We start from the raw sequence: 57,671 nt of genomic DNA, 5'->3' as shown, positions 1-57,671 counted from the left end.
CCACCATAAAATCGTCGTGAGGCACGCTCACGTTCTGTTTCGGTAGGCGGAACTGGCTCTGAAAAGATTCTAAAGGTTCGGTTGTCAATCACACCATCAACCCCTTCAATATTTCCGATCATATCGTTGTTCAAAACCCCGATGATGTCCCAATTATTTGCTTTCGCATATTCTGCAAGGCCTTTACCACCAAACAAACCTTGCTCTTCACCCGACAATCCCACATAAATGATACTACTTTCAAAAGAATATTTTGACAAAACCCGTGCGGCTTCAATAGCACCAGCCATTCCACTTGCATTATCGTTGGCACCAGGAGAGTCAGAGGAGAAGTTGTTAGGGTCAGACACACGTGAGTCGATATCACCGCTCATAATGATATATCGATTTGGGTATTTGCTCCCACGCTGCACGGCTACCACATTCGTCACCCAAACATCCTTGGTAATTCTGTTGTTCTCGCCTTTCTTTACTAAATTCTTCTGAAAAAAAACCTCCAGACAGCCGTTACAATCTTTGGAAATTGTTTCAAATTCTGATTTGATCCAACGCCGTGCGGCACCAATGCCACGTGTATTTGAAACCGTATCGCTCAAAGTATGGCGTGTTCCAAAATCAGCCAAGGTCTTCACATCTTTTTTGATGCGCTCTGCAGATATATTCTGTATGATGTCATAAATTTTTGAATCTGTTTGGGCAAATGCGTCGAGGCTCACAAATAGGAGCAGACAAACAATGTATTTCATAGCTTATTTTGATATAAACATTTTTAATAATTCGCGCACTTTTTCGGAGTCTTTGATATAATAATTGGCGTGGGTTTTCTTATAGCCAACTTTAACGGTATAAGCGTCTTCAGGCATTTCGTCAAACATAAATTCGTCGGTCCAATCATCGCCTATGGTAAATACAAAGTCATAATTCTTTTTAGCCAACCATCTCGCGGCTGCCCGACCTTTGTTGACATTACTGCTTTTGATTTCAATGACTTTATTACCTCGCAAAACAGACAAATCATTATTGGAAATCAAACTGGTCAAAACGGTATTTAATTCTACGGTTCGTATTTGTGCCAATTCAGGATCGGCTTTGCGATAATGCCACGCCAAGGAATAGTTTTTCTTTTCGATGAATGTTCCTGGAGTGCGGTCGACAAAGGTTTCCAAGATAGGTGAGATGTGCTCCATCCAATCAGTCTTTAATCGCTCAATCATATCCCAATCATCATCTTTTGTCTTTAACCAAACACCGTGATCGGTAATCAAGTTATAGGATTCGTTGCCAAACCAATCTTCAAAAGTAGGTCGATCACGACCGCTAATGATGACAATATCTGTATTCTCAAGGTTATTTAGTGCATCTAAAATAGTGATGAGCTCTTCATCTGGCACTGCATCTTCAGGATTGTCCACAAAACCTGTCAAAGTACCGTCATAATCAAGAAAGAGCAAACGTTTATTGGCTTTGTTGAAGTCGATCATCATTTCTTTCTGAACTTGATGTGTGAGTTTTTTAGCTTCAATAGTGCCGTTGTTTTGCTTCGTTGCATTCAAGGTTTTCATAAACTCAAGAGCCCATTTTTCAACCGTGTAGCGTTGCAAACGTTTTTGAAGAATTCCCATTCGTTTTTGCTGCTCTTCGAGTGACATTTCCAAGGCATACTTCAATGCTTTTGCGATACCATAAAAATTATTCGGATTGATGAGCAAAGCTTCATTCATCTCCTTGGAAGCGCCTGCCATTTCACTCAAAATCAAAACACCGTCTTTATTGGTGCGTGTGGCAACATATTCTTTGGCAACCAAATTCATACCATCGCGAATAGGTGTAATAAGCGCCACATCTGATGAGGTATATAAATCAATTAAATTTTCAAAGGGCATGGAACGGTAGAAATACCAAATGGGTGTCCAACTCACAGTGGCAAATTGCCCATTTATACGTCCTACCAACTCATCCGTTTCGCGTTTAAGGCGTTGGTATTGTGGCACGTCTGAACGTGACGGAACCGCCAACATAATCAAACGGACCTTCTCCTTAAATTCAGGATACGTATTCAAGAAATATTCAAATGCACGAATACGATTAGGAATTCCTTTTGTGTAATCCATTCGATCGATTGATAATATCAATTTGGTTGAATCATCAGCTTGTAGATGGTCATCCAATCGTTTTTGCAATTCCGAACGTTCAGATGCTTCCTGATTGGTATGCTTTTCCGCAGCCTCGTGAAACTTCTTGTAATCAATTCCCATAGGGAAGGAGTCCACCTTTACAATACGGTCTTCATAACTGATCTCGTTGAACTTGACTTCCAATCGTAAGATTCGTTTCACCGAACTGAAGAAGTGACGCTCATAATCATAGGTGTGGAACCCTATCAAATCTGAACCGAGCATTCCGTGAAGCAGTTCTTCACGCCAAGGAAAGGTTCTAAATATCTCATAGGATGGATATGGAATATGCAGGAAGAAACCGATGGTGGTATTCGGTCGTTTATCTTTTATCATTTTGGGCACCAAGAGCAATTGATAGTCGTGTACCCAAATGGTATCACCATTATCAGTATGTTCCAATACCACATCAGCAAACTTTTGATTGACTTTTTTATAAGATTCCCATTGCTCATTTTCAAACTCGGTGTATTCCATAAAATAATGAAACAATGGCCAAAGCGTCTTATTGCTAAATCCTAAATAATAATTGTCGATGTCATATTGCGAAAGTGGGACAGTAGCGCACTTTTCTTTGGTCACAGCTTTTTTTACCTTTTCGGCAAGCTCATCGTTCAACTCTTCGTCAGTAACACCAGACCAGCCAATCCAGAGCCCATTACCTTCAGAATGAACAGATTTCAAGCCTGTTGCCAATCCGCCAACACTTGGCGTTACATTCAGTTGGTTTTCTTCGATTTTTACTTGGAGTGGAAGTCTGTTTGAAACAATTATTGTTTTATTCATAGAGTGTCTGTTGGTCACTTTTTATTTTTTTTTTTAATTTAATGAAAAATTAAGTTTTCACCATATAAAAGAAGAGATTTGACAAATAATTTAGATTATGGAATAGTTGGTAATTGCCGAAGTGCAGCATTAATTTCCAAAACAGGTTCCATTGACTGGTGCTGTTTACCAGAATATGATTCACCATCTGTTTTTGCGAAACTATTGGATGATGACATAGGAGGTAAGTTTGCCTTCGTAGTAGATGATGCCTATAAAATTTCTCAACAATACATTCACGATACCTGTATTCTCGTGACCACATTTTCTGAAGGAGGCAATGTGTTTGAAGTGCACGATTTTATGCCGAGATATAAGAAGAATTCAGGTCGTTACCATAATCCGCCAGAAATCATACGTTTTATAAAGCATATTTCAGGGAAGCCAACTTTTAAGGTAGATTACGAACCTAAATTGGAATATGCCCTTGGCGAAACCAATACTTATGTGAAGGATGACTTCATCGTGAGTTTAACCGACAAAGAAAAGTTTGATACGCTCTTTCTTTACAGCGATTTTGATAAAGAAGCAATAGCAAATGCTGATACCATTGAGTTGACTTCTGATGGTTATTTTTGGATAGGTTATAACGAAAAAATAGTTCTGCCATCCCTTAAAAGTGCAAAGCTGGAATTGGAACGAACCAAGGTCTATTGGCTCAATTGGATGGAATTGACATCCTCTTACAAAAAATATAACAAAGAAATAGGTCGAAGTGCAATGACCTTAAAGCTTTTGAGTTACCAAAAGACTGGAGCTGTACTTGCAGCAGCTACCACTTCACTGCCTGAAACTCTGGGAGAAGTGCGTAATTGGGATTATCGCTTTTGCTGGATTCGAGATGCCTCTATGGTCATCAAAGTAGTATCAGAATTAGGTCATAAATTAATGGCAAAACGGTTTTTACAGTTTATTGTGGATTTGATTCCTGATAAGGAAGAAAAATTGCAAATAATGTACGGTATCAATAAAGAAAAGAATTTGGTGGAGATGAAGCTAGACCATTTGAGTGGTTATGGTAATTCAAAGCCTGTTCGTATAGGGAACGCAGCCTATCAACAGAGACAAAATGATATCTACGGAATTTTGATGGATGTGATTCATCAGCAGTTGGTAAATTTTAATAATGATTTGGAAAACGCCGAAGAACTCTGGACCATCACCAAAGGAATCGTTTGGGTGGTTGACAGACATTGGAAAGAGGCAGACAAGGGCATTTGGGAATTTAGAACAGAAGAACGTCATTTCACTTTTTCAAAAGTACTCTGTTGGGTTGCAGTTGATAAAGCCATCAAGGTGGCGAAGATTTTTGGTAAAGACCGGAAAATCCAGCGTTGGATGACCTTGGAACAAGAAATCAAAAATGACATTATGGATAATGCCTGGAATGAAAAAGTACAGGCGTTTACTCAATCTTATGGTTCTGATGACTTGGATGCAGCTGTGCTTTTGATGGAAAATTATGGCTTTATCGAGGCAAAAAATCCTAAATATATGAATACTGTGAAAGCGATTGAAAGAGAGTTGAGCAATGATGGCCTCTTGTATCGCTATAAGAACAAAGATGATTTTGGCTTGCCTTCTTCGTCATTCACTATTTGTACATTCTGGTTTATCAACAGTCTTTACAAGATTGGTGAACGAAAGAAAGCCGTGCAACAGTTTGAAAAATTATTGTCTTACAGTAATCATCTGGGATTGTTCAGTGAAGATATCGATTTTAAAACCAAACGCTTGCTTGGAAACTTTCCGCAGGCCTATTCACATTTGGCATTAATAGAAACCGCTATCAACCTTTCAAATGTTACCGATGAAGAACGAATGATGGAGACGATTTCCAATTAATCTTTTAGAAGCAAAGTTCCAAAAATGTTGGCGTCAATCCAGCCGCGATTTTTGTCTTCGCCTTCCACTGGAATGGAGCCAATAAAGTTTTCACGTTCTGGACTGCCATCATTATCACAATAGGCAATGGCGAAACCAATCTTTTTACCTGATGACAACTTCACAGGATCATTCGATTTGGTTTCATCAAATGTTTCAGCATTATAGAGATTGAATTTTAATTCCCAAAGCATCACATTTCCTGCTGTAGTGTGTTTGGACTCTACGTGCTCATTAAACAATATGCCTTCTTCCTTTGTGGACATATCAGCAGCGTTGCCATCTAAAGCTACGTGATACGCAAAAGCATTATGATTATATTGATGCTCGCCACCACTGTTATCTTCATCAATAAAAACTTCCACACAGTCATCATCCCACCAAAATTTGAGAGGATCTGCTCTCTGGTCAAAAATAGAATCGTCTATTATTTCAGCCAAAACATAAAGGGATTTGTCCGTCCAGGTTAACTTGTATCGCCCTTGAAAATCTGTGGAATCATAAGCTTGTCCTACCCATAATTGATCGATGGGATACCATTTTGTTTCCTTCCAAATGGGTTCATCGGAAATACCATCAATGACGATAGGTTCTATAGATTTTTTGACTTCAATGAGTTGTGTTTCTTTTTTTTGACTTGGAGTCTCTTTAGGTTCAGATTGATTTTTTTTGCAGCTGAAGAAACAAGCTAAAACGATGATAATTGCAATGTTAGTTTTCATTTTTATTTTTTGTAATTGAATTCGACAGTTCTCACCGAACCATTGTCTTGATGAATATCCACATAGACATTCATTTCGTTGTCACTTACTTTTTCAAAAGACATTCCCTCAAAAACGACTCTTGTGGCTGTAATTTCCTTTAGAGGAAAATCGACTGTTTCATCTTTGCTTTCCCAACCTTTCAAATCATTGTCAAAATGTTTCAATTGTAAAATCAGAGTATTTTCAACTTCCCGAATGATTTCAATTTCATAGAAAGAGACTTTTCCGTCATTAATCAATTTGAATGTTGCCATCATAGAGCCACCTGAAGGTTCACTCCAATTTTCTTCGGTTTGTCCACCGAAAGCTTCACCCTTCCAATTGCCAGCAATCCATTTGATGTTTTCTAATTTTGGTTCCAATGGTTGGTTCATCAATTCGGCAACGACCGCAAGTTTTGTTCCATCAGGACTTATGGCCAAGCGAGTGATGTTTGTTAGGTTATAGTCTAAAAGGGATACAGCCAACGTCCAACTTTCATCACTTTTCGGGTTGAATTTATAAAGCGTTCCGCCTTTTGCCATCAGGATGGTTTGGTCACTTAACCAACACATATCTTCTGAAAGAGGCAACGTTTCAATTATCAGTTTGGTTGTGCCTGATATAGGATCGATGGATTTAATTTCCCAAATACTATCCTTTTCTTTTGAAATGTAACTGACCAATTTCGAACCTGGCATATTATGAATGGAACGACCAATGTTTTGCTGTAATTTATGGTTTTCTTTTTTGGAAGTATCTGTTTTATAAAGCGATAAATAATCTGTCTCTAAAACTGCTGACATCACTGTAGTTGGAGCATACCAATTATGATATCCCACTACTAGATTCTCTATCAAAGTCGAATTCTTATTGTTTTTTAAATCATAATGATACAATAATTGCTTGCCATCAGGATCCAAACGAATGGCCGAAACAGCCGACTGATCAGGAATTTTCAACGGCGAATATTCACCACCTTCAGTAGAAGAAATCCAAGTTTTAGTGCCTAAAGTGATGTCGTACATTACGATGTCCGTTTGTCCGTTGCGCGTACCAGCATACAGAATGGTTTTATTGTTCATAAACGAAGGTTGATTGTCATAGCCTTCATTGTTTGATATGTTTTTCATATTTGAAAGCTCGAAAACATCATTATCAGTTTTCAAATCGAATAGAAAAACTTCTGTGTTGGATTGCGAGAATGCCAATGTAGAAAGACAAAGAAGCAACAGAAATAACGGTTTTGTCATCAGTTTTAAGATTGAATTCTTAAAGATAAAGAAAATAAAAAAAGCCAATCCAAACTAAAGGATTGACTTTTTCAACAAACAACTAAAATTAATTTGAATTAGTCTATTTTAGAAGCAGTATTTATTTTCGGTTTTTACTTTTTCGGCAATGGCCTTGCGTAAATCCACGATATCTGGATAGTTTGTATATTTCACAAAACGCTTCAAGCCCATCAACAACATACGTTGCTCATCGCCTTCAGCAAATGAAATGATACTTTCTTTTCCGTTTTTCTCTACAATAGAAACGGCATTGTATAAGTACAGTTTCGCCATTGCTATTTGAACTTCTTGCGCTTTTTCTCCAAAACGTTTAGCGTTTTTCTCTGTTCTCAAAATAGTTGATTCCGCCATATAGATTTCAATCAAAATATCTGAAGCTGCAATCAACAATTGTTGGTGTGCATCTAAATCTGGACCGAATTTTTGAACAGCAGCACCAGCCACCATCAAGAAAACTTTTTTCAATTTTGCAATCATCTCTTTTTCTTCTGAAAACAATTCAGAGTAATCAGGCGTTTCAAACGAAGGAATCCCCATCAATTCATTTTGCACAGCAGTTGCAGGTCCTAACAAATCAACGTGTCCTTTCATTGCTTTTTTGACCAACATCCCAACTGAAAGCATTCTGTTGATTTCATTAGTGCCTTCGTAAATTCTTGCAATACGAGCATCTCTCCACGCAGCTTCCATAGGTGTTTCTTCAGAGAATCCCATTCCGCCAAAAATCTGAATGCCTTCATCAGCACAGTTCTGAACGTCTTCAGAAACAGCCACTTTCAAGATGGAACACTCAATTGCGTATTCTTCAACACCTTTGAGCTCTGCTTCCTGATGACTGTTACCAGCAGCTTCTCTTAAAGCAATTCGGTCTTCAATATTTTTTGCAGCTCTGTAACACGCAGATTCACCAGCATAAGCGCTTGTTGCCATTTCAGCCAACTTGTATTTGATGGCACCAAAATCAGCAATTGGAGTTTTAAATTGTTTGCGCTCATTGGCATATTGAACAGCCGTCGTTGTGATTCTTCTTTGTGAATCGAGGCAGGCGGCAGCTAATTTAATACGACCAACGTTCAATGCATTCATCGCAATTTTAAATCCGTTACCTCTTTCAGATAGCATATTTTCAACAGGAACGACTGTATCATTGAAAAACACTTGGCGAGTGGAAGAAGCTCTAATCCCAAGTTTGTGTTCCTCTTCACCTAAAGTGATACCGTTTGAAGGATCATTTTCAACAATAAAACCAGTGATGTTTTTATCATTTTCAATTCGAGCGAATACAATGAACAATTTGCAGAAACCAGCATTGGAAATCCACATTTTTTGTCCATTGATTTTATAAGACTTTCCATCAGACGTCAATTCAGCTGTTGTTTTACCAGAGTTTGCATCACTACCTGCACCAGGCTCGGTCAAACAATAGGCACCAAACCATTCACCTGAAGCCAATTTTGGTACGTATTTTTGCTTTTGTTCTTCTGTTCCATAAAGTGTGATTGGCATCGTCCCAATACCTGTATGGGCTCCAAATGCCGTACTGAATGATCCAGTTCCACTGGAAATATATTCGCATACAATCATTGTGGAAACAAAACCCATTCCCAATCCACCATAAGCTTCTGGTACGGCGACTCCCAGGAAGCCCATATCACCCGCTTTTCTCATTACCTCCTCGGTTAGCGCATAATCTTTGGCTTCAAAACGAGGTTTATGAGGAATAATCTCACGGTCATTAAATTCGATGACAGAGTCGCGCATCATTTTTTGCTCCTCATTAAAATCTTCTGGAGTAAAAACGTCTTCGCATTTTGTTTCCTTTACCAAAAACTGACCTCCACGTAAGATGTCTTTTTCAACTGTTTCCATTTTATTGTTGTATTAAGTTGTTTAGTTTAAAAATTCAAAAATTCCACAAGCCCCTTGACCGGTACCAACACACATTGTCACAGCGCCATACTTACCTTTCATATTTCGTTGACGCATTTCATCAAATAGCTGAACGGACAATTTCGCTCCTGTGCAGCCCAAAGGATGGCCTAGAGCAATGGCACCACCATTGACATTGATGATATCCGGATTAAGGCCTAGTTCTCTGATGACAGCCAATGATTGTGAAGCAAAGGCTTCATTCAATTCAATCAATTCTAAATCTGATTGTTGTAAGTTAGCTTGTTTTAATGCCTTCGGAATGGCTTTCACTGGGCCAATTCCCATAATTCGTGGCTCTACACCAGCTGCCGCATAACTCACCAGTCGAGCGATAGGCTCTAGATTTAATTCTTTTACCAAATCTTCGCTCATCAACATTACAAATGCTGCACCATCACTCATTTGCGATGAGTTACCCGCTGTGACGCTACCATTAGCGGCAAACACTGGACGTAGCTTCGCCAGAGCTTCAAGATTAGTACCTGCTCTTGGACCTTCGTCTTTTGTAACAGTATATTTTTTAGTTGCTTTTTTCCCGTTATCATCGAGATAGGTTTGTTCTACTTCAATGGGAACAATTTGATGTTGAAAACGATTTTCGGCTTGCGCTTTCAAAGCTTTCATATGAGAATTATAGGCAAACTCATCTTGATCTTCACGAGATACTTTGAATTGCTTTGCAACAGCTTCTGCTGTATTTCCCATTCCCCAATAATAATCTTCGTGTCCTGCCTTTACGGTATCATAATTCAATTCTGGCTTAAAACCTGTCATTGGCACGCTGCTCATACTTTCGGAACCACCAGCAATGATACAATCTGCCATTCCTGCTTGAATTTTTGCAGTGGCGATACCAATGGTTTCGATTCCAGATGAACAGAAACGGTTGACAGTCACTCCTGGAACATCGACGCTATTTAATCCGATTAAGGAAATAAATCGAGCCATATTCAAACCTTGAGAGCCTTCTGGCATCGCATTTCCAACAATAACGTCGTCAATACGTTTGACATCCAATTGAGGTAATTCCTTCATCATATATTGAATGGTTTCAGCACCCAATTCATCTGCTCTTTTAAAACGGAACACGCCTTTTGGTGCTTTGCCAACAGCTGTTCTGTATGCTTTTACGATATATGCTTGTTTCATTTTATTTTATAGTATTGAGTATTGAGATTTTAGTATTGAGTTTTTACAGTTTTTGCTGAAATGAATAATTCATTTTTTGTATTTCAATACAAGATTCAATAACTGGTTGTACTTTCTCTTTGTTTATAAGGTTTAATTCTACTAATAATATCAATTGAGTTTGAAGTTCATAATTTGAACCATTAGCAATACTTAAGAAATGCTTAAACTCTTTTTGTGAATTTCTCCCTGCTCCTTCAGCTATATTTGAAGGAATTGAGACGGCACTTCTTTTAATTTGAGATGTTAGACCAAATTTTTCGTCAGAAGGTAATTGTGCAACTAGTAGATAAATAGTTTTAGCCAAATCAATTGACTTCTTCCATATTTTTAAATCTTCTACTTTATGCATTTTAAATTCTCATTACTCAATACTAAAATCTCAATGCTTATCGCAATTAGTTGCGAAGCGGTTTTCCTGTTTTCAACATATGTTGAATACGTTCTAGGGTTTTTCTTTCGGTACAAAGTGATAAAAACGCTTCACGTTCCAAATCCAACAAATACTGCTCGGTGACAAGTGTCGGTTCTGATAAGTCACCTCCTGCCATCACATAAGCCAATTTGTTTGCGATTTTTTGATCGTGTTCACTGATGTAGTTGCTATCTTCCATAGAATCAGTTCCTACCAAGAACATACCGAGTGCTTGCTTACCAAGAACTTTGATGTCGCTTCGTTTCACAGGTTGTGTGTACCCAGCATCGGCCATCAATTTGGCGTGCGCTTTTGCAGTAGCAATTTGTCTGTCTTTATTGACAACAACAATATCTTTTCCTTTTTGAAGAACTCCTAAATCGAATGCTTCATAAGCCGATGTGGAGACCTTCGCCATTCCGATTGTAAGGAAATATTCTTGCAAGATGTTTAATTCCACGTCTCCTTTTCTGAATAGATCTTGAGCTCTCAAAGCCATTTCTTTGGAACCACCACCACCAGGAATCACACCAACACCAAACTCAACAAGTCCCATATAAGTTTCCGCAGCAGCAACTACTTTGTCAGCGTGCAGCGACAACTCGCAACCACCTCCCAAAGTCATTCCGTGAGGCGCTGACACAGTAGGAATTGATGAATAGCGCATACGCATCATCGTGTCTTGGAAATATTTGATAGCCATATTAAGCTCGTCATATTCTTGCTCTGCAGCCATCATAAATATCATTCCGATGTTTGCACCGACCGAAAAATTTGCAGCTTGATTTCCAACCACCAATCCAGCAAAATCTTTTTCAGCAAAATCGATGGCTTTATTGAGTCCAGCAAGTACATCGCCACCAATGGTGTTCATTTTTGTTTGAAATTCGACATTCAAAATTCCATCACCTAAATCTTCAACAACGACTCCGGAATTTTTCCAAACTTCATTCGACTTTCTAATGTTATCTAATATGATGAATGAATCTTGTCCCGGAATTTTTTCTTGAGATTTTGAAGGAATGTTGTAGCTATAGCTTGCACCATCTTTAACCGTATAAAACGATTTGCTTCCAGATGCCAACATCTCATTCACCCAATCAGATGGCTCCAAACCTTCCGCTTTCATCATCTCGATGCCTTTTTCTACACCGATGGCATCCCAAATTTGGAAAGGACCGTGTTCCCATCCAAAACCAGCTTTCATAGCATCATCAATCTTATATAATTGGTCAGTGATTTCGGGAATACGATTTGAAACATAAGCGAACAATGCTGCAAAACTCTTTCGGTAAAATTCACCGGCCTTATCTTTTCCAGAAACCAAAACTTTGAAGCGGTCAACCACTTTATCAATGGTTTTGGTAAGTTCCAACGTAGCAAAATTGGCTTTTTTATTGGCTCTGTATTCTAATGTATTGAGGTCTAATGATAAAATATCTTTTGAACCATCTGATTTTCTTTCGAGTTTATAAAAACCTTGACCTGTTTTGCTTCCATACCATTTCTTTTCCATCATTGTATCTATGAAATCTGGAAGTTTGAAAAGCTCTAGGCGTTCATCTTTAGGGCAATTCTCTCTAATGCCATTGGCTACGTGAACCAATGTATCTAAACCAACAACGTCCACTGTACGGAATGTGGCTGATTTGGGTCTGCCGATTACTGGGCCAGTCAATTTATCGACTTCTTCAACTGTCAAATCCATTTCTTTAACAGTATGGAACAAACTCATAATGCTGAAAATGCCGATTCTGTTACCAATGAATGCTGGTGTATCTTTGGCAACGACAGACGTTTTTCCTAGAAACTGTTCTCCATAACCGTTTAAGAATTCCAACACCGAAGCATCCGTTTTTGGTCCAGGAATCACTTCAAATAGTTTTAAATAACGTGCTGGATTGAAAAAGTGTGTCCCGCAGAAATGCTTTTGAAAATCCTCACTGCGACCTTCACTCATAAAGTGAATAGGGATACCAGATGTGTTTGATGTGATTAAAGTACCTGGAGTTCGATATTTTTCCAACTTTTCAAATACTTGCTTCTTGATGTCAAGACGCTCCACAACAACTTCCATAATCCAATCCACATCTTTCACCTTGGCGATGTCATCTTCAAGATTACCAGTTTTAATGCGACTTGCAAAATCTTGATGATAAATAGGAGAGGGTTTCGATTTTAATGAGGCCGTCAAAGAGTCGTTAACGATTCTATTTCTGACAACTTTGTCTTCGAGTGTCAGACCTTTTGCTTTTTCGGCATCGGTTAACTCCCTTGGCACAATGTCTAGAAGCAATACTTCAACTCCAATATTTGCGAAGTGACAGGCAATGCCACTTCCCATAATTCCAGAGCCAATGATGGCAGTTTTTTTGATTCTACGTTTACTCATATTATTTTAAACTATGTTCTTTTTGGTTGTAAATGTTTTTATTGGAAATCATATTGTTGATGACTTCAGCCACTTCGTAAAAGTTGGCAAGTTGTTCAGGTGTGACACTATTTTTGATAGTTTCGTTGAAGGTCAAAACCTTTTCTCTTGAATAAGCACGTTTTTCTTTACCGAAGTCCGTCAGAAAAATTAAAACACCACGTCCATCATCTGGGTTTGGTCTACGTTCGATAAGACCACGCTCTTCCATAGATTTTAATGTTCTTGAAAGGCTGGTTGCTTCCATTCCCATTTTGGGTCCAAGAGACGTTGAAGGTGTTCCTTTTTCAGGGTCAATACTCAAAAGCGCAAAACCCGTAGCCATAGTACTCTCAAATTTGGCAGCTTCTTCATTGTACATTTTTGTAACTGCTAACCAAGTGGTTCTCAATACATAGTCAATGGTTTTATCCTTCATAAGATGATTTTAGGAAATCCAAATATACAAAAATTTATTATGCACGCATAATAAATTAATATTAAATTTTAATTATCCAATTTAATCTGGAAGGCAGAGGTTTTAAGAATAAATCTTGTCGTATAGGTCTTTGTAAATACGTTTGATGACGTCGCGCTTCATCTTCATTGTAGGTGTGAGTTGACCTCCATCAATACCCCAAATATCTGGTGTGAGCTCAAACTTTTTGATTTGCTCCCAATGTCCAAATTTTTTGTTGCAGGCATCAATTTCTTTTTGAATTCTATCCTTAACATCTTTGGAAGATGCTATTTCGGCATTAGAAGTGCCAATATTTTTCTTTTTTCTTTCGATCCAATCTTTGATGAATTCAAAATTTGGTTGTATCAAGGCGGCTGGCATTTTTTCGCCTTCACCAACAACCATTACTTGCTCAATAAAACGCGATTGTTTCAATTCATTTTCGAGAAGTGTAGGAATGATGTATTTTCCACCAGACGTCTTGAACATTTCTTTTTTGCGACCAGTGATTTTCAAAAATCCATCTGAATCAATTTCACCCTTGTCACCAGTATGAAAATAATCGCCAGTCATCACCTCTGATGTTTTTTGAGGGTCTTTGTAATAGCCAAGCATCACGTTTGGTCCTTTAATTAAGATCTCACCATCTTCCGCAATTTTAACTTCAACATTGTCAATGGGTTTACCTACTGTTCCTACTTTAAAATTATGATCTTCATACATTCCAACGGAAACTACGGGTGAAGTTTCAGTCAGTCCATAACCTTCCATCACTTGCATTTTTGCGGCACAAAATATTCTGGTCAATCTTGGCTGTAAAGGCGCACTTCCAGAAACCATCGTAGTCAAATTTCCACCTAGAGCTTCTCGCCATTTGCTAAATATCAGTTTATTGGCGATACTCAATTGAAACTCATACCACCAACCATTTTTTCCGTAAGGTTCCCATTTTTCACCAAGGCCAACGGCCCAGAAGAATAAACTTTTTTTGATTCCTGAAAGTTCTTCGGCTTTAGCATTGATTTTATCATAAACTTTTTCGAGCAGACGAGGCACCACACTCATCAAATTTGGTTTTACTTCTTTGGCATTATCTGCTATTTTATCAATTCCTTCGGCAAAATATATGCTCAATCCAGCATACTGATAGATATAGATAAGAACACGTTCGAAAATATGACATACAGGAAGAAAGCTTAAAATACGAGTTTCCCCGACAATTAAAGGTAACCTTGGAATACTATCTAGAGAGTTACTTGTAATATTCCAATGTGATAGCATAACGCCTTTTGGTTTTCCTGTTGTACCTGAAGTATAGATAATCGTAGCCAAGTCATCAGGTTTTACATCATCTTTTCTTGCTTCTACTTCGGCTTGATTGTTACTGTCTTCACCTAGTTTGAAAAGTTCAGAATAATGTTTACATCCTTTAATTTCATCAAAAGAATACACATCTTTCACTTTCGTATTCCCCATTACCTTTTTTACTTTTTCCAGAATTTCTTCGTCAGAAACAAAGCAATAAATTGATTCGCTATGATTTAAAACGTACTCATAGTCTTCGGAAGAAATAGTGGGATAAATTGGGATGTTTTGAGCTCCAACTTGAAGAATTCCAATATCCATAATGTTCCATTCTGTTCTGTTGGCAGTGGAAATGACGGCAATCTTATCATTTTTTTTGATTCCCATTCTCAACAACGCTCGGCTGATGGCGTTAGCTTTATCAATATATTCTTGAGTGGAGGTTTTAACCCATTTACCATTATATTTTGTAACCAATGCAGAATCATTGGGTTTGTTTTGAAGTTGGTAGTATGGGAAATCAAATAATCTTGTAACGTCTGTCATTGAAATTCAGTAAGGGTGTTAGTGCAAATTAGCGAAATAATAACGATTTTCAAATATGCCAATAAAAAAGATGCATATTTTGAAATATCTTAAAAAAAGCAAATCTTATTGCTATTTTTGCAATTTGGATGTCATTCGGGATGTAGCGCAGCCTGGTAGCGTACTAGCATGGGGTGCTAGGGGTCGCTGGTTCAAATCCAGTCATCCCGACAAAAAAAGGAGCTTAATTAGGCTCCTTTTTGATTATTTATTTTCAATCCATTTTCTGGCATTTACGAAGGCTTCCAACCACGGAGATGCTTCATCTTTTCTGCCTTTAGGGTAATTTGCCCAATTCCATTGGAAAGTAGAACGCTCAATATGAGGCATGGTTACCAAATGACGCCCTGTTTCGTCACACATCATAGCCGTGTTAAAATCAGATCCATTAGGATTGTGCGGATACCCCTCATAACCGTATTTTGCAACAATATGATACTTGTCTTCTAAATAAGGTAAGCTGAATTTTCCTTCGCCATGTGAAATCCAAACGCCTAAAGTTGTTCCAGCCAAAGTAGAAAGCATTACCGAGTTATTCTCTTGAATTTTTACAGAAGTAAAAGCACTTTCGTGTTTGTGAGAATCGTTATAGGTCATTTTTCCGTGTTTCTCGTGCTCGGGGTTGATAAGTTCTAGTTCCATCCATAATTGACAACCGTTACAAATACCTACAGACAGCGTGTCTTCTCTCGCAAAGAAGTTTTTAATGACTTCGTTGGCCTTTTCGTTGTATTTAATTGCACCTGCCCAACCTTTTGCAGAACCCAACACGTCAGAGTTTGAGAAACCGCCAACAGCACCTAAAAACCGGATGTCTTCAAGCGTTTCACGACCAGAAATCAAATCGGTCATATGAACGTCTTTTACATCAAAACCAGCTAAATACATAGCATTTGCCATTTCGCGTTCCGAATTACTCCCTTTTTCACGAAGGATGGCGGCTTTTGGCCTTGGTTTGCTATTGTCTACTTTTGGAAGTTTGCCTGTAAAGTGACTTGGGAATGTATAGTTTAAAGGTTGATTTTTATAATTGTCAAAACGATTTTGAGCTAAACCATTGGCCGTTTGTTTTTGGTCGAGTAGAAAAGAGGTTTTGTACCACATATCACGCAAGCGAGACACAGTCATTGTGAACACATCCGTTCCATTGATGATGCTCAACACATCACTTTCAGTGACTTTACCTATGTTGAAAAACTCAATATCAGCATTCCTTAAAACGGTTTCAATTGAAGCATCTTTTGCTTGAATCACAATTCCAGCATTTTCCGCGAATAGTACCTTAAACGAGTCTTTTTCGTTTATTGCAGTAATATCCAATTCAGCACCCAAATTGTTGTCGGCAAAACAAAGCTCTAACAAGGTGGTGATTAAACCACCAGAAGCTACGTCGTGACCCGCAACAATTTTTTCATCCAAAATCAATTTCTGAATGGTGTTGAACACTGTTTTTACATAGTCGGCACTCTTTACCGTTGGCGCTTGGTTTCCAATTTTATTAACTACTTGCGCAAACGAACTTCCACCTAATTTATAGGTGTCTTGAGAAAGATTTATATAGTAGATATCGCCACCATTTTTTTGTAAAACAGGCTCGATTACCTTGGTAATGTCTGTACAATTCGCTCCCGCAGAAATGATGACGGTTCCGGGTGCAATCACTTCCTCATTGGGATATTTTTGCTTCATCGAAAGAGAATCTTTACCTGTAGGAACATTGATTCCTAAATCGATAGCAAACTCTGAAACCGCCTGAACAGCTTCGTACAAACGCGCATCTTCGCCTTCGTTTTTACAAGGCCACATCCAGTTGGCAGATAAAGACACATTTTTTAAACCGTCTTTCAAAGGTGCCCAAATAATGTTGGTCAACGCTTCAGTAATGGAATTTCTGCTTCCCGCAATAGGATCTATTAATGCTGAAACTGGCGAATGCCCAATAGAGGTGGCAACGCCTTCTTTTCCTTTATAATCTAATGCGATAACACCTACATTGTTCAAAGGAATCTGTAACGGCCCAACGCACTGTTGTTTGGCTACTTTACCGCCTACACAACGGTCTACTTTATTGGTGAGCCAGTCTTTACAAGCGACGGCTTCCAATTGTAATAGTTGATCTAAATAGTCGAAAAATTTATCCTTGTTGTAAACAATATCAGAGTAATTTCTTTTGATAGTTGTATCTGTCATTATGGTTTTTGGCGAGCTACCAAACATATCTTCCATAGCCAAATCCATAGGTTTGGTGTCTTTGGTATTAGACTCGAATGTAAACCTATGGTTACCTGTAACATCTCCAACGGTGTACATCGGCGAACGTTCTCGGTCGGCAATTTTTTGGAGGATTTCAATATGTTTTTCACCAATAACAAGCCCCATGCGTTCTTGCGATTCATTACCGATAATCTCTTTTGCAGAAAGCGTTGGGTCGCCAACAGGTAGTTTATCTAAATCTATATGACCACCAGTTTCTTCAACCAATTCACTCAAGCAGTTTAAGTGGCCACCAGCACCGTGGTCGTGAATGGAGACAATGAAATTTTCATCGCTTTCTACCATACCACGAATGGCATTGGCTGCACGTTTTTGCATTTCTGGATTGGAACGTTGCACCGCATTTAATGTTATTCCTGATGAAAATTCTCCTGTATCAGCACTAGAAACAGCTGCGCCTCCCATTCCAATGCGGTAATTTTCACCACCAAGAATTACAACTTTATCACCTGTCTTTGGGGTATCTTTTAAGGCTTGGTTAGCTTTACCGTAACCAATACCACCAGCAAGCATAATCACTTTATCAAAACCAAGTTTTCTAGCATCTTCTTCGTGTTCAAAAGTCAAGACGGAGCCAGCAATTAAGGGCTGTCCGAACTTGTTACCAAAATCGGATGCACCATTAGATGCTTTAATCAAGATATCCATTGGAGTTTGATATAGCCAATCACGTTCGTTCATACCTTTTTCCCAAGGACGATTTTCTTCCAATCTAGAATAAGAAGTCATATAAACCGCAGTTCCAGCTAGAGGTAGTGCACCTTTACCGCCAGCTAAACGGTCACGAATTTCACCACCAGAACCCGTGGCAGCACCATTAAAAGGCTCCACCGTAGTAGGGAAATTGTGCGTTTCGGCTTTAATCGAAATAACAGATTCAAAATTTTTGGTTTGATAATAATCAGGTAAATCTGCACGTATCGGTGCAAATTGTTCTATTATCGGACCTTTGATAAAAGCAACATTATCTTTATAAGCAGAAACAATATCATTCGGATTCTTATTGGATGTTTCTCTAATCATTTTGAAGAGCGACATTGGTTTTTCTTCGCCATCAATAACAAAAGTTCCATTAAAAATTTTGTGGCGACAATGCTCCGAATTGATTTGCGCAAAACCATACACTTCAGAATCTGTCAAAGGTCTTCCCAGTTTTTGAGAAAGATTATTTAAATATTCAACTTCTTCATCATTTAAGGCCAATCCTTCTTGAGCATTATAGGTGGCAATGTCTTCAATATTCCTGATGGATTCAGGTGCAATATTAACTGTAAAGCTCTCTTGATTCAGACCTTTATATTTTTGGGAAATCATAGGGTCGTAATCCTTGAAATCTTCAGCTACGGCTGTAAATTCTTCAATACGAATAATACCGTCAATGCCCATATTTTGTGTGATTTCCACTGCATTAGTGCTCCACGGCGTAATCATAGCAGCGCGAGGGCCAACAAAAAAAGCATCCAAAGATGCTTGTTCTATTTTGGGCTGGTTGGCAAAAACCCACACTAATTTAGAAAGGGAGTCAGTTGATAATTCTTTTGTTGCTTGAACAGCAAAGATCTTGCTGTTTTGGTTTCCAAAGAAGTGAATCATTATGTTGTATTTGTGTTGTTTTAAGAAAGTGCAAATTTAAAGTTTTTCCTCGTATAACATCGTGATTTTTTGAAGTTAATTAAGAAGTTATTCAACATTTCTAAACAAAAAAAAGCGACTTTTAAAGCCGCCTTCATTTTTTTAATTTTTAATCAGTTTTTTACTGATTGAATTGTTTTCTTGAGTGAGTTTGACAATGTAAATGCCGCTGCTCAAAGTATCAAGATTCAATATATCTGTATTTTGAATTGTTTTCTGATATACTTTTTTTCCAAGAACATTGTAGATTTCAATTAACGTATCACTATCGCTGTTTAAAGTAATATTTACGATATTTTTGGCTGGATTAGGATAGATATTGACGCTAGAAAGACTTTGCTCATCAATACCAAGACTGCTATAGCATGTCCAGCTTAAATCATCAAAAACCACACGGTTTGATGCTGTGCTGTTTCCATCAATAGAAATTGTTACGTTGTTTTCAATATTAATGTTAGGAATTGTTATGGTTTGTGTCACATCTTGGTCTGAATAGGCAATTGTTCCTACCACATTTCCGTTGACTTTTAAATTAAATGTTCCGCTAGAGCCACCAAAAACACGTTTAGTTGTCACGGTAAAAGTTCCAATACCACCAGCAATTGTGGGAGCAGTTAGAACACCATTTCTGATTGTAATGGCTTTACCTGAAAGAGTTTGATCGGTCCGAGAGTCGGTAGCTGTCCATTGTAAACCATTGTCACCTGTCCAGTTAACAGTGGTGTAAGTGCTCGAATTTGTATCAATGTTAGTGAACGTTTCAGAGGCGCATTCAGATCCACTGGAGCCAGCTTCAGTTGTGGTTCCGTCTACAGGAGCACTTGGTGCTGATATGTTGTTAGAAGCATCTTTAGCTACAACTGTAAATGTATAAGTGGTTTCAGGAGTAAGATTCCCGACTGTGGCAGTGGTTGTAGTGCTGTTGGAATTGTAATTACCATCTACATATATGTCATAAGACGTTACAGCTATGTTGTCTGTAGAAGCAGTCCAAGACAGAGAAATGCTTGTCGAAGCCTCATTGGTTACAACCAAATTAGTAGGAACAGAAGGAGCAGTCGTATCAGGATTTGGGTTCCAGATCATTTGAACGTATTCTGGATGATCAACAAAAGGGTTTCTGTTATTCTGATAATTGTAAACGACGTTGTTTCGGTTGATCTCACGTTGAGAAACAGGATCCATTTGATGCCAAGTCATTAGTATGTTTAAAAATGGATCAGCTAATACTTTATCAGTACTTCCATCAAACATAGCGTAGGAAGACCATGCGCCAACTTGACTTTGATAACGTGTCACAAAATAAAAATAGATACGTGCAATATCGCCTTTAAATTCGTCAATAGGCTCAAAGACAATCCCTGTATAACCAGCAGAATACCCACTATTTAAGTTGTTTCCAAGTTTTGAACCATTCATTGTTGGATTACTGATACCACTTTGGGAAATCAATGTGCCAACAACTCCATAAGGATAATTTCCTCTAAAACCATTCACACGACCATCTGTAGGTATGACCTGATGGCCATCGTTTCTCATAGGTGATGCATCATTAAATGCCGATTGAGGAATGACATGCTCTTTATTATAGCAATCACCTTCACTGTTGTAATTTCCGCATTCGTCTGATCCGTAAATATAATTATACGGGTCTGCTCCCAATGGATTTTCAGAATATAGATCTAATATAGTATTATCATTTTCATAGTAGATATCTCTATCGCTGTTGGCATATAAAGCGTCTAGTGCATTATAGCCTTGATCGGTGGCTATATGTTCATTAGGAAGTCCATTATTGTTATTGTCAATAATATTCTTTAATTGGGTTTTTAGGGTGTATCCAGTTCCAGTTGCGGAGTTGTAATATCCAGCAGGAATTTGGGCATTAATGGTTGCAGTAATAAGTAAAGCTGCTAAAAGGTAAATCTGTTTCATTGCTATTAATCTTTCTTTTTTAGTAAAGCCATATAAAATCCGTCAAAGCCAGATTTATGCGACAGTACTTTTTTATCGGTGACAAAGGTAAATTCTTTTCCTAATTCTGATGTTAAAAAATCTTCAACTTGCTTTTGATTTTCCGAAGGCAAGATGGAGCAAGTGGCATACACTAGTTTTCCTCCAGGTTTCACGATTCTTGAATATTGTTGAAGAATTTCTTGCTGTGTTTTTTTTATTTCATCCAAAAATTCTGGTTGCAGTTTCCATTTGGCATCAGGATTTCGCTTTAAAACGCCTAACCCAGAACAAGGTGCATCAATCAAAACTCTATCTGCTTTATCGTAAAGTTTTTTGACGACTTTTGTCGATTCGATAGGTCTTGTCTCGATATTGAAAATACCATTTCGTTTTGCTCTGCGTTTGAGTTCGTGCAATTTGTTGGCATAAATGTCAAGCGCAATAATTTGCCCTTTATTGTCCATTAGCGATGCAATGTGCAATGTTTTCCCACCAGCACCAGCACAAGTATCCACCACTCTCATTCCTGGTTCAACATCCAGAAAATCAGCTACCAATTGTGAAGAAGCATCCTGCACTTCAAACATCCCATTTTTAAATTGCTCTGTTTGAAACACATTAGTGCGCTCTTTCAATTTTAAGGCATTTGGATATTCAGGCATAAATTCTGTTTCGATATCCAAATCAAATAATTCAGACTGCAATTTATCTTTGGAAATCTGAAGCGTGTTGACTCTTAAAACTACATCTGCCTGCTCATTTAAAGCAGCAATTTCTTTAGTCCAAATGTCTTTACCAAGTTCTTTTTCGCCCAACTCATCCATCCAATCAGGAATGGACTCTCTAAATTTTCTGATTTTGGAAAGTTCATCAAAGCGACCTTTGATTTTTCTGGTAGGCGTGCTTTCAAAATAAGACCAATTCGGTAATTTGATGCCTCTTAAAGTTGCCCAAACGGCAAATAATCTCCAGATGTTGTCTCTATCAAAAGGTTCTTTGACTTCTGCAATTTCCGCATACAAGCGCTTCCAACGAACGATATCATAAACAGTTTCTGCCACGAAAGCTCTGTCTCGACTTCCCCATCTTTTGTCTCTTTTCAGCAACTGTTGAATGACTTTATCAGCATATTGACCTTCATTGAAAATGAGCATCAAACCATCAACCACCGCAAAACATAAATTTCTATGTAGACGCATTCTAAAAAAATTAGCGTGCAAAGTTACGCTAAATTGAATCGAATACACGAATAATTTATTTTTTTAACGGTAATGAAGTATCTTTCAGAAAAAATTTCAGCTATGCGAATCTTTTCTTTTCTACTCTTAATGATAGGACTTTTTTCCTGTAATCGTTCCACAGAAAAGAAGGTGAAAATTTTCACCAATGTAGAAATAGAAGACATCTATAAAGATTCGACTTTGAGTATTAGGGCAATTGAGCTTTTGAATGATAAAAGCCTTGCATTTGCAGCTAATAATGGTGTATTCGGATTATATAAACCAAAAACAAAAAGTTGGAGAACTTCCATACAATTATATGACACCTTGAATCCACAATTTAGAGCTGTGACTCATACATCCACAGATTTTTTTATGTTGGGTATTGGAAATCCTGCTCTGTTATATAAAACAGGTGATAATGGCCAAATGGAATTGGTCTATAAAGAAGAACACGAAAAGGTGTTTTATGATGCAATGACGTTTTGGAATAAGAACGAAGGTATTGCAATAGGCGATCCAACGGAAGATTGCCTAAGTATCATCATTACTCGAGATGGTGGTGAAACTTGGAGTAAGTTTTCCTGTGATAAACTTCCGAAAATTAAAAATGGCGAAGCGGCCTTTGCTGCAAGCAATACAAATATTGCCGTGGTTGGTGATAAGACTTGGATTGCGACAGGAGGGAAGGTGAGCAGGATTCTTTTCTCTTCTGATAAAGGAAATTCTTGGCAAGTGTTTGATACACCTATGATAAATGGCAAAGAAACCACAGGAATTTATTCAATTGATTTTTATGATGAAAACAACGGATTTGCCGTAGGAGGCGATTATACAGTGCCAGAACAAACGAAATCCAATAAAATCATTACTTCTGATGGTGGAAAAACGTGGTCTGTAGTCGCTGATGGAAAACAGCCAGGTTATAGTAGCTGTGTGCAATATGTTCCAGAATCTGATGCGAACTCTTTAATTGCAGTTGGTCCCAATGGAATTGATTACACCAATGATAAGGGCAATTCTTGGAAGCATTTAAGTAACGAAAGTTTTCACGCCATTCGATTTTTGAATGATAGCGTGGCATACGCTTCTGGGCAAGGAAAAATATCTCTTCTGAAATTTCGATAAAAAAAATTCCAAATTTCAATTACTGGAACTGAAACATGGAATTTTGACATTCGTCTTACGGAAATAAATTACGGTTTACCCTTTTTAGAATCTTTCCTTTTTTTAAACTCCTCAAACATTTTTTTGTTGAATTCGTCTTCGGCGACTTTAAGTTTGATGATTTTTTTTGAAGGTAGAATTTTTTGCAAGTCCCTAATAAAGTTCTCACGTAGTTCTTGCTTCTTTTTTTCGGCAGAAACCATATCATCTATCATTTTTTTGGCCTCTTGCTCGCTCAATGATTCAAAGTTGATTTCTTTACGTTTGGAATAGTTTTCCTTACGAAGTTCGTGTTCTTTTTCCTCAAATGTGTTGTAAACAGGCCAAAACTGCTGTGCTTCGGTTTTGGAAAGTTCCAATTGTTCTGTAAGGTAAGCCACTTTTAGGGCTTTGATGCGTTCGCGTCGGTCATTGTCTTGCGAAAAGCTGTGTAATGACACTGACAATAGTAATGCAATTATAAGTGTTCTCATTAGTCTGTTATTAGGTGTTCAACATCAGAATTTTGAAGCAAATAATCTTCTATATCTGATGCATTAATGCTATTTTCTACAAAATTGTCTGAATTCAAATCAACATTTCCGAGATATGGAGCAATGTCATATGCGTTCAAATCTTCATTCATCAAATAAGTTTCAATGGATGCAGTTTCCAAATTATCAAAAGTGACCTCGTTTGAATTATTTATGAACAGATTAAAAGCCAAAATGACACTTGCTGCAATTCCTGAAACGTAAGCCATCTTTTTCCATTTGAAAAAAGGAATAACTTTAGATTCATTTCCATCGACCTTGCTCAAAATGATTTCATCCAAAGATTCAAAGTAATTTTTTGGCACTTTAAACCCTGGAGATTCTGTGTTTTCTAAAACTTGTGGTTCGTTCAATTTGGAAAAAACAGAATCTTCGACAGAATCAAAATAATCATTTGGCGTTTTAAAGCCTGTGGTTTTGATATTATGTAATTTTTCGTTTTTCATCACTCTCCTGTAGAGACTTGGGTTACTTTATTATGACTAAAATTTCTCTTAATGGTTTAATCTTTAGTTAAGTATTCTTCAATTTTTTTCACTGCAATATGATAAGATGCCTTAAGAGCGCCTTCACTGGTTTCCAGAATGTCTGACATTTCGCTGTATTTGATGTCTTCAAAATATTTCATATTAAAAACCAACTGTTGCTTGTGAGGCAATGTAGCAATCGCTTCTTGAAGTTTTAACTGAATATCGCTGCCTTCAAAATAAACATCAGCTTTTAAGTTTGATACCGCTTTTTGCTGAAATTCTTCAATTGATTGATTCGTGCGTTTTGAATTTTGGTTCAAAAATGTCAAAGCTTCGTTTGTGGCAATTCTATACATCCAAGAGAACAGTTTGCTTTCGCCCTTAAATCCGTGGATATTTCTATAAACTTTTATAAAGGTGTTTTGTAAAACATCATCAGCATCGTCGTGAGACTTTATGATATTGCGAATATGCCAATAAAGTCTTTCCTTATATTCAGAAAGTAACTCTTTAAAGGCTTGCTCTTTTGTTGATTCTGATTTTAATCGGTTAATTAACTCAAATTCGCTATCCACAAAATGCGTTTTTAATAGGACTTATGAAGTTAGTGAAAGTTTAATCAGAAAAATCTAATTTATTCTTAAAAATTAAAAAACTTTAAATCAGGAAGTTATAATAAATTATATCGACGAAATGTAATTTAATACGATAAAATACATTTTTTTCTTGCTTTTTAATGACAAAACTTATATGTTTACAATATCTAACCTACTTAATAGTTACCAGTTGCCCCAAATCTGGTAATAAACTGAAAAGGATGCAATTTGTATTGCATCCTTTTCCGATTTCATAGACAATGTTTGATTTATTTATTCAAAGCTTTGCATATCAACAAGCCTTTTGTAAACACCATTTTTCGTCATCAATTCGTTGTGTGTGCCTTGCTCTGCAATTTCACCTTTCTGCATTACAATAATCTCATCGGCATTTTGAATCGTTGAAAGTCTATGTGCGATGACAATCGACGTTCTGTTTTTCATCATATTTTCTAGGGCAATTTGTACCAAACGTTCACTTTCGGTATCTAGCGCAGAAGTAGCTTCATCAAGAATCATGATCGGTGGATTTTTCAAAACAGCGCGTGCAATGCTCAAACGCTGTTTTTGTCCGCCGGATAATTTGCCTCCACCATCGCCAATGTTGGTATCGATCCCATCAGGTAAATCTTTTACAAATTCCCAAGCATTAGCAACTTTTAGAGCATCAATAATATCGTCGTCAGTGGCAGTTTCTCTACCAATGAGTAAGTTGTTTTTTACAGTATCATTGAATAGAATGGAATCCTGGGTTACCAATCCTATCATAGCCCGAAGCGAATGGACATCCATATCTTTTATATCGACACCATCAATTTTGATACTTCCTTCGTTGACATCATAGAAACGTGTCAATAAATTAGCAATCGTACTTTTTCCACTTCCTGACTGGCCAACCAAGGCAACTGTTTTTCCTTTTGGTACCTGAAATGAAAAATTCTTGAGTACGTTTTCATCTTTATATCGAAAAGTGACATTTTCAACAGATACTTTTTCCAGCAATTCTTCTTTAACTATTGCATTTTCTTTTGAAGGAATGGTATCTTCTTCTTCAATAACTTCAAAGATTCTTTCGGCAGCTGCCAAACCGGTTTTTACAGCATATGACGCTTTTGAAATGGCTTTGGCTGGTGTCAAAATATTGTAAGCTAGTACCATATAGACTAAAAACAACGAGCCTTCCAATGTTTTATCTACCAAAACCAAATTACCACCATACCAAAGCAGGATAGCTATGGTCACAATCCCCATAAATTCACTCAAAGGAGATGCCAAGTTATTTTTGTTTCCGATGCTATTGGCTAATTTATACAATTGCTGTATGGATGCATTGAATTTAGATTTGAATGTAGATTCCGCATTGAAACTTTTTACAACCTTTAATCCAGAAAGGCTTTCCTCTAATAATGATACCAAGTAACCACGCTCTTCCTGCGTTTTAGTTGATTTCGACTTTAAAGATTTACCAATTCTTGAAATGATAAATCCAGAAATTGGAATAAATATGAAAACGAAAAGTGTCAACTCCAAGCTGATGTTAAGCATGGCAATAATTGCAAAAAGAATAGTCAATGGTTCTTTTACAATCAGTTCCAAAATCGTGAAAAATGAATTCTGAACGTCGTGCACATCGCTCAACATACGCGCTGTGACATCACCTCTTCTTTTTTCAGAATAATAAGGAATTGGTAAGGATATGATTTTGTCGTACAGTTTGTTACGTAGGTCTCGCAATACGCCATTTTTCAGAATCATAATGTGGTATGATGCCAAATAATTAAAAAGATTCTTTAAAAGAAATGTAAAGATAACGAGAGAAACTGTCAACAACAGAGCGTATTGAGGCCCTCGGGTTTCGGTAAGATCAGACATATAATAGAAGAGACTGTCTTTTAGATAGTCTCCTATACTGTAAATGTCAGTATATATTGGCTTTACCGTGATTCTTTCATTTTCTGAAAAGAGAACTTCCAGTAAAGGATAAATCGTAATCAAAGACAACGTGCTAAAAAGCGCATAGAGTATGTTGTATATGATATTCCATATAATATTAGTTTTATATGGCTTTGTATAGGGAATTAATTTGGCTAAATTTTTATCCATTAAGATAATTTCATGTCTTTGACAATGGCGTCAAGCTTGGATTCCAAATGTTGTTCCGTAGTTTTAAATGCTGACACATTGTCTAATGGTGTGTTGACACTGATATAAAATTTAATTTTCGGTTCAGTTCCACTTGGTCTCAAGGCAATCTTGCTACCGTCTTCTGTATAATAAATCAATACATTTGATTTCGGAATATCGAGCGTTTCTTCAGTATTTGTGACGAAATCTTTAGCTTTTGACAGTTGATAGTCTTCAACTCTAACTACTTTGGAACCGTTCACTGTTTTCAATGGATTTTCACGAGCATCTACCATCATTTGTTTGATTTCTTGTGCACCTTCAATTCCTTTCTTCGTCATCGAAATCAATCGCTCTTTGTAAAAACCATTATCAACATATAATTGAATCAAGTCATTATAAAAAGAACTTCCATTGGCTTTTGCTTGTGCAGCTATCTCAATTGCCAATAAGGTAGAGGTCACAGCATCCTTGTCGCGCACAAAATCACCAACCATAAAACCAAAACTTTCTTCACCTCCACCAATAAAGTTGAGGTTCGGAAAATCCTTGATCATTTTGGCAATCCATTTAAAACCTGTCAGACCTTCTTTATATTCAACACCAAAATTTTTTGCCAATGCGGCCATCATAGGCGTAGAAACAATTGTAGAACCAATGAATTCTTTACCAACAATTTTATTTTCTTTTTTCCATTGTTTCAGAAGAAAATCGGTCATCATTACCATAGTTTGATTTCCGTTCAGTAAAACCAATTCACCTTCAGGATTTCTGACAGCAACACCTAGTCGGTCACAATCTGGATCAGTGCCAATAACGATATCAGCATTTACTTTATCAGCCAATTCCAAGGCCATTTTCAACGCTTCAGGTTCTTCAGGATTTGGAGATTTTACTGTGGGAAAATCTCCATTAGGTACACGTTGTTCTTCGACAATATGCACGTTTTTATAACCTGCTCGCTTCAAAGTTTCTGGGACAGTCGTGATTGAGGTTCCATGTAAGGAAGTGAACACAATGTTTAAATTATCTTTTGCTTCTTGAGATGTATTGAAACTTCCATTTTTTACAGAAGCATCAATGAATACATCGTCAACCTCTTTGCCAATGGTTTTAATCAAACTTTTATTAGCATTGAAATTTATTTCAGAATAATCCAGCTTATTGATTTCTTTGATTATTTCCCCATCTTGTGGTGGTACCAACTGCCCACCATCTTGCCAATAAACTTTATAACCGTTGTATTCTGGCGGATTGTGAGATGCAGTCAAGACAATACCGCATTGACACTCTAAATGCTTTACTGCAAATGACAATTCTGGTGTAGGGCGTAAATCTTCAAACAAATAAACGGTAATGCCATTTGCCGAAAAAACGTCGGCAACGACCTTTGCAAGTGTCTTGCTATTATGCCTGCAATCGTATGCAATGGCAACTTTCAATGGCTCACTAGGAAATACCTTGCGCATATAATTGCTTAAGCCCTGTGTGTTTTTTCCGAGTGTATATTTATTAATTCTATTGGTGCCAATTCCCATTATACCACGCATACCTCCAGTTCCAAAGTCTAAATCTTGGTAAAAACTTTCTTGAATTTCTTTTGGGTGATGCGCTATGCTATCTTTGATGAAATCTTGAGTTTCCTTATCGAAGGAAGGAGTTAACCAAGTATTGATGCGTTCTAAAATGGATGGTTCGATATAAATCATAAGTCATTGAAATTATTATACAAAAATAAGCAATCTGATAAATGTATGGATTTTAAAACAGGCTAAATTTGGAATGAAAGACTACAGGTTGATTTCTTCCTTAATTAGATAGCGTTTTTTGTCTTCTCTGGTGCGAAGAACAAGTTCACCCAAAAATCCAGCAATGAAAAATTGAGTTCCCATGATCATGGTAGCAAGGGCAATGTAAAATTGAGGTCTAGCGGTAATCAAACGACCTGTTGGGTTGAAAAAAAGTTTATCAACTCCAAGGTAAACAGTAAAAGCTAAACCAATAAACAGCATAATCACTCCGAGGGCACCAAATAAATGCATGGGTCTTTTGCCAAAACGCGATATAAACCAGATGGTTACCAAATCTAAAAATCCGTGTACGAAGCGGTCCATGCCAAATTTTGTAGATCCATATTTCCTGGCCTGATGAAGTACAACTTTTTCAGTTATTTTATAGAAACCTGCATTGTTTGCTAAAACAGGAATGTATCGATGCATTTCGCCATTGACATCAATGTTTTTTACAACACTTTGATTATAAGCCTTCAGTCCACAATTAAAATCATGGAGCTTTACACCGGAAGTCTTTCTCGCTGCCCAATTGAAGAGTTTTGATGGCAAATTTTTTAAAAGAACCGAATCGTAGCGTTTCTTCTTCCATCCAGATACCAGATCATAATTATCATTGGCAATCATGCTGTAAAGTTCAGGTATTTCTTCTGGATTATCCTGTAAATCTGCATCCATAGTGATGACCACATTGCCTTGAGCCTTTTCAAAACCAGCGTGCAACGCTTGTGACTTGCCAAAATTTCTTAAAAACCGAATTCCTTTAACATTAATATCTTTTATTGAAAGTTGCTGAATCGTCTCCCAAGAATTGTCGGTACTGCCATCATCAATAAAAATAATTTCATACGAAAAACGATTGGATTGCATAACTTTTGCAATCCAATCGTGTAGTTCGTTCAACGATTCTCGTTCGTTAAGTAGTGGTATGACTACTGATATGTCCATTTAAATGAATTCAAGTTTTTGTATTCCAAAAATACTCAAATTATTTAAGCGTGATTGTTTTCTTTTTTCATAATAAGTCCACCTATCAACGAAATAATCAATCCCAAGAATAGCGAACCAACTATTGATATTGCAGAAGTAATCCATGGAGAGGAAAATTTTCGACCCATTTCCATCGACATTTCGAGCTGCTCTTGCGTCATATTTGGATTGTCTTCGACCATTTTATCAAACTGCATTTGCATCATTTGTTCCATAAAATCCGGCTCTATAAAATTGACAAAAATCAGATTATAAACCACTCCAATGATTCCAGCAACCAATGCCATTCCGATACCTAATTTTATGGCTTGACCTAATGACAGGAAGCCAGCATTGTTCTTTTTGAATTCATTAATGCCATATATAAGTATTGCAACCATAGCGATAAAGCTTAAGGTTCCTGCAATCCAGCTTTTCTCGATGTATAAGTTGGTTACATACATCACCACAGAGATGAGAATGGACACGATTCCCAATATCACACCATAATTGATGATAAATTTACTTGCTTTAGGTTTTTGTTCTTCCATAATAGTTGATTTTAAAAGTTGTTACGCTAGTTAGTAAACAAATATACCAAAACGTTACAAGAATTTTGTATTCCGTTTAAACTCTTGGTGGTTGTTATGAATGTGATTATCTTTGCAAGCGCAAGACGAGTGATCTATAAAATGAAAAAATATAGAGCAAAAAAATTGCAGGTTTGCAAAAAATACCTAAATTTGCACTTCCAAAAATTGAAATGATTTAAAGTTATCAGAGATGAAAAAAGGTATACATCCAGAAAATTATAGACTTGTAGCATTTAAAGATATGTCTAATGACGACGTATTCTTGACAAAATCTACAGCAGATACCAATGAAACAATTGAGGTTGATGGTGTTGAGTATCCAGTTGTGAAGATGGAGATCTCTAGAACATCTCACCCATACTACACAGGTAAATCTAAATTGGTTGATACTGCAGGTCGTATTGATAAGTTCAAAAACAAATACGCTAAATTCAAAAAATAATTTTAGCAGCCAAGCATATTTGAAGCCTTCTGAATTGTTCGGAAGGCTTTTTTTATTTTCTTTAATTACACTACTTTTGAGTTGAGTTTTTATAAACCATCATTTTTACCTAAAGCACATGAACTATATCCTATTCGACGGCCCTTTCAGGAATAACTTATTGCCATTTACATTTACGCGACCGGTTGCAGATATTAGAATAGGTATTTTGACCATAAGAGAAAAGTGGGAGCAATATCTTGGCAATACCACGACCACGATTACAGAAGATTATCTGTCAGATAAATATCCGATGGTGGAAATGGATGAAAATGTGTTAATTAATGCTTCTTTTTTACCAAATGCTGAATTGGTGGAAATCGTAAAGAATTTAGAAGAAAACCAAGCTATTTTCAAAAATGAAGATATCATAGCATTCTACACCAAAAACGCGCAAGAGGATATAAATTTTGAAACTTTTGAAGCCATTGAATATGTAGATGAGGTACTCAAGATTGAACACACTTGGGATATTTTCTCAAAAAACGGAGCGGCAATTGAAGATGATTTTGAATTATTGACCAAAGGGCGACGTTCTCAACCCATTCCGTCCAGCAACAATATTATTGCGCCACAGAATATCTTTTTGGAAGAAGGCGCAAAATTAGAATTTACCACATTGAACGCAAGTTCGGGATCCATCTATATTGGCAAAGATGCCGAAATTATGGAAGGTAGCGTGATTCGTGGGCCATTTGCGCTTTGTGAACATGCGACTGTAAAATTGAGCGCCAAAATCTATGGTCCAACCACTGTTGGTCCGCATAGTAAAGTAGGTGGCGAAGTGAATAACTCAGTCATTTTCGGATATTCAAACAAAGGACATGACGGCTTTTTGGGGAATTCCATATTGGGTGAATGGTGCAATCTTGGAGCTGATACCAATAATTCTAACCTTAAAAACAACTATGCTGAAGTAAGATTGTGGGATTACAATACGGAATCTTTTGCGAGAACAGGATTGCAATTTTGTGGTCTGATGATGGGAGATCACAGCAAATGTGGCATTAATACCATGTTTAATACAGGAACTGTGGTTGGAGTCAGTGCCAATATTTTTGGAAGCGGATTTCCAAGAAATTTTGTGCCGAGTTTTAGTTGGGGAGGAAGTGGAGGTTTCACCACCTATCTCACTAAAAAAGCTTTTGAAGTAGCTGAAGTCGTGATGTCGAGACGCGATGTTGAATTGACAGATACTGATAAAGCTATTTTGGAACACGTTTTTGAAATTACGAAAAAATATAGGAGAGAATAAATAAACGTACTTAAAGGATGTAAGACTTTTCTTTTTTCGTAAATTCGATGTCTTTAACATAAAAATCGGAATGAAAATACGGTATTTACCCATTTTAACTTTATTACTCTCCTACGTTCTATATTCTCAATCCCAAACAGAGATTCTCTATAGCCAGTTTGATGACCTTGTTGGTAGTTACGGGAATGATTTGAATACTGGGAAATTGTTTGAAGATATTTTCCCTACAAATTCAAAAGATGAATTTCGATTTTTTGAAACGGATAAATTTGTTTTAGGCAAAGTGAATTACAATTCACAAAATTATAATCAAAGCCAATTGAAGTATGATTTGCTTGAAGATAATTTGCTTTTTCAGAATACACATTACGATATCATTTTAGAACATACATTGGTGAGTTCATTTTCTGTTCACGGAAGGAATTTTGTGAAATTGAGCGAAAAGGCTTCCAATTTTTCCTTTTATAAAAATGGTTATTTCGAGGTTGTTCTAAATAATGATATGGGCATTCTATATGTAAAACATGAAAAGTTTAAGAAGAAACGATTGGGTGACAAGGTGAGTTATTATACTTATTCGATCAAGAAAACCTTATTGTTGGAATATGAATCTAATTTTTATGAAGTCGATTCTAAAAATGACTTACTTGGAATATTTTCAGAACGAAAAGATGAGATTAAATTATTTTATAAGAATAACAATCTTCTAGAGTCTAGAGATAAAATTGGGTTTATGAGAATGCTTTTGAACACATTGTCGCTGAATGACTAATGCCTGTACCGAACAAATAAATATGAAAAAAGCAGTATTAATTATTCTGACATTTTTTGTTGTTTCGTTTCTATATAGTCAAGAGAATCCAACAGTAACAGTCAGTTTTGATAATGTCTTTTTAAAGGATGTATTGATTAAGCTAGAAGAGCAAACAGGCTATAATTTTTACTTTCAGGAGGAGTGGTTGTTAGATGAAAAAAAGGTTACAGGAACATATAATAACTCATCATTGAAAGAAGTTTTGCAAGCAATTTTAGAGAACTCATTGTTGAACTTTCTTATTTATGAGAAGTCTGTTATTTTGACTAGAAACAGTTTGATTTATAGCGAATTGCCTTCGGGATACTTTGAGAAAACCAAAATTAGTAATCCCAATTTGATTTCAAACGGTGATGAAGATTTAGAACCAGACTATGATACTCCTGTTTTGCAAAAGGACTATCAATCCGAAAACAACAACTCAAAGCGTGAGTACATCACTCTTGGAAAAGCTGATTCAAGAGACACGAAAACTACTTTTACAATTTCTGGGACCATTATTGATTATTCAACCAAAAAACCTGTATCTGATATTGTTGTGGCAGTTAAAGGTAGGAACACAAATAGTGTCACAAATGAAAGCGGAGCTTACTCATTAAAACTTCCAAGAGGCACATATGAGATATATACAAAATCTTTAGGGTATCAAGATTCTGAACAAAAAATTGTGGTTTATGGCAACGGAATGTTAAATCTTGAAGTCGAAGAGTCTCTAACTCAACTGGAAGAAATTATCATAGAATCCAATAAAGATGATAATATTAAGCAAACCATTGTCGGTGTAACAACCATTGATGTCGAGCAAATTAAAACAATTCCTCTAGTATTGGGAGAACGAGACGTTTTGAAAGTTGCCACCACAATGCCAGGGGTAAAAACCGCTGGAGAGGGTGCTTTGGGTTATAATGTTAGGGGAGGAAAAACTGATCAGAATTTAATATTATTTGATAAGGCGGTTATGTATAACCCCTCCCATTTTTTCGGTATTTTTTCAGCTATTAACCCATTTACCACTGGTAATGTAAAAATCTTTAAAGGAACAATTCCTGCCGAATATGGAGGAAGATTATCTTCGGTTATAGATATTGAAACTAAAGAATCAAATGTTGAGAAGTTTTCAGGTGAAGCTAGTGTTGGTCCTGTAACGGGGAATTTGACACTGGAAACTCCGATTATAAAAAATAAATCATCATTAATGACAGCCGTTAGAGCCACATATTCTGGATGGATTTTGAATATGATAGAGGAAGAGTCAGTTAAAAATAGTGAAGCATCTTTTTATGATGCGGTTGTTAAATACAACCATAAAATCAATGACAACAACAGTTTGAAAGGAACGCTGTACTTTAGTAACGACAAATTCAGTATCACATCAGATTCTATTTTTAAATACCACAATCGATTAGCATCAATGCAATGGGATCATACTTTCAACGATAAGCACAGGGGTAATGTTCAATTGGTTAATAGCCAATATAAGTTTAACATCTCTTACGAAAATGAATTTAATAGAGATTTTAACTACGATTATAGTATTGACGAGACCGAGTTGAAGTTCAACTTAAAATATCTTCACAATAAAGCACATAAATTTGATTACGGCTTTAGCTCTAAAATATATTTCGTTGAGCCTGGGGAAATAAAACCTTTAGGAGATAATTCTAGTATTGAGTTTAAGAAAATAGAACGAGAGAAGGCTCTGGAATCAGCTTTTTTCGTTTCCGATTTGATGGAAGTAAATGATAAATTATCATTTGATATTGGTTTGAGATATTCGTTCTATTCTGCATTGGGGAAAGGAACACAAAATAGATACGCACCAGGACAACCAATAAGCGATGAAAGTGTGGTTGAAACAATTACATACCAGAATAATGAAGTTATAAAATCTTATAGTGGATTTGAACCAAGGGTCTCATTTCGTTATTTTTTGTCGCCTTCGCTGTCTGTTAAAGGTGGTTATAATAAAACCATACAGTACATTCATTTGTTGTCTAGCAATACTACAATGTCTCCTGTTGATACTTGGAAATTATCTGACCTAAACATTGAGCCACAAAAAGCGCATCAATTTTCATTAGGTGTATTTAAGAATTTTGGAAATGATGTATATGAAGCTAGCGTTGATGGCTACTATAAAAAAATGGATGACATTCTTGATTTTAAGATAGGCGCAGAGTTAAATTTGAACGAGAATATAGAAACTGAATTACTGCAAGGAGAAGGCCGAGCATACGGTATTGAGTTTTTGTTAAAAAAGAAAAACGGGCGTTTGAATGGTTGGATTGGTTACTCTTATTCCAAATCAGAGATAAAATTGGACAGTGAGTTCTTAACAGAACGCGTTAATAACGGTGAGTTTTTCGCTTCAAACTATGATAGGCCACATGACTTTAATATTGTTTCCAATTTCAAGTTAACCAAACGCTATAGTTTTTCGATGAATTTCAATTATCAAACAGGCCGACCTTTGACTTACCCTATAGGCAAATTTATATACAATGGTACCGAACAAGTGGTTTATAGTGATAGAAACGCTGAAAGAATTCCTGACTACTATCGATTGGATTTAGGAGTAAATATTGAAGGAAATCATAAGATTAAGAAATTTGCTCACAGTTTTTGGAATATTTCAGTTTATAACGTGCTGGGGCGAAGCAATCCCTATTCTGTGTATTTCGTCAGTGAGCAAGGAGGTGTTAAGGCATACAAGACTTCTATTTTTGCCGTGCCAATACCCACAATAACCTATAATTTTAAATTTTAGAATGGAAGTGTTCAAAATTAAAAATCTCGTATTAATAGTGCTTGCAGTTTTTTTGTTTTCTTGTACTGAAGAGTATGAGATCAAAACAGAAAATTTTGAAAGTCTTTTGGTGGTAGAGGCAACTTTAACAGATGAATTGAAAGTTCAAGAGATCAAGCTTTCCAAAACTTATAGACTTGAAAGTGATGAACCAACTGAAGTCAATAATGCTCAAGTGGTAATAGAAACCGATGAGGGTATAGAATATAGCTTTTCACAAGCAAACCCTGGTGTTTACCGTTCTAATGAAGTTTTTGCCGCTCAAGCAGGAATCAATTATACATTAAGAGTTACATTATCTGATGGTGCGATTTACACCTCAACTCAAGAAGTCTTGCCTCCACTATCCGAAATAGAAAGTTTATCAACATCCTTTGAAATGATCGATGGTAAACAAGGAATACAGGTTTATGTCAATGGAAATAATGGAGGTAGTGATGCAACATATTTTAAATATGATTACGAAGAAACCTATAAAATTGTTGTTCCTTACTATAGTGGATTGGATTTGATTTTAACAAATGTTTCTGGGAATGGCACTTCATATGAATTGGAATTGGTGCCAAAACCTGAAGATGTTAAAACTTGTTATTCAACAAAAAAATCAACAGACATAATTCAAACATCATTAATAGATTCTCAAAATAATTCTGTTACACAATTTCCTGTCAGGTTTATTGATGTTGAAGATAGTACAATACGTGAGCGATATAGCATATTAGTTAGACAAAATGTTCAATCTGTAGAGGCATATAATTTTTATAAGATACTGAAGGAATTAGGAACCATAGATAATATTTTTGCAAACAATCAACCCGGATTTATACAAGGAAACATTACTTCAATTTCAAATGCAGAAGAAAATGTTATTGGGTTTTTTCAGGTAACCTCTGTCAGTACAAAGAGGATTTTCTTTGATTATAGTGACTTTGGTATTCAACAACCTCAATACTTCTTTGATTGCAATTTTCAAGAAGATGTAGATTATAATGATAATACAGGTCTTGATGGAGATAGAAATGATTTTAATTTTATATATACAATCCTTACTAATGGGAGTTACAGCTATTTTGACGGGCAATTTCCCATATATACTTTTGTTGGGGTTCAGTGTGGAGACTGTACTTCATTTTCATCAACAGCAATACCTGAATTTTGGGAAGATTAGAAGGTAAAATATTAGTAGTTTTTCAAAGCTTGATTTTCTGTGTTAGTTTAATTGTTAAAGCACAGAATTTTGGCGAGGTTTCAGCATTCAAGTCTTTTCCTGAAGAACAGGTAATACTCACTGCCAATACAACGGTTGCCTTGTCTGGGCAAGTAATTTATTATGTATTTAATTGTCGATCAATTGATTTTGAAAACACTGTAAGTGACATCGGATATGTTGAACTAGTCTCTGAATCTAATACTGTAATATTTAAACACAAACATCATCTAGAAAATGGATTTAGTTCAGGAGATTATTTCTTGCCAGCAACAGTGAAATCGGGACATTACAAGCTAATAGCGTATACACAATGGTCTTTAAACAACCATAAACATAATGCTTTTGACCAAAAAGATGTTTATATCATTAATCCTTATTTAAATGCTGCCGATAATGATTTAAAAATGGATTTTACGGATAAAAATCCATATGTAGAAGTTTCAAGACGAAATGATTTAAAATTAAATATCGTTAATGATTCTATAGGTCTAAAAATAGATACTGACTCAAAAGTTTATGGGTTGAGAAGTAAAGTTAATCTTACGATTACTAATTCTGTTGATTATAAAAAGTTTGAAAGCTATTCTATTTCCGTCAAAAAAATAGATTCAATTAATGTTGAAACCATTTTTCCTACAGAGAAACAATCACAACAAATTTCATTAAATAAAAATCATCTACCAGAAATGAGAGGGGAGTTGATTTATGGTCGAGTAACTAATATTAAATCTGGATTACCTGTTGAAAACATTGGTGTATCGCTCTCCATTCCTGGTGATGATTATATTTATAAATCTTCAAAGACAAACAAGCGTGGTGAGTTTTATTTTAACTTGTTTGAGGCTTATCCACAAGAAAGGGCGGTGATCCAAATTATTGGAGATGACAGGGGTGATTTTGAATTGACACTCTCACCTAAATTATTCGATCGCTATGGCGAATTAGCTTTTTACGATTTGAAATTGGACACTAATATCGAATCTTATATTGTTCAAAACAGCATTTTCAACCAGGTTGAGAGCGCTTATTACGATATTAAAAGGGACAGTGTTTTGATAAACATCCCTACCAATTCCTTTTATGGAATGCCCAATAAAGCATATGTGCTTGATGATTTTACTCGTTTCAACTCTATGAAAGAAACTTTCGTTGAAGTTGTTCAAGAGGCGGCCATTCGAAATAACGATGGGAAGCATCGATTTGTAGTTTATGATTTTGATAACCCATTTTCAGGAAACTATGAGAATATCAAGCCTCTATTGCTTCTCGATGGACTTCAGATTCAGGATGAAGAATTTCTTGTCAATTACAATCCTAGGGAGGTGGCTTCTGTTAGTTTGGTAAAGGGTGTATACTCAATAGGTTCGGTTATGTATAATGGAATCATCGACATTAAATTAAAGAAAGCTCAAAATCACTTTTCGTTTGGAGACTTTATTAAGAGCCGAGAAATTCCGAAGCCTGCCTTGAAGAAAATATATTTTCGGCAAAATTATGTCGAAGAAAAAAAACGGATCCCAGATTTTAGAACCCAACTGCTATGGGAACCAAATTTAAATGAAAATACTCCTGTAACGAGCATTCAATTCTATACATCTGATATCTCTGGTTATTATTTAATAACTGTGCGAGCTTATGATAATTTTGGAGAAAATATTATACTGAATGAAACTTTTAGAGTTATAAATAATTAAAGATATGTTAGGAATTTTACTCATATATTTTATAGGAAAGTATTTTTATAAACTTGCCGAAGAATTTAACAAGAATAAATGGCTATTTGCCATTCTAGGTGTGGTCGTTTATTATGTTGGCACATTTATTGGAGGAATATTAATTGGTATTTTGGATGAGATAGTCGGAATTGGTTTTGATTGGGATAACAATTTGGCTTTAGGTTTAATAGCTTTGCCTTTTGGGATTGCAGCAGCATATTTATTTCATTATCTACTTAAAGCAAATTGGGAAAAGTCCGTTGTGATAGTAGAAGACGAAATCCAAGATATTGGAAAACAGATTGATTAATATTTAAAATTTATTTATGAAATACCTATTTAATGTGGCCTTAATTACTTTGGCATTTTCTTCTTATGCTCAAGAAGAAAAATATATCATTAAAAACCTTAAAATAAATGACGAAATGAGTCAATATGGTGTTGTCTATCAAAAAGATAACAGGGTATTCTATTCTCGCTATAAGGTGAATGAATTTGGGACTGTCGAGAAAAACAGAATGAACCAAACAATTTTTACAGTCTATCAAGGTGAAGTTGCGGATGGAGGAGAAATCATCAATCCTAAAGAGTTTAAATCTTCAGACGAGTTTACTTTTAACAGTTCAACAGCGGCCTTTAGCAAAGATGGAAGATATATGTATGTGACTACCAACGAAGAAAAAAGAGGTGATGTTTACAAAAAGGGTGAAAAAACTAGAAATTTACGTATTGAACGTGGTGAATATGTTGAAGGAAAAGGCTATAAAAATTTTAAAGCTCTATCTTTTTGTGATGAGAACTATTCCTATGCACATCCGGCCGTAAGTCCAAATGGTGATTATTTGTATTTTACATCTAACATTCCGAGCGCAAAAGGACCGACTGATATCTTTAGAGTAAAGATAGAAGGTGACAATAAGTTTGGCGATCCCGAAAATCTGGGAGACGAAATCAATTCACCACGTAGGGAGACTTTCCCAACCATTTCGCATGACAATGTTCTTTACTTTTCGTCAGATAGAGCCAGAGGTGTTGGAGGTCTTGATATTTATAAATGTATAATTGATGAGGACGGTAAAGTTGGTAAACCAGAATTGATGCCTCAACCAATAAACAGCCGTGGTGACGACATTTGTTTTGAATTGAATAAAAATGGTAAAGAGGGTTATTTTACTTCAAATAGAGCAAAAGGAAAAGGTGAAGATGATATTTATTATTTTACAATTTCAGAATAATCATAAACTGTATTAAATCACATTTTATGGTAATTTTTTTATGTTTTAAACCAAAGTAGGAGGTTTTTCTTGTCTCCAATAAGATTATATACTTATATTGAGGCGCCTAACTAATTTAAAACATTTATGAAAAACAAATTATTTCTCTCCGTTTTTGTCATTTTTATTTTCAAAGTAAATTCGCAAAATGATATAGAGCGTGCGAAAATCATTCAGCAAACAAATGTCCAACAATTAAACCATTTGGTACAGCAATATCAAGCTGAAAATGCTAAAGCCTTAAGCCTTTCTAAAAACCAAAATTTAATTTATGAATTTGTCGATGATAATGGAAGGGTCAACTACTTATCTGGATTTGATGAAAATGATGATCCCGTTTATGATCATGACGATAATATAAATGCAGCGAATACAGCAAGGGTTAATAGGATTTGGGTTGGAGGCTCAAGTGGCTTGAATCTCGACGGTACAGGTGTATTGATTGGCCATTGGGAGGCATCAGGTGTACCTTTGTTAAATCATATCGAATATAATGGAAAAGTAACTTTAGGCGAAGCTGAAGTCTATACATCTCATGCTACACACGTTGCAGGAACAATGATTGCAACTGGGGTAGATCCAAGTGCTCGAGGAATGGCATCAAATGCAAATATCCTAGCTTACAGAAGCAATTTTGACGAAGCAGAAATTGCTGCATTTGGCGCAGCGGGTGGCATTGTTTCAAATCACTCCTATAGTTCTAATGATCCTGATGGAGATACTATAGAATATGGTGTATACACTTTTAATTCAGGTCAATGGGATGAAATTGCTTACAACGCCCCGTTCTTATTAATGTGCAAGTCTGCAGGGAACAATAGAAATGATGGCGTTAACCTATCAGATGGAGGATATGATCTCATTTATACGACCGCAGCTTCAAAAAACTTTTTGGTGGTAGGTGCTGTATATGACGTGGCTAATTATGTTGGTCCCTTTTCTGTTACCCAATCAACCTTTAGTAATTGGGGACCAACCGACGATTGGAGAATAAAGCCAGATATAACAACCAATGGCGTGTCTTTGAGATCTTCGGAATATAGCACAGCAAATCCATCAGCAACAAACCTATATGCAAATAAAAGCGGTACTTCTATGTCTGCTCCAACTTTAACAGGAGCTCTCACGTTGTTACAACAACATTATAACAACCAAAATGGAGCATATATGAGAGCTGCAACTGCTAAAGCTCTAGTTTTATGTACAACCGATGAATTAGGAGCTTATGATGGTCCTGATTTTCAGAGTGGTTGGGGACTCTTGAATGCTGAACGTGCGGCTCAAGTAATTAGTAATAAAGGAACTACGTCAGATATTCAAGAATTGTCTTTGGCCGATGGAGAGACATATACGGCTGGGATACAAGTCGATGGTACAACTCCGTTGGCTTTGACAATTGTATGGACTGATCCCAAAGGAACTCCAGTAAATCCAACGACACTTGATAACCCTACCTTGATGTTGGTGAATGATTTGGATGTAAGAATATCTAATGGGACATTTACTTATGAACCTTGGGTTATGACTCCCAATGCAACATTTAACAATTTTACAGCTGCCGCTGCTAAAGGTGATAACTTCAGGGATAACGTGGAAAGAATCGATGTGGCGAACATTCCAGCAGGAAGTTATACAATTACCGTAACTCATAAAGGCTCATTATTGAATGGTATGCAAAACTTTTCTTTAGTGGTTAACGGTGTAGTAAGTGGTGTTTTATCAACCACGGATTTGGATGATCCGAACAATTCAGTTATTTTATTCCCTAACCCTGCCGACGGTTTGGTCACCTTAAAATCCATGAGAGTATTTAGTGATAAGTTAGAGGTAAGTGTTTTCGATTTACAAGGAAAACTTGTCTTGAACAAATATCAAAATTTTCAAAACAATTCAATAAACTTGGACACTTCACCATTGCTAAGAGGTGTTTATTTTGTTGAAATTGAAGATGAAGGAAATAAAACAATCAAAAAATTGATTGTCGAATAGTTAAATTTGGTAAACAAGCCATTCATATTAAAATTTGAAAAGGCTTGTTTACCAAATTTAACTATTTTTTTTTACTCTCTTCAACTCTAAAAGATTGATTGGGTTAATCCCCAACCCACTAACATTTTTTCTGGTAAAACGCAAAACTTCGTCATAGAACATAATTACTACTGGAGCCTTTTGCATCACCAATGAGTCCATCTTTGAATACAACTTGGTTCGTTCGCTCGTATCGGTGGTTTCGAATGCTTTTTCATACCATTGATCATATTGTTCACTTGCAAAGTGAGTATAATTGGGGCCGTTGGGAGCAAAATTTTTACTATAATATAAGGAAAGATAATTTTCAGCATCAGGATAATCTGCTACCCAACTTGCCCTAAACATTTCTAACTTTCCATTGGCTTTGGCATCTTTAAGTGTAGCCGCAGGAATAACGTCAACCTTGACAGCCAATCCTGTTTTTTGTATTTCACGTTGAATAAACTCACAAAAGCTTAAATAATTACTAGTTGTTGTAATGGTTATGCTAGGGTTTTGAATGCCTGTTTCTATTTTGAATCGATCGACCAATTCTTTGGCTTTTTGAGGTTGATAGTCAAATCCTATGGATTCGTTATGTCCAGGAAGTCCTTTTGGAATAAAACCACCATTGGCAGGAATGCCCACACCATTACGGAGATAAATCATCATCTTATCCCTGTCAAATCCATAATTAACTGCCTTTCTAATTAGTTCAGATTTCATTTCAGGAGTTTCAGAATCCAGGAAGAAAGCCAAATATTCAGTATTCAAATAGGGGCCTCGAATCAAATTAACATCATTTTCATAAGCGTCTTTCAACTTTCCTGATGCCGTCAAAACTTCATCTTTATATGAAGCATCCAAACCAGAAACAAAATCAATGTTTCCTTGTGCGAACTGAAGAAACTCACTCTGCTTATCAGGTAGAAATGTAATTGAAACAGCCTCTAAATATGGTAACTTTTGACCATTTTCATCTTTTTCAAAATAATCAGGATTTTTTCTAAAAATCAATTTTAAATTTTCTTCCCATCGTTTGAATTTAAATGGTCCAGTCCCAATAGGATTCGAGCGGAAATTATTTCCATAAAACTCAACAATTTCTTTAGGCACAACACTGCAATATTTCATGGTAAGAAGTCCTAAAAATGCTGGAAAAGGTTGTTTGAGCTTGATTTCAAATACTGAATCGTTCAAGGCCTGAAAAGTTTCTACTTTTTGCAATACCCAACTTCCTGGAGATGCAAGTTTTTTGTCAAGTAATCGGCTAAAACTATACTCAAAATCAGAGGCTACAACGATTCTGGTGGAATCTTTTCCAAAAATCTGATGCTTATGAAAATAAACGTCATTTCTTAAATTGAATAAGTATGTGGTAGCATCTTCAGAAATAGTCCAGTTTTTTGCGATACAGGAAAGAACGTTCATTTGTTCATCCATTTGAACCAATCCATTGAAAAGTTGGTTTGTTGCCCAGATGTCCGCAATGTCTTTTGAAAATGCAGGATCCAATGAACCGATATTTTTGTGTTCGTTGTATCTGAAAATAGAGATTTCCTCATTCTTTTTAGAATCGCATCCGGTAAATAGTATGTATAATATTAAAAATAAAATGCTTATATATTTCATTAGTTTATTAAATAAGATTAATTTAGTTTTTAATACAACGACTAATTAAAACAAACTTATGAAAAAAAATTACTTTTTATTTTTGTTAATTAATTTGAGTTTTTTGGCTATATCGAGTGCCCAAATTACTTTAACACAAACTAATTCAAATGCAATAATTGCAGATAACACAATTGCCTGCCATGCTAATAATGTTCCTGCTGATAATCAATATTTCAGAGCTTTTGATATTGCGGCTCTTGGATACACTCAATTTGATGTAGATCAAGTTAGTTTTGGAGTTCAAATGGCAACCACCATTGCTCCTGGGTTCGCCATAGATATTACAATTTATAGTAATGCTGGCGGAGCTTTTCCCGCAGGAACATTAACTGAAGTATCAACGGTTTCTGTTCCAATTGTGGGAACAGATGCTAATACTATAAAAACCGTTCCAATTAATGCCACTGTAATGGCCCCTGCACAATTAGTGGTAGAAATCAATATACCAGATGAAATAACCCCTTCTCATACAACCCAATTTTTTGTGGGGTCAAATTCAGCCGGTCAGTCAGCCCCAACCTACTTTTCATCTGTTGGCTGCGGAATTCCTGTTTCGACCTTAGCTTCTCTCGGATTTTCAAATGTGCACGTTATACTAAATGTTACAGGGTTTGCACTTTCTATTGATGATTATTCAGTTTCAAATGTATCCATAAGTCCAAATCCTACTTCAGATATAATTAATATAGACTTACACCCTTCGAACACATTACATTCGGTTGAAATTTATTCGTTAACTGGCCAATTAGTTTTTAAAGGGAAAAATGAATTAACATTGAATATAGGTCATTTGAATAGTGGAGTATATATGTTGCAAGTTAAAACAGATAATGGCACCGCATCGAAAAAATTAATTAAGTCATAACTTTAAGTTAAAGCTTTGCATTTGTAGTATATTAAAAGAGCGTTTACGTGGTTGAACGCTCTTTTTTATTAACTTTGTATCCCTTTTATTTTGCAATGGTACAAAGAAAGAAAGTAGCATTTTATACTTTGGGATGTAAACTGAATTTTTCAGAGACATCCACTATTGCTCGTTCGTTTACAGAGGAAGGCTTTGACAGAGTTGAGTTTGGCGAGGAAGCGGATATCTATGTCATAAATACATGTTCGGTAACAGAGAATGCCGATAAACGTTTTAAGAGCATTGTCAAGCAAACACAAAAGGTAAATCCTGATGCATTTGTTGCTGCAGTAGGTTGCTATGCGCAGTTAAAACCACAAGAATTGGCTGATGTAGAGGGTGTCGATCTGGTGCTTGGAGCAACGGAAAAGTTTAAGATTACAGATTATTTGAATGATTTGACCAAAAATGATTTTGGCGAAGTACATTCTTGTGAGATTGAAGAGGCAGATTTCTATGTAGGCAGTTACTCAATTGGTGATAGGACACGTGCATTTCTGAAAGTTCAAGATGGATGCGACTATAAATGTACCTATTGTACGATTCCATTAGCTCGAGGAATTTCGAGAAGTGATACCATGGCAAATGTGCTCAAGAATGCCAAGGAAATAGCCGAACAAAATATCAAAGAAATTGTCCTAACCGGAGTAAATATCGGTGATTATGGTAAAGGAGAATTTGGGAATAAACGTCATGAGCATACATTTTTAGACCTCGTGACAGAATTGGACAAGGTTGAAGGTATTGAAAGACTAAGAATCTCATCTATTGAACCCAATCTTTTAAAAAACGAAACCATTGATTTGGTATCAAAGTCAAGGGCCTTTGTGCCTCATTTTCATATTCCTCTACAGAGCGGGAGCAACGATATTCTAAAAAAGATGAAGCGTCGTTATATGAGGGAATTGTATGAAGACAGAGTTGCAAAAATTAAAGAAACGATGCCTCACGCCTGTATAGGTGTAGATGTAATTGTTGGTTTTCCTGGAGAAACTGATGAGCATTTCTTGGAGACATATAATTTTTTAACGCAATTGGATATTTCTTACCTCCATGTCTTCACTTATTCAGAAAGAGATAATACTGAAGCGGCTACCATGAGTGGTGTGGTGCCTAAAAATATCAGGGCTAAACGTAGCAAAATGTTAAGAGGATTGTCTGCAAAGCTTCGAAGGAAATTTTATGAAAGTCAACTGGGAAGCGAAAGGACAGTATTGTTTGAAGGTGAGAATAAAGAAGGATATATCCATGGTTTCACTGAAAATTATATAAAGGTTAAAGCGCCATGGAACCCGGAACTGGTCAATACATTGCATGAGGTAGAGCTTACCAAAATAGATTCTGATGGTTTGGTTAGGTTTGAATTTATGGAGGTACTTACTAGTTAATCAACTCTACTTTTAGCCTAACTTTTCTCCTTTCGTTTGATTTTCAATATCTTGAATGTGAGATTCGATAGTTTTCTAGCAACTGATACTGATAAATCCGAGATAACAGTTTCCCAAGACATTAAATACATTTATATAAAGCAAAAAATCCGAAGCACAGACTTCGGATTTTTTGTTAGACGTTATAATAAAATCAAATTCGAATTCCCACCGGAAGCATCTTTTTGTATTTTCTATTTCTTCTAATGAATTTTGCAATTTCAGGACTAGTAGGTACGACACTAATGTTTCGTTCTGAAATGTTTTCAAAAACCAATGTCAGAAAATCTGTTTCAAAATCATCAGAATGAATACATTCTGGAATCACTAGCTTTGTTAAGAATATCTTCCTTTCCTGAAGAGAATATTCAATTTTTGCGAGTTCATCGTCAACTTTAAGTTCAAATTGGCGCAAAAAGTCATTGTCAATTAATTCGGCAGCATCGATCATAGTAAATGTTTTATTAGTTCAACGGTTGGAAGGGTAGAAACTATATTTTTATATAGCTTTGTTACAAATTTATGAAAAAAATCGGAAATATTAAAAGCGTGGAGATGTTAAATACCTATGAAGTAAAGGATTAGGACTTTTAATTTAAGCCAACACCAATCTTGAAGATAAGCAATATTATATCAGTAATAATTTGAAAATCAAATGAATAAAGAACTCATCCATGTATATATGATGCCAGGAATGGCAGCCGAACCAACGATTTTCAATAGAATAAATTTACCTGAAAATCAGTTTCAGATTCACTGGTTAGAATGGATGATTCCCGAGGAAAATGAGAGTCTAGAATCTTATGCAAAAAGAATGATAATGAAAATCGAACATGAAAATGTTGTTTTGTTAGGCGTGTCTTTTGGAGGGGTCTTGGTACAAGAGATGAGTAAGCATATAAAAGTGCGTAAACTGATTGTTGTTTCTAGTGTGAAGAGCAAGCATGAATTGCCAAAACGAATGAGAATAGCAAAATTTTTCAAAGCATATAAATTTGCTCCAACGCAATTACTTTCTAACCTAGACGTTCTCAAAAAATATGCGTTCAATGAAGCGATTTCAAAACGGATTGATTTATATAAAACATATTTGGCTGTGAACGATAAACGCTATTTGGATTGGGCATTAAAGCAAATGATTTGTTGGGATCAAGACCAGCCAATTGAAGGTGCAATTTATATTCATGGTGATAAAGATGCTGTCTTCACGCATTCGTGTGGAGGCAATTGTATCGTTATAAAGGGTGGAACCCATATTATGATCATATTTAAGAGTAAGTGGTTTAACGAAAATTTACCAAAACTTATACTGGATAAGTATTAAAACGAAACCAATATTTGTTTACTTTTATAAAAAATAAGATTATGAATACTATAAAAAATGTTTTAGCGGCTATTGGATTGATTTGTTTGTCAGGGCTTTTCATTTTTGCTGTACAGAAAGCACCACAAGACAATACCATTTCATCTGAAGAGAAATTAGTGAACGATTATAATGTCTATGCCATTCCTGTTCCTGAAAATCTGGATTTTGCAGGTGAGGCTGTACCATTGAGTGATCCTGATGTTTATGAGCGAATGGACAGAGAACTGTTGGTAAATACATATTGGCAGTCGAATGGATTGTTGATGTTCAAAAGAGCGCAAAAGTACTTTCCAATCATTGAGCCAATTTTAAAGAAACATGGCATTCCTGATGATTTTAAATATTTGGCAGTCATTGAAAGCGGATTATCAAATGTAGTTTCTCCTGCTGGAGCAAGAGGTATTTGGCAAATAATGCCTGCGACTGCAAGAGAAAATGGTTTGGAGGTGAACGATAATGTAGATGAACGTTATCATTTGGCCAAATCGACTGAAATTGCCTGTAAGTATTTATTAAAATCAAAAGAATCTTTGGGTTCGTGGACTCTTGCGGCTGCAGCTTATAATGCTGGCAATGCGGGTGTTTCTAAGCGGCTTAAGGACCAAAATGTCAAAGATTATTATGATTTACTCTTGGGTGAGGAAACAGGGCGTTATATATTTCGAATCATCGCTTTAAAAGAAATTTTGAAAAATCCGAAAGCGTATGGTTTTAATTTCAATAAGTCCGATCTCTACAATAATATTCCTACCTATGAAGTGAAAGTAGATACTGAAGTAAATGATTTTACGGCCTTTGCAGAGAAACATGGTATAAATTACAAGATATTGAAAATTCATAACCCATGGCTCAGAGAGGATCATTTGAACAATAAAAGTAGAAAACAATACATTATAGAAATTCCAGAAAAAGGCTATTATTCTAAACCTTAATGCTCGACTTTATAACCAATAATATTTGGGTATTGTTGCTGATTATCAACTATGTTTTGGTAATCATAGTAGCTTTTTTCATTTTACTGAAAAACATTAATCCCACCAAAACGATATCTTATATTATCGTTTTGGTGTTTTTTCCTTTTTTTGGCCTAATCGTTTATTACCTCTTTGGACAAGATTATAGAAAAGATAAAATTTTTAACAGAAAGCATGTCTTAAATCAAAGCATTATTTCAAATATCAACGGTGAGCTTCAACCCGAAAAAGATGAGGTTCGAGAGTTGAAAAACGATCTATTGGACGAGCGAATAAAATTGGTGAAGCTCTTGAGCAGCAGTAAAAATTCACCTTTAACCATCAACAATGAATTGCAGATTATTAAGAATGGTGAGAATAAATTTAAATTATTGCTTGAAGATTTAAGAAATGCCAAAGAGCACATACATCTTGAATATTACATTTTGAGGGATGATAAAATAGGTGGTGAACTTATTGATGTCCTTTGCGATAAGGCATCAAGTGGTGTTGCGGTACGATTGAGTATCGATGATGTAGGCAGTAGTGTCAGCCGTAAATCTAAAAAGCGATTGTCACAAAGCGGTGTCCAATGGCATTCATTTATGCCAGTTTTGTTTCCTGGCTTTACAGGAAAAATGAATTACCGAAATCACAGAAAAATAGCAATCGTAGATGGAAAGATTGGGTATTTGGGAGGAATCAATATTTCGGATACATACGTTAACTATGATGAGTCTGATTTATATTGGAGAGATACGCACTTAAGAATAGTGGGAGAAGCTGTGAAATCACTCCAAATTCAATTTTTGATGACCTGGGAATTTGTGTCTGGTTGTAAGCTTAAGATTGAAGAAAAGTATTTTCCTAAAGAAGAGTGTAACAATAAATTAGCAGTACAAATAGCAGCTAGCGGTCCGGACACTGATTGGGCAAATATAATGGATGTAATTTTTACGGCGATAGTCACTGCAGAAAACTATGTGTATATTACAACACCATATTTTATTCCAAACGATCAAATCATTACAGCGATGCAAGTTGCAGGTAGAAGCGGGGTTGATGTAAGATTACTTATCCCTAAAGACTCTGACTCTTGGACTGCAAAACATGCCACAAATTCCTATTTAGAATGCTTGATGGAAGCAAACGTTAAAATTTATAGATATTGTAAAGGTTTTATTCATGCCAAAACTATTGTAATTGATGATAAGTTGTCTACAATAGGAACATCAAACATGGATTATAGAAGTTTTAATATCAATTTTGAAATTAATGCTATGATTTATAACGAAGAAAAATCTATTGAGCTTAAATCACATTTTATAGAAGATTTAAAAGATAGCGAAGAAGTGGATCTAGAGCGTTGGAGAAATAGGTCAAAAGGACAAAAATTTCAAGAATCTTATTGCAGACTTTGGGCGCCGCTATTATAATTTAATTATTTCCTCTAGTTGAGATTATATTTTCCTTTTTGCTAGTTTCATTTTCAAGTAGAAGTTCAGTAATATCATTATAAGTATTCTCGTAAAATTCTTTTTTTGTACTCTTCTTTAAGTTTTTTAAATAAAACTTCCTATCGATATTGGATAATTCTTTATTTTGAGTTATGTAGAATGAGGAAGGGACACCAAATGAATTTTTGATGCTACTTAAAGTGACGTCTAGCTTATTGTCTCTTTCGTTTACATATACAATATTGACATTTTTATTGTAACCCTTCGTGGCCTTTTTAGCCAAGTGTTTTTTATCCCAGTAGAGAACAATAAATTCCAATTTCCCTTTATATTGATTGGCCATTTCATTGATTGCTTTTATTTCCTCTCTATGGGTGACAAAACAACTTTTTTTCGAGATAAGCAAAATAGGAGTTTTGATATCTTCGGTTTTCAAATAACCGCCTGATATCTTCTTAAGCCTTAAATCCGAAATTAAGGTACCCTTAAGGTAGGTTCTGTTTAATGAATCAAAAAGAACATCTACATACTCGATATTATCATTTTCAACCGCTAAATCGCATTGTTTATTAAAGCTCTTAATGTGTTCAAGAATGACGTCATCAAAATAAACCTTTTGTTCTTGAGAAAACATATAAAGGGAGAATCCTAAAAGAAATATGGTAAACACTTTTTTCATGTTTACTTTTTTGATGTGATTATAAGGCTATTGAAAGCTACTAAAGAAATTTTGCCTGAACAAAATTTTTCGCCAAGCAGATAAAAAATGTAAGAAAAAACTCAAAATCAAGTAGTTCGTCGATAATAAACAAAGTATGCTATTGACTAAAATGCAATAGCAAGAACGAAAGTCATTGATTATCTTCTCCTTCCGTGGCGATGACCACCATAATGTTGGTTAGGAATTTGGGCCTTTTTCATACTGTCCTTCATCATTTTTATTTGGTCTGAGAGCATGTTTCTTTTATCAAGTTTTTCTGCCTCTTTAATCAGAATTTTTGCTTCTTGAGGTCTTCTTTTGCTAAATGCAATTCCAGCCAAATTCAATTTTGCCATAGCCATGTCATGATCCATGGACAATCCAAGATTTACAGCGTTTTTAAAGTATTTTTCTGCCTCATTCATATTGGTTTGCGAGACCATAATTCCATGAAGATAGTTATAATAACCTTCTTGTTTTTTTACCAATGCGCTTGAAGGATTTTTAATCATATTCAACCATTTTTTGGCACCTTCAAAATCTTGTTTACGTAACTTCAAAAAAGCGAGAAGTATAAATTCATTCTTAAAATATAGAAATACAAAAATCAAGGAAAATAGAATCCACATAATACCTGCCCCAACAAAACCTTCCGTAAATTGGTAGATAGCATAAGCAATGATAAGAAGAGCAATTATTAATTTAATGTTTTTATTATACATTTATTTCAAAATTTTATAGGTTATGATAGATTTAATGTCGGTAGGAATAGTCATGTTTTGAGCCTGAAACAGCGTGTTGCCAGAGTTCTCACCTGTTACAGTTATTTCTTTAAATAATCCATTACTTGGGTCTACACTAATAGAGGTTTTTTGATTTCCTGACAATGTCATTATGATGTTTTCGTCAATAGATGACATAGTTGTCGACGCAGAGCCATCGATTTTTATTGAATTACCCGAATTTTCAGTTAGCGACCAAATGTTTTTGGCACTCATGTTCCCTACATAACGATTGGTCCATTGGTTTCCAACCGCAACAGGCTCGATTGGGTATATATACGTTATTTGTTCAAAACTGTTTGTAAGTGCAGCACTTCCAAACTGTTTTTCCATTTGTTTTTTAGATTCAGCGATTATTTCAGGCTGGTCCATTCCCGCCGATGCAAACATACTTGCTATCAAATTTTCCCCTCCCGTTACTGATTTTATTTTACCTGTTTTTTCCATAATAATGATAACAGGAACGTTCAATAGCCCTTTGAATAGCATGTTAGCCACGTCACTTGAGTCTGCAGAATCTGAATCTGAATTAGACAATTCACCTAGAGAAGGCGAACTCATTAACATCTTCAAACGTTTGAATGTCATTTCCATCGTATATGTATCTTCTTCAGAATCGATGACTTTAAAATGCATAATTCCCAAAAGATCATTTTCAATGATCTGGTCTATACCATTTAAGTCTTGGGTTATTACCTGCCTGGCTTCTTGTTGAACGGTAAAATTGTCTCCAACAGATAGTTTGTATTCAAGTTTTGTTTGCGCCAACGAAATAGTACTTATTAGAAGCAGAAAGCATAGAAAGCGAGATTTCATTTTTTATGGAATTATTCGTTTAACGAACTGCAAAGAAACTAATTTTTTTAAAGAGTTTTGTACAATTTTGAATATTTCAGGACACCGTATAAACAGAAAAAGTAATGAATTTTTGCAGTGTTGCTGTCAAAAAAAAAATTAGTACAAATATTTTTAAATTTAGGTTTGTCAAAGTAAAAAGTCTTTGTATATTTGCCCGCAGTTTTGGAGATACCACCAAAACTCTATTTTTGAGATAAAAAATCCGATTTTAAAGATATAAGACAATGAGCAAAAGAACGTTTCAACCATCAAAAAGAAAGAGAAGAAACAAACACGGTTTTAGAGAAAGAATGGCGTCTGCCAATGGTAGAAAAGTCCTTGCACGTAGAAGAGCAAAAGGAAGAAAGAAGCTGTCAGTATCTTCTGAATCAAGACATAAAAAATAATGATTAACAATTGTTGATATTTAAAAGGTGTTACTTCGGTGTAGCGCCTTTTTTTGTATCCTTTCGAAACCTATTTTTGTAATTTATAAAAAAACATTCACTTCAAATGCCAAAGCATAAAGATATCAATTCTGTACTCATAATAGGATCGGGACCTATTATCATTGGTCAAGCCTGTGAATTTGATTATTCTGGAACTCAAGCGCTGCGTTCACTTCGTGAAGATGGAATCGAAACCATTCTCATCAATTCCAATCCGGCAACTATTATGACCGACCCAACAATGGCAGACCATGTCTATTTATTGCCATTGACGACCAAGTCAATCATAAAAATTCTAAAAGAACATCCGCAAATTGATGCCGTGTTGCCTACAATGGGAGGTCAGACAGCATTGAACCTGGCAATTCAAGCAGATGAAAAAGGTATCTGGAAAGATTTTGGAGTAAAATTAATTGGGGTTGACATTGATGCCATAAATATTACTGAAGATAGAGAAAAGTTCAGGGAATTGATGCTTAAAATTGGTGTGGGAATGGCGCCCCAAGCTACAGCAAACTCATATCTAAAGGGCAAAGAGATTGCTCAAGATTTTGGTTTCCCGCTCGTGATCAGGGCATCCTACACACTAGGAGGAGAAGGAGCTTCTTTTGTGCACAATAAAGAAGATTTCGATGAATTGTTGACGCGAGGTCTTGAAGTGTCTCCAATTCACGAAGTAATGATTGACAAAGCTCTGATTGGATGGAAAGAATATGAACTGGAGTTGTTGAGAGATAGAAATGACAATGTTGTCATCATCTGTACAATAGAAAATATGGATCCAATGGGAATTCATACAGGTGATTCGATAACAATTGCTCCAGCCATGACTTTGTCGGACACCACATTTCAGCGTATGCGGGATATGGCTATACACATGATGCGAAGTATTGGAGATTTCGCAGGCGGTTGTAACGTTCAGTTTGCCGTGAGTCCAGATGAAAAAGAAGAAATCATTGCTATTGAAATCAATCCGCGTGTGTCGCGTTCTTCTGCCTTGGCGAGTAAAGCCACAGGTTATCCTATTGCAAAGATTGCTGCAAAATTGGCAATTGGTTACACCTTGGATGAGTTGAGTAACCAAATCACAAAATCGACATCGGCATTATTTGAACCTACATTAGATTATGTTGTGGTAAAAATTCCACGTTGGAACTTCGATAAATTTGAAGGATCGGATAGAACGCTTGGTCTTCAAATGAAAGCAGTAGGTGAGGTGATGGCAATAGGGCGTTCTTTCCAGGAAGCGCTACATAAAGCCACACAATCTCTGGAAATAAAGCGAAATGGTCTTGGAGCCGATGGCAAAGGTTATAAAGATTACGATCAGATTATTGAAAAATTGACATATGCCAGTTGGGATCGGGTTTTTGTAATTTATGATGCCATCCAAATGGGAATTCCTTTGAGTCGCATCCACGAAATTACGAAAATTGATATGTGGTTTTTGAAGCAATATGAAGAGCTTCACAACCTTGAAAGAGAAATTTCAACTTATAAAATTGATACTATTGATCGCGATTTATTGCTTGAAGCCAAACAGAAAGGTTACGGAGATAGGCAGATAGCTCACATGTTGGGTTGTTTGGAAAGCCAAGTTTATAAAAAGCGTGATGAATTCAATATCAAGCGTGTTTACAAGCTGGTTGATACCTGTGCTGCCGAATTCAAGGCACAAACACCTTATTACTATTCAACCTTTGAAAACGAAGTAGAAACACCAGATGGCGTATTGGAACCAGCAAATGAAAGTGTGGTTTCTAACAAAAAGAAAATTATCGTTTTGGGTTCTGGGCCGAATAGAATTGGACAAGGTATTGAGTTCGATTATTGTTGTGTGCACGGTGTTTTGGCCGCTTCAGAATGTGGTTATGAAACCATAATGATCAACTGTAACCCAGAAACTGTGTCAACCGATTTTGATATTGCCGACAAGCTTTATTTTGAACCTGTATTTTGGGAACATATCTACGATATCATTCAACACGAAAAACCTGAAGGTGTTATAGTGCAATTGGGAGGTCAAACGGCTTTGAAATTGGCAGAGAAGTTAGATCGCTACGGCATTAAAATCATTGGAACTACATTTGAATCATTGGATTTGGCTGAAGACAGAGGAAGTTTTTCTAAATTGTTGAAAGACAATAACATTCCTTATCCAGAATTTGATGTGGCAACCAATGCTGATGAAGCGCTCGCAGTGGCCGATAAGTTGGATTTTCCTATATTGGTAAGACCTTCCTATGTGTTGGGTGGTCAGGGTATGAAGATTGTCATCAACAAAAAGGAATTGGAAGAGCACGTAGTTGATTTACTTCGTGGGTTGCCGAACAACAAACTACTTTTGGACCATTATCTCGATGGTGCCATCGAAGCAGAAGCTGATGCCATTTGTGATGGAGAAAATGTCTACATCATAGGCATTATGGAGCATATTGAACCTTGTGGAATCCACTCTGGAGATAGTAATGCCACATTGCCACCATTCAATTTGGGTGAGTTTGTCTTGCAGCAGATAAAAGATCATACTAAAAAAATTGCTTTGGCTTTGAAAACGGTAGGATTGATAAATATTCAATTTGCCATAAAAGATGATAAAGTTTACATTATTGAGGCCAATCCAAGAGCGTCACGTACAGTTCCGTTTATTGCGAAAGCTTACGGGGAACCTTATGTGAATTACGCTACCAAAGTGATGCTTGGTGAAAAGAAAGTGACTGATTTTGATTTCAAACCTCATTTGGATGGTTTTGCAATCAAACAACCAGTGTTTTCATTCAATAAGTTCCCGAACGTGAACAAAAAACTTGGTCCAGAAATGAAAAGTACTGGAGAAAGTATCTTGTTCATTGACAGTTTAAAAGATGATGAATTTTATAATTTGTATTCTCGACGTAAGATGTATTTAAGCAAATAAGTACATCTTTTCGTTGAAATACATTTGCAATCTGCTAAAAATTATTACATTAGCTTAAAATTTAAGAGTGAAGATAAAACTACTCATAGCATCTTTTTTGGTTTTTTCTATGACAATGATGTCTCAAGAGATTGATAAACAGTCTGATGAATTCAAGATTGTTCAAAATCCTTCGAGTACAAAGTTGGAATTGACCTTACCTAATACCGAAGTGAAACTGGAGGTTTTTGATGTGTTGGGCAAAAAGATTTTGACCAAGCAGTTGAGCGGTTTGACTTCAACAATCGATGTGTCGAAATGGAACAATGGTGTTTATTTGGTAAGAATCACTTCTGAAGCAGGAACACAAACCAAACGATTTGTAAAACAATAATTCATTAAGAATTCAAAATATTAGAGCCTATCGTTGATAGGCTTTTTTTATACAATTGAATTGAAAATGATTCCGACCACGATCGCAATGCCAAAGCTGATTAAGGTTCCTATCAGAATATATTCGGTCAATTTACGATGCTTCGATTCTTTCAAATCTCCAAATCGGAATACAGATTTTGCAGTAATCAAAAAACCGACAGCTTCCCAATGGTCGAGAATTATAAAGGTAAATACTAACAGTCGCTCTAAAATTCCGATATATTTTCCTGCATCTTCCAGTGATTCATTGCCTTCAGTCAATTTTGAAATATCCCATTTCAAGAAAATGGTTTTCATAATAATCGAAACCGGAATTGTCAAGAATAAAAGACAGACGATTAACAATAGACTTTGTTCAGTGATGTAATTCTCAATATCAAAATTTGCATCAAAATAGATGAAATATATAATTGCAATCAGTGCAACGTGCAGCGCTTGATCAATAAAGAACCATAGTCTTTTTGTTTTTTTCTTCTGAAATGACAGTTTAATGCCGTCAATTATAAAATGAGAAACTCCAATTACAAGAATGATTGGCCATAATCTTAAATTCCAAAGCAATACAAACATTAAAAGTATATGGATCAGAACGTGAAGGTATAGTTTTGGCGATTTTAGTTTCTTCTTCTCTTTTTCTTCTACCCATTGTTGTGGCTGAAGAAAGAAATCTCCAATGATGTGTGCTAACAATAACTTTAAGAATATCATCCTTTTAAAGTGTTTATTTTTTCTCTGTACAAAGCGTCCAACTCCAGTATTGCATCCAAATGAGCTCTTTTTTGACGTCCACTTATGGCATTTTGGTTGATACCTATAATTTTGCCAAGTTCTTCTTGTAAAGCCGTTGGTCGTTCAAGTGTCAATTTAACGATTTCTGCCGAATTTGTAGTCCAATGGTCCATTACAATCAAAGCCAATTTAAAATATAAGTTAAGCTCTTTATCGAGATGACTATTAGTTGTTTTAATTTTCAGATTGACCTTTTCTTTCTTTAATGTTTCCAAAGTGTCACCCGAAAATTGGAATGCTTCACCATTGGATTCTGTGATTTTTTGTCCTTCGAAATTTTTGGTGCCAATGCCTATCGCCAATCTCACATCTAAATCTTTGATACATTTTACGCAGGCTTTGATATATAGAGCAACTTGGAAGCTTTCAGTGATGTTAGGAACCTCGATTTGAAAACTGTCACCTCTAAAAATTTCCCAATTCGATTCATCGCTATCTATGGTTGTCAGCGCTTTTTTCAATGTTGATAACCAAAGTCCAGGTTTTTTTAGAGTCCTGGATTTAATGATATCTCCTGTGATAATACTTGTCATATCTTAATTTTTAATGATAAGATTAATTATCATTTATTTTAATGATATTCAAATATATCACATTTTTATGAGATAATTTAAAATATCACACAAAAATATGATATTATCTGTCCGGTAATTCAATCTTGACTTTATGTTTTTCGAGATAATGAAGGTAGTCCATATGCGAGAAATCTTCATTTTCAAATTCCATTTGCCTCGATTGTTTCGTCTCAATTCTCTTTAAAGCCTTTAGAAAACGCTTCACTTCCTGTTTATCATTCAATATCAAACCAGGAACTTCCACAGAATTGCCTTCATCGTTCTTGGCAACCATCGTAAAATAAGACGAATTGCAATGTTTCACTTTTCCTGTTCGTATATT

General features: G+C 35.9%; 47 protein-coding genes and 1 tRNA gene (2 of these 48 running past the window's edge). 20 read left to right on the top strand and 28 right to left on the bottom strand.

Annotation, left to right across the window (positions count from 1 at the left end):
• Positions 1 to 746, bottom strand: the 5' portion of a protein-coding gene (locus M0G43_RS05300) for a M28 family peptidase (RefSeq protein WP_248024138.1). 586 nt of this gene lie to the left of the window's left edge; 746 of the gene's 1,332 nt are visible here — the first part of the coding sequence; the start codon lies at positions 744 to 746; the stop codon falls past the left edge of the window.
• A 3-nt stretch (positions 747 to 749) separates the two neighbouring features.
• Positions 750 to 2,960, bottom strand: a complete 2,211-nt coding sequence (locus M0G43_RS05295) for a bifunctional alpha,alpha-trehalose-phosphate synthase (UDP-forming)/trehalose-phosphatase (RefSeq protein ID WP_248024136.1) — start codon at positions 2,958 to 2,960, stop codon at positions 750 to 752.
• 78 nt (positions 2,961 to 3,038) lie between these two features.
• Between M0G43_RS05295 and M0G43_RS05290 the strand changes: the two genes are divergently transcribed.
• Complete coding sequence (locus tag M0G43_RS05290) at positions 3,039 to 4,844, top strand: glycoside hydrolase family 15 protein (RefSeq protein ID WP_248024134.1); 1,806 nt, start codon at positions 3,039 to 3,041, stop codon at positions 4,842 to 4,844.
• Here M0G43_RS05290 and M0G43_RS05285 read toward each other — a convergent pair.
• The 8 genes from M0G43_RS05285 to M0G43_RS05250 all read right to left on the bottom strand — a co-directional run bounded on the left by M0G43_RS05285 (position 4,841) and on the right by M0G43_RS05250 (position 15,177).
• Entirely contained in the window at positions 4,841 to 5,605 is a 765-nt protein-coding gene (locus tag M0G43_RS05285) for a CBM9 family sugar-binding protein (protein WP_248024132.1), read from the bottom strand. The two genes, M0G43_RS05290 and M0G43_RS05285, sit on opposite strands and share 4 nt — an antisense overlap.
• A gap of 2 nt (positions 5,606 to 5,607) precedes the next feature.
• Entirely contained in the window at positions 5,608 to 6,879 is a 1,272-nt protein-coding gene (locus M0G43_RS05280; RefSeq protein ID WP_248024130.1) for a DUF6265 family protein, read from the bottom strand.
• Positions 6,880 to 6,987: 108 nt separating this feature from the next.
• Positions 6,988 to 8,790 (bottom strand): acyl-CoA dehydrogenase family protein, encoded by a 1,803-nt coding sequence (locus tag M0G43_RS05275; protein WP_248024128.1) that lies wholly within the window; start codon positions 8,788 to 8,790, stop codon positions 6,988 to 6,990.
• A gap of 21 nt (positions 8,791 to 8,811) precedes the next feature.
• Positions 8,812 to 10,002, bottom strand: a complete 1,191-nt coding sequence (locus M0G43_RS05270) for an acetyl-CoA C-acyltransferase (RefSeq protein WP_248024126.1) — start codon at positions 10,000 to 10,002, stop codon at positions 8,812 to 8,814.
• Positions 10,003 to 10,045: 43 nt separating this feature from the next.
• Positions 10,046 to 10,393 (bottom strand): four helix bundle protein, encoded by a 348-nt coding sequence (locus M0G43_RS05265; protein ID WP_248024124.1) that lies wholly within the window; start codon positions 10,391 to 10,393, stop codon positions 10,046 to 10,048.
• 46 nt (positions 10,394 to 10,439) lie between these two features.
• Positions 10,440 to 12,848, bottom strand: coding sequence for a 3-hydroxyacyl-CoA dehydrogenase/enoyl-CoA hydratase family protein (locus M0G43_RS05260; protein WP_248024122.1), 2,409 nt, complete (start codon positions 12,846 to 12,848; stop codon positions 10,440 to 10,442).
• A gap of 1 nt (position 12,849) precedes the next feature.
• Positions 12,850 to 13,305, bottom strand: coding sequence for a MarR family winged helix-turn-helix transcriptional regulator (locus M0G43_RS05255; RefSeq protein WP_248024120.1), 456 nt, complete (start codon positions 13,303 to 13,305; stop codon positions 12,850 to 12,852).
• 102 nt (positions 13,306 to 13,407) lie between these two features.
• Positions 13,408 to 15,177 carry an AMP-dependent synthetase/ligase gene (locus M0G43_RS05250; RefSeq protein ID WP_248024119.1) on the bottom strand — a complete coding sequence of 590 codons (1,770 nt, stop codon included), beginning with the start codon at positions 15,175 to 15,177 and terminating at the stop codon, positions 13,408 to 13,410.
• 136 nt (positions 15,178 to 15,313) lie between these two features.
• Here M0G43_RS05250 and M0G43_RS05245 point away from each other — a divergent pair.
• Positions 15,314 to 15,387: transfer RNA gene (locus M0G43_RS05245), tRNA-Pro, on the top strand.
• 33 nt (positions 15,388 to 15,420) lie between these two features.
• On the opposite strand, the gene purL is transcribed toward M0G43_RS05245, so the two are convergent.
• From purL to M0G43_RS05230, 3 genes are all read right to left on the bottom strand, one after another.
• Positions 15,421 to 19,083, bottom strand: coding sequence for a phosphoribosylformylglycinamidine synthase (gene purL / locus M0G43_RS05240; RefSeq protein ID WP_248024118.1), 3,663 nt, complete (start codon positions 19,081 to 19,083; stop codon positions 15,421 to 15,423).
• A gap of 141 nt (positions 19,084 to 19,224) precedes the next feature.
• On the bottom strand, positions 19,225 to 21,057 hold the full coding sequence (locus tag M0G43_RS05235; protein WP_248024116.1) for an endonuclease: 1,833 nt from the start codon (positions 21,055 to 21,057) through the stop codon (positions 19,225 to 19,227).
• Between the two features lie 5 nt (positions 21,058 to 21,062).
• A complete protein-coding gene (locus M0G43_RS05230) occupies positions 21,063 to 22,277 on the bottom strand; it encodes an RsmB/NOP family class I SAM-dependent RNA methyltransferase (RefSeq protein ID WP_248024113.1) in 1,215 nt (404 codons plus the stop codon).
• A gap of 102 nt (positions 22,278 to 22,379) precedes the next feature.
• Between M0G43_RS05230 and M0G43_RS05225 the strand changes: the two genes are divergently transcribed.
• On the top strand, positions 22,380 to 23,426 hold the full coding sequence (locus M0G43_RS05225; RefSeq protein ID WP_248024112.1) for a WD40/YVTN/BNR-like repeat-containing protein: 1,047 nt from the start codon (positions 22,380 to 22,382) through the stop codon (positions 23,424 to 23,426).
• Between the two features lie 68 nt (positions 23,427 to 23,494).
• Here M0G43_RS05225 and M0G43_RS05220 read toward each other — a convergent pair whose 3' ends face one another.
• The 7 genes from M0G43_RS05220 to M0G43_RS05190 all read right to left on the bottom strand — a co-directional run bounded on the left by M0G43_RS05220 (position 23,495) and on the right by M0G43_RS05190 (position 30,498).
• Complete coding sequence (locus tag M0G43_RS05220; protein WP_248024110.1) at positions 23,495 to 23,938, bottom strand: sensor of ECF-type sigma factor; 444 nt, start codon at positions 23,936 to 23,938, stop codon at positions 23,495 to 23,497.
• Complete coding sequence (locus M0G43_RS05215; RefSeq protein ID WP_248024108.1) at positions 23,938 to 24,444, bottom strand: hypothetical protein; 507 nt, start codon at positions 24,442 to 24,444, stop codon at positions 23,938 to 23,940. Before M0G43_RS05215 ends, M0G43_RS05220 begins: the two co-directional genes overlap by 1 nt.
• A gap of 56 nt (positions 24,445 to 24,500) precedes the next feature.
• Positions 24,501 to 25,043, bottom strand: a complete 543-nt coding sequence (locus M0G43_RS05210) for an RNA polymerase sigma factor (protein ID WP_248024105.1) — start codon at positions 25,041 to 25,043, stop codon at positions 24,501 to 24,503.
• A 294-nt stretch (positions 25,044 to 25,337) separates the two neighbouring features.
• A complete protein-coding gene (locus tag M0G43_RS05205; protein WP_248024104.1) occupies positions 25,338 to 27,167 on the bottom strand; it encodes an ABC transporter ATP-binding protein in 1,830 nt (609 codons plus the stop codon).
• Positions 27,167 to 28,897, bottom strand: a complete 1,731-nt coding sequence (locus tag M0G43_RS05200; RefSeq protein ID WP_248024102.1) for a phospho-sugar mutase — start codon at positions 28,895 to 28,897, stop codon at positions 27,167 to 27,169. Before M0G43_RS05200 ends, M0G43_RS05205 begins: the two co-directional genes overlap by 1 nt.
• A gap of 81 nt (positions 28,898 to 28,978) precedes the next feature.
• Positions 28,979 to 29,926 (bottom strand): glycosyltransferase family 2 protein, encoded by a 948-nt coding sequence (locus M0G43_RS05195; protein WP_248024101.1) that lies wholly within the window; start codon positions 29,924 to 29,926, stop codon positions 28,979 to 28,981.
• Positions 29,927 to 29,970: 44 nt separating this feature from the next.
• Complete coding sequence (locus M0G43_RS05190; RefSeq protein WP_248024098.1) at positions 29,971 to 30,498, bottom strand: DUF4199 domain-containing protein; 528 nt, start codon at positions 30,496 to 30,498, stop codon at positions 29,971 to 29,973.
• A 232-nt stretch (positions 30,499 to 30,730) separates the two neighbouring features.
• On the opposite strand from M0G43_RS05190, the gene M0G43_RS05185 reads away from it, so the two are divergent.
• The 9 genes from M0G43_RS05185 to M0G43_RS05145 all read left to right on the top strand — a co-directional run bounded on the left by M0G43_RS05185 (position 30,731) and on the right by M0G43_RS05145 (position 42,084).
• Positions 30,731 to 30,982 carry a type B 50S ribosomal protein L31 gene (locus M0G43_RS05185; RefSeq protein ID WP_188604597.1) on the top strand — a complete coding sequence of 84 codons (252 nt, stop codon included), beginning with the start codon at positions 30,731 to 30,733 and terminating at the stop codon, positions 30,980 to 30,982.
• A gap of 118 nt (positions 30,983 to 31,100) precedes the next feature.
• Positions 31,101 to 32,276 carry a GlmU family protein gene (locus tag M0G43_RS05180; protein ID WP_248024096.1) on the top strand — a complete coding sequence of 392 codons (1,176 nt, stop codon included), beginning with the start codon at positions 31,101 to 31,103 and terminating at the stop codon, positions 32,274 to 32,276.
• Positions 32,277 to 32,346: 70 nt separating this feature from the next.
• Positions 32,347 to 33,048: a hypothetical protein gene (locus M0G43_RS05175; RefSeq protein WP_248024093.1), complete on the top strand. Its 702-nt coding sequence runs from the start codon at positions 32,347 to 32,349 to the stop codon at positions 33,046 to 33,048.
• A 22-nt stretch (positions 33,049 to 33,070) separates the two neighbouring features.
• The gene (locus M0G43_RS05170; RefSeq protein WP_248024091.1) at positions 33,071 to 35,857 is read left to right on the top strand and encodes a TonB-dependent receptor; all 2,787 of its coding nucleotides are present in this window, start codon (positions 33,071 to 33,073) and stop codon (positions 35,855 to 35,857) included.
• Position 35,858: 1 nt separating this feature from the next.
• Positions 35,859 to 37,064, top strand: a complete 1,206-nt coding sequence (locus tag M0G43_RS05165) for a DUF4249 domain-containing protein (protein ID WP_248024089.1) — start codon at positions 35,859 to 35,861, stop codon at positions 37,062 to 37,064.
• Positions 37,052 to 38,800: a hypothetical protein gene (locus M0G43_RS05160; protein ID WP_248024086.1), complete on the top strand. Its 1,749-nt coding sequence runs from the start codon at positions 37,052 to 37,054 to the stop codon at positions 38,798 to 38,800. The genes M0G43_RS05165 and M0G43_RS05160 overlap by 13 nt, the downstream gene beginning before the upstream one ends.
• A 4-nt stretch (positions 38,801 to 38,804) precedes the next feature.
• Positions 38,805 to 39,131: a hypothetical protein gene (locus M0G43_RS05155; protein ID WP_248024084.1), complete on the top strand. Its 327-nt coding sequence runs from the start codon at positions 38,805 to 38,807 to the stop codon at positions 39,129 to 39,131.
• 16 nt (positions 39,132 to 39,147) lie between these two features.
• On the top strand, positions 39,148 to 40,056 hold the full coding sequence (locus M0G43_RS05150; protein ID WP_248024082.1) for a TolB family protein: 909 nt from the start codon (positions 39,148 to 39,150) through the stop codon (positions 40,054 to 40,056).
• Between the two features lie 126 nt (positions 40,057 to 40,182).
• Complete coding sequence (locus tag M0G43_RS05145; RefSeq protein ID WP_248024081.1) at positions 40,183 to 42,084, top strand: S8 family serine peptidase; 1,902 nt, start codon at positions 40,183 to 40,185, stop codon at positions 42,082 to 42,084.
• 57 nt (positions 42,085 to 42,141) lie between these two features.
• Here M0G43_RS05145 and M0G43_RS05140 read toward each other — a convergent pair whose 3' ends face one another.
• Positions 42,142 to 43,737, bottom strand: coding sequence for an ABC transporter substrate-binding protein (locus tag M0G43_RS05140; protein WP_248024078.1), 1,596 nt, complete (start codon positions 43,735 to 43,737; stop codon positions 42,142 to 42,144).
• A 58-nt stretch (positions 43,738 to 43,795) separates the two neighbouring features.
• On the opposite strand from M0G43_RS05140, the gene M0G43_RS05135 reads away from it, so the two are divergent.
• Positions 43,796 to 44,644 carry a T9SS type A sorting domain-containing protein gene (locus M0G43_RS05135; protein ID WP_248024076.1) on the top strand — a complete coding sequence of 283 codons (849 nt, stop codon included), beginning with the start codon at positions 43,796 to 43,798 and terminating at the stop codon, positions 44,642 to 44,644.
• A 95-nt stretch (positions 44,645 to 44,739) separates the two neighbouring features.
• The gene (gene mtaB / locus M0G43_RS05130; RefSeq protein ID WP_248024073.1) at positions 44,740 to 46,071 is read left to right on the top strand and encodes a tRNA (N(6)-L-threonylcarbamoyladenosine(37)-C(2))-methylthiotransferase MtaB; all 1,332 of its coding nucleotides are present in this window, start codon (positions 44,740 to 44,742) and stop codon (positions 46,069 to 46,071) included.
• 193 nt (positions 46,072 to 46,264) lie between these two features.
• On the opposite strand, the gene M0G43_RS05125 is transcribed toward mtaB, so the two are convergent.
• The gene (locus M0G43_RS05125) at positions 46,265 to 46,561 is read right to left on the bottom strand and encodes an N-acetyltransferase (protein ID WP_248024071.1); all 297 of its coding nucleotides are present in this window, start codon (positions 46,559 to 46,561) and stop codon (positions 46,265 to 46,267) included.
• Positions 46,562 to 46,765: 204 nt separating this feature from the next.
• On the opposite strand from M0G43_RS05125, the gene M0G43_RS05120 reads away from it, so the two are divergent.
• Genes M0G43_RS05120 through cls form a run of 3 tightly spaced genes read left to right on the top strand, consistent with a single transcriptional unit; the run spans position 46,766 to position 49,865 of the window.
• Positions 46,766 to 47,434 carry an alpha/beta fold hydrolase gene (locus M0G43_RS05120; protein ID WP_248024069.1) on the top strand — a complete coding sequence of 223 codons (669 nt, stop codon included), beginning with the start codon at positions 46,766 to 46,768 and terminating at the stop codon, positions 47,432 to 47,434.
• A gap of 41 nt (positions 47,435 to 47,475) precedes the next feature.
• The gene (locus tag M0G43_RS05115; RefSeq protein WP_248024068.1) at positions 47,476 to 48,408 is read left to right on the top strand and encodes a lytic transglycosylase domain-containing protein; all 933 of its coding nucleotides are present in this window, start codon (positions 47,476 to 47,478) and stop codon (positions 48,406 to 48,408) included.
• Positions 48,408 to 49,865, top strand: a complete 1,458-nt coding sequence (gene cls / locus M0G43_RS05110) for a cardiolipin synthase (RefSeq protein ID WP_248024066.1) — start codon at positions 48,408 to 48,410, stop codon at positions 49,863 to 49,865. Before M0G43_RS05115 ends, cls begins: the two co-directional genes overlap by 1 nt.
• Position 49,866: 1 nt before the next feature.
• On the opposite strand, the gene M0G43_RS05105 is transcribed toward cls, so the two are convergent.
• The 3 genes from M0G43_RS05105 to M0G43_RS05095 form a co-directional block, all read right to left on the bottom strand.
• Positions 49,867 to 50,565: a hypothetical protein gene (locus tag M0G43_RS05105; RefSeq protein WP_248024063.1), complete on the bottom strand. Its 699-nt coding sequence runs from the start codon at positions 50,563 to 50,565 to the stop codon at positions 49,867 to 49,869.
• Between the two features lie 179 nt (positions 50,566 to 50,744).
• A complete protein-coding gene (locus tag M0G43_RS05100; protein ID WP_248024062.1) occupies positions 50,745 to 51,308 on the bottom strand; it encodes a DUF2892 domain-containing protein in 564 nt (187 codons plus the stop codon).
• Positions 51,309 to 52,184, bottom strand: coding sequence for a DUF6263 family protein (locus M0G43_RS05095; RefSeq protein WP_248024060.1), 876 nt, complete (start codon positions 52,182 to 52,184; stop codon positions 51,309 to 51,311).
• A 266-nt stretch (positions 52,185 to 52,450) separates the two neighbouring features.
• Here M0G43_RS05095 and rpmH point away from each other — a divergent pair, with 266 nt between their 5' ends.
• From rpmH to M0G43_RS05080, 3 genes are all read left to right on the top strand, one after another.
• Positions 52,451 to 52,612: a 50S ribosomal protein L34 gene (gene rpmH / locus M0G43_RS05090; RefSeq protein ID WP_038527912.1), complete on the top strand. Its 162-nt coding sequence runs from the start codon at positions 52,451 to 52,453 to the stop codon at positions 52,610 to 52,612.
• 106 nt (positions 52,613 to 52,718) lie between these two features.
• Complete coding sequence (gene carB, locus M0G43_RS05085; protein WP_248024058.1) at positions 52,719 to 55,571, top strand: carbamoyl-phosphate synthase large subunit; 2,853 nt, start codon at positions 52,719 to 52,721, stop codon at positions 55,569 to 55,571.
• Between the two features lie 67 nt (positions 55,572 to 55,638).
• On the top strand, positions 55,639 to 55,944 hold the full coding sequence (locus M0G43_RS05080; RefSeq protein ID WP_248024055.1) for a T9SS type A sorting domain-containing protein: 306 nt from the start codon (positions 55,639 to 55,641) through the stop codon (positions 55,942 to 55,944).
• 47 nt (positions 55,945 to 55,991) lie between these two features.
• Here the strand turns inward: M0G43_RS05080 and M0G43_RS05075 are convergent, their stop codons facing one another.
• The 3 genes from M0G43_RS05075 to M0G43_RS05065 all read right to left on the bottom strand — a co-directional run.
• Entirely contained in the window at positions 55,992 to 56,693 is a 702-nt protein-coding gene (locus M0G43_RS05075) for a DUF3307 domain-containing protein (RefSeq protein WP_248024052.1), read from the bottom strand.
• Positions 56,690 to 57,307, bottom strand: a complete 618-nt coding sequence (locus tag M0G43_RS05070) for a transcriptional regulator (RefSeq protein ID WP_248024050.1) — start codon at positions 57,305 to 57,307, stop codon at positions 56,690 to 56,692. Before M0G43_RS05070 ends, M0G43_RS05075 begins: the two co-directional genes overlap by 4 nt.
• Before the next feature lie 103 nt (positions 57,308 to 57,410).
• Positions 57,411 to 57,671 carry the end of an acyl-CoA thioesterase gene (locus M0G43_RS05065; protein ID WP_248024047.1) on the bottom strand. It continues 291 nt past the right edge of the window, so only the last 261 of its 552 coding nucleotides appear in the window; its start codon lies off the right edge, out of view; it ends in the stop codon at positions 57,411 to 57,413.

The organism is Subsaxibacter sp. CAU 1640 (assembly GCF_023156585.1).
GTDB lineage: Bacteria > Bacteroidota > Bacteroidia > Flavobacteriales > Flavobacteriaceae > JBPOFM01.
The sequence above is the reverse complement of the archived record's forward strand: the minus strand, read 5'-3'. Positions and strand labels throughout refer to the sequence as shown.

Coding starts and splice junctions, on each gene's coding strand:
- M0G43_RS05295 (WP_248024136.1), bottom strand. CDS start 2,960: ATGAATAAAACAATAATTGTTTCAAACAGACTTCCACTCCAAGTAAAA.
- M0G43_RS05285 (WP_248024132.1), bottom strand. CDS start 5,605: ATGAAAACTAACATTGCAATTATCATCGTTTTAGCTTGTTTCTTCAGC.
- M0G43_RS05280 (WP_248024130.1), bottom strand. CDS start 6,879: ATGACAAAACCGTTATTTCTGTTGCTTCTTTGTCTTTCTACATTGGCA.
- M0G43_RS05275 (WP_248024128.1), bottom strand. CDS start 8,790: ATGGAAACAGTTGAAAAAGACATCTTACGTGGAGGTCAGTTTTTGGTA.
- M0G43_RS05270 (WP_248024126.1), bottom strand. CDS start 10,002: ATGAAACAAGCATATATCGTAAAAGCATACAGAACAGCTGTTGGCAAA.
- M0G43_RS05265 (WP_248024124.1), bottom strand. CDS start 10,393: ATGCATAAAGTAGAAGATTTAAAAATATGGAAGAAGTCAATTGATTTG.
- M0G43_RS05260 (WP_248024122.1), bottom strand. CDS start 12,848: ATGAGTAAACGTAGAATCAAAAAAACTGCCATCATTGGCTCTGGAATT.
- M0G43_RS05255 (WP_248024120.1), bottom strand. CDS start 13,305: ATGAAGGATAAAACCATTGACTATGTATTGAGAACCACTTGGTTAGCA.
- M0G43_RS05250 (WP_248024119.1), bottom strand. CDS start 15,177: ATGACAGACGTTACAAGATTATTTGATTTCCCATACTACCAACTTCAA.
- purL (WP_248024118.1), bottom strand. CDS start 19,083: ATGATTCACTTCTTTGGAAACCAAAACAGCAAGATCTTTGCTGTTCAA.
- M0G43_RS05235 (WP_248024116.1), bottom strand. CDS start 21,057: ATGAAACAGATTTACCTTTTAGCAGCTTTACTTATTACTGCAACCATT.
- M0G43_RS05230 (WP_248024113.1), bottom strand. CDS start 22,277: ATGCGTCTACATAGAAATTTATGTTTTGCGGTGGTTGATGGTTTGATG.
- M0G43_RS05225 (WP_248024112.1), top strand. CDS start 22,380: ATGCGAATCTTTTCTTTTCTACTCTTAATGATAGGACTTTTTTCCTGT.
- M0G43_RS05220 (WP_248024110.1), bottom strand. CDS start 23,938: ATGAGAACACTTATAATTGCATTACTATTGTCAGTGTCATTACACAGC.
- M0G43_RS05215 (WP_248024108.1), bottom strand. CDS start 24,444: ATGAAAAACGAAAAATTACATAATATCAAAACCACAGGCTTTAAAACG.
- M0G43_RS05205 (WP_248024104.1), bottom strand. CDS start 27,167: ATGGATAAAAATTTAGCCAAATTAATTCCCTATACAAAGCCATATAAA.
- M0G43_RS05200 (WP_248024102.1), bottom strand. CDS start 28,897: ATGATTTATATCGAACCATCCATTTTAGAACGCATCAATACTTGGTTA.
- M0G43_RS05195 (WP_248024101.1), bottom strand. CDS start 29,926: ATGGACATATCAGTAGTCATACCACTACTTAACGAACGAGAATCGTTG.
- M0G43_RS05190 (WP_248024098.1), bottom strand. CDS start 30,498: ATGGAAGAACAAAAACCTAAAGCAAGTAAATTTATCATCAATTATGGT.
- M0G43_RS05185 (WP_188604597.1), top strand. CDS start 30,731: ATGAAAAAAGGTATACATCCAGAAAATTATAGACTTGTAGCATTTAAA.
- M0G43_RS05180 (WP_248024096.1), top strand. CDS start 31,101: ATGAACTATATCCTATTCGACGGCCCTTTCAGGAATAACTTATTGCCA.
- M0G43_RS05175 (WP_248024093.1), top strand. CDS start 32,347: ATGAAAATACGGTATTTACCCATTTTAACTTTATTACTCTCCTACGTT.
- M0G43_RS05170 (WP_248024091.1), top strand. CDS start 33,071: ATGAAAAAAGCAGTATTAATTATTCTGACATTTTTTGTTGTTTCGTTT.
- M0G43_RS05165 (WP_248024089.1), top strand. CDS start 35,859: ATGGAAGTGTTCAAAATTAAAAATCTCGTATTAATAGTGCTTGCAGTT.
- M0G43_RS05155 (WP_248024084.1), top strand. CDS start 38,805: ATGTTAGGAATTTTACTCATATATTTTATAGGAAAGTATTTTTATAAA.
- M0G43_RS05150 (WP_248024082.1), top strand. CDS start 39,148: ATGAAATACCTATTTAATGTGGCCTTAATTACTTTGGCATTTTCTTCT.
- M0G43_RS05145 (WP_248024081.1), top strand. CDS start 40,183: ATGAAAAACAAATTATTTCTCTCCGTTTTTGTCATTTTTATTTTCAAA.
- M0G43_RS05140 (WP_248024078.1), bottom strand. CDS start 43,737: ATGAAATATATAAGCATTTTATTTTTAATATTATACATACTATTTACC.
- M0G43_RS05135 (WP_248024076.1), top strand. CDS start 43,796: ATGAAAAAAAATTACTTTTTATTTTTGTTAATTAATTTGAGTTTTTTG.
- mtaB (WP_248024073.1), top strand. CDS start 44,740: ATGGTACAAAGAAAGAAAGTAGCATTTTATACTTTGGGATGTAAACTG.
- M0G43_RS05125 (WP_248024071.1), bottom strand. CDS start 46,561: ATGATCGATGCTGCCGAATTAATTGACAATGACTTTTTGCGCCAATTT.
- M0G43_RS05120 (WP_248024069.1), top strand. CDS start 46,766: ATGAATAAAGAACTCATCCATGTATATATGATGCCAGGAATGGCAGCC.
- M0G43_RS05115 (WP_248024068.1), top strand. CDS start 47,476: ATGAATACTATAAAAAATGTTTTAGCGGCTATTGGATTGATTTGTTTG.
- cls (WP_248024066.1), top strand. CDS start 48,408: ATGCTCGACTTTATAACCAATAATATTTGGGTATTGTTGCTGATTATC.
- M0G43_RS05105 (WP_248024063.1), bottom strand. CDS start 50,565: ATGAAAAAAGTGTTTACCATATTTCTTTTAGGATTCTCCCTTTATATG.
- M0G43_RS05100 (WP_248024062.1), bottom strand. CDS start 51,308: ATGTATAATAAAAACATTAAATTAATAATTGCTCTTCTTATCATTGCT.
- M0G43_RS05095 (WP_248024060.1), bottom strand. CDS start 52,184: ATGAAATCTCGCTTTCTATGCTTTCTGCTTCTAATAAGTACTATTTCG.
- rpmH (WP_038527912.1), top strand. CDS start 52,451: ATGAGCAAAAGAACGTTTCAACCATCAAAAAGAAAGAGAAGAAACAAA.
- carB (WP_248024058.1), top strand. CDS start 52,719: ATGCCAAAGCATAAAGATATCAATTCTGTACTCATAATAGGATCGGGA.
- M0G43_RS05075 (WP_248024052.1), bottom strand. CDS start 56,693: ATGATATTCTTAAAGTTATTGTTAGCACACATCATTGGAGATTTCTTT.
- M0G43_RS05070 (WP_248024050.1), bottom strand. CDS start 57,307: ATGACAAGTATTATCACAGGAGATATCATTAAATCCAGGACTCTAAAA.